General features: G+C 73.6%; 36 protein-coding genes and 1 pseudogene. 13 read left to right on the top strand and 24 right to left on the bottom strand.

From position 1 onward, the window contains the following. A partial coding sequence (locus GBN72_RS00705; RefSeq protein ID WP_439959721.1) for an LppU/SCO3897 family protein occupies positions 1-1,004 on the top strand: 1,004 nt, incomplete at its 5' end. A 74-nt stretch (positions 1,005-1,078) separates the two neighbouring features. Here the strand turns inward: GBN72_RS00705 and GBN72_RS00700 are convergent. Next, a complete protein-coding gene (locus GBN72_RS00700; protein ID WP_151769645.1) occupies positions 1,079-1,462 on the bottom strand; it encodes a hypothetical protein in 384 nt (127 codons plus the stop codon). Between the two features lie 272 nt (positions 1,463-1,734). On the opposite strand from GBN72_RS00700, the gene GBN72_RS00695 reads away from it, so the two are divergent. Further along, entirely contained in the window at positions 1,735-1,920 is a 186-nt protein-coding gene (locus tag GBN72_RS00695) for a DUF1737 domain-containing protein (protein WP_151769644.1), read from the top strand. Positions 1,921-2,028: 108 nt separating this feature from the next. Here the strand turns inward: GBN72_RS00695 and GBN72_RS33915 are convergent, their stop codons facing one another. Next, the gene (locus GBN72_RS33915; protein WP_164540298.1) at positions 2,029-2,199 is read right to left on the bottom strand and encodes a hypothetical protein; all 171 of its coding nucleotides are present in this window, start codon (positions 2,197-2,199) and stop codon (positions 2,029-2,031) included. A 246-nt stretch (positions 2,200-2,445) separates the two neighbouring features. Here GBN72_RS33915 and GBN72_RS00690 point away from each other — a divergent pair, with 246 nt between their 5' ends. From GBN72_RS00690 to GBN72_RS00680, 3 genes are all read left to right on the top strand, one after another. Continuing rightward, on the top strand, positions 2,446-3,369 hold the full coding sequence (locus tag GBN72_RS00690) for an LLM class F420-dependent oxidoreductase (RefSeq protein WP_151769643.1): 924 nt from the start codon (positions 2,446-2,448) through the stop codon (positions 3,367-3,369). Between the two features lie 167 nt (positions 3,370-3,536). After that, positions 3,537-5,156 (top strand): 3' terminal RNA ribose 2'-O-methyltransferase Hen1, encoded by a 1,620-nt coding sequence (locus GBN72_RS00685; protein WP_151769642.1) that lies wholly within the window; start codon positions 3,537-3,539, stop codon positions 5,154-5,156. Continuing rightward, positions 5,153-7,711, top strand: coding sequence for a polynucleotide kinase-phosphatase (locus GBN72_RS00680; protein WP_151769641.1), 2,559 nt, complete (start codon positions 5,153-5,155; stop codon positions 7,709-7,711). Before GBN72_RS00685 ends, GBN72_RS00680 begins: the two co-directional genes overlap by 4 nt. Positions 7,712-7,836: 125 nt before the next feature. Here the strand turns inward: GBN72_RS00680 and GBN72_RS00675 are convergent, their stop codons facing one another. From GBN72_RS00675 to GBN72_RS00660, 4 genes and pseudogenes are all read right to left on the bottom strand, one after another. After that, a complete protein-coding gene (locus tag GBN72_RS00675; RefSeq protein WP_151769640.1) occupies positions 7,837-8,367 on the bottom strand; it encodes a GNAT family N-acetyltransferase in 531 nt (176 codons plus the stop codon). Positions 8,368-8,581: 214 nt separating this feature from the next. Further along, positions 8,582-8,773 (bottom strand): annotated as a pseudogene (locus GBN72_RS34945) (LysE family translocator); the annotation flags it as partial. A gap of 135 nt (positions 8,774-8,908) precedes the next feature. Beyond that, positions 8,909-9,721, bottom strand: coding sequence for a PaaX family transcriptional regulator (locus GBN72_RS00665; protein WP_151769638.1), 813 nt, complete (start codon positions 9,719-9,721; stop codon positions 8,909-8,911). Between the two features lie 71 nt (positions 9,722-9,792). Further along, a complete protein-coding gene (locus GBN72_RS00660; protein WP_151769637.1) occupies positions 9,793-10,779 on the bottom strand; it encodes a helix-turn-helix transcriptional regulator in 987 nt (328 codons plus the stop codon). Between the two features lie 181 nt (positions 10,780-10,960). On the opposite strand from GBN72_RS00660, the gene GBN72_RS00655 reads away from it, so the two are divergent. The 3 genes from GBN72_RS00655 to GBN72_RS00645 all read left to right on the top strand — a co-directional run bounded on the left by GBN72_RS00655 (position 10,961) and on the right by GBN72_RS00645 (position 14,878). Next, the gene (locus GBN72_RS00655; protein ID WP_151769636.1) at positions 10,961-12,184 is read left to right on the top strand and encodes an arginine deiminase; all 1,224 of its coding nucleotides are present in this window, start codon (positions 10,961-10,963) and stop codon (positions 12,182-12,184) included. 85 nt (positions 12,185-12,269) lie between these two features. Next, positions 12,270-13,280: an ornithine carbamoyltransferase gene (argF, locus tag GBN72_RS00650; protein ID WP_151769635.1), complete on the top strand. Its 1,011-nt coding sequence runs from the start codon at positions 12,270-12,272 to the stop codon at positions 13,278-13,280. Between the two features lie 167 nt (positions 13,281-13,447). Continuing rightward, on the top strand, positions 13,448-14,878 hold the full coding sequence (locus GBN72_RS00645; protein WP_151769634.1) for an amino acid permease: 1,431 nt from the start codon (positions 13,448-13,450) through the stop codon (positions 14,876-14,878). Between the two features lie 194 nt (positions 14,879-15,072). Here the strand turns inward: GBN72_RS00645 and GBN72_RS00640 are convergent, their stop codons facing one another. Beyond that, a complete protein-coding gene (locus GBN72_RS00640; protein WP_151769633.1) occupies positions 15,073-16,881 on the bottom strand; it encodes a flavin-containing monooxygenase in 1,809 nt (602 codons plus the stop codon). A gap of 182 nt (positions 16,882-17,063) precedes the next feature. On the opposite strand from GBN72_RS00640, the gene GBN72_RS00635 reads away from it, so the two are divergent. Further along, complete coding sequence (locus GBN72_RS00635; RefSeq protein ID WP_151769632.1) at positions 17,064-18,116, top strand: SMP-30/gluconolactonase/LRE family protein; 1,053 nt, start codon at positions 17,064-17,066, stop codon at positions 18,114-18,116. Between the two features lie 58 nt (positions 18,117-18,174). Here GBN72_RS00635 and GBN72_RS00630 read toward each other — a convergent pair whose 3' ends face one another. The 8 genes from GBN72_RS00630 to GBN72_RS00595 all read right to left on the bottom strand — a co-directional run bounded on the left by GBN72_RS00630 (position 18,175) and on the right by GBN72_RS00595 (position 25,312). Then, positions 18,175-18,768 carry a helix-turn-helix domain-containing protein gene (locus tag GBN72_RS00630; protein ID WP_151769631.1) on the bottom strand — a complete coding sequence of 198 codons (594 nt, stop codon included), beginning with the start codon at positions 18,766-18,768 and terminating at the stop codon, positions 18,175-18,177. A gap of 80 nt (positions 18,769-18,848) precedes the next feature. After that, a complete protein-coding gene (locus GBN72_RS00625; protein WP_151769630.1) occupies positions 18,849-19,283 on the bottom strand; it encodes a DUF6099 family protein in 435 nt (144 codons plus the stop codon). A gap of 178 nt (positions 19,284-19,461) precedes the next feature. Further along, positions 19,462-19,803: a nucleotide pyrophosphohydrolase gene (locus tag GBN72_RS00620; protein WP_151769629.1), complete on the bottom strand. Its 342-nt coding sequence runs from the start codon at positions 19,801-19,803 to the stop codon at positions 19,462-19,464. Further along, positions 19,800-21,011 carry an AAA family ATPase gene (locus GBN72_RS00615; RefSeq protein WP_246212188.1) on the bottom strand — a complete coding sequence of 404 codons (1,212 nt, stop codon included), beginning with the start codon at positions 21,009-21,011 and terminating at the stop codon, positions 19,800-19,802. The genes GBN72_RS00620 and GBN72_RS00615 overlap by 4 nt, the downstream gene beginning before the upstream one ends. A gap of 115 nt (positions 21,012-21,126) precedes the next feature. Further along, a complete protein-coding gene (locus tag GBN72_RS00610) occupies positions 21,127-21,537 on the bottom strand; it encodes a cell division protein SepF (RefSeq protein WP_151769628.1) in 411 nt (136 codons plus the stop codon). 210 nt (positions 21,538-21,747) lie between these two features. Then, a complete protein-coding gene (locus GBN72_RS00605; RefSeq protein ID WP_151769627.1) occupies positions 21,748-23,346 on the bottom strand; it encodes an MFS transporter in 1,599 nt (532 codons plus the stop codon). A 194-nt stretch (positions 23,347-23,540) separates the two neighbouring features. Beyond that, positions 23,541-24,011 carry a MarR family winged helix-turn-helix transcriptional regulator gene (locus GBN72_RS00600; RefSeq protein ID WP_151769626.1) on the bottom strand — a complete coding sequence of 157 codons (471 nt, stop codon included), beginning with the start codon at positions 24,009-24,011 and terminating at the stop codon, positions 23,541-23,543. A 200-nt stretch (positions 24,012-24,211) separates the two neighbouring features. Beyond that, entirely contained in the window at positions 24,212-25,312 is a 1,101-nt protein-coding gene (locus GBN72_RS00595) for a glutamate--cysteine ligase (protein WP_151769625.1), read from the bottom strand. Between the two features lie 173 nt (positions 25,313-25,485). Between GBN72_RS00595 and GBN72_RS00590 the strand changes: the two genes are divergently transcribed. Beyond that, positions 25,486-26,952 carry an aminotransferase class I/II-fold pyridoxal phosphate-dependent enzyme gene (locus tag GBN72_RS00590; protein WP_151769624.1) on the top strand — a complete coding sequence of 489 codons (1,467 nt, stop codon included), beginning with the start codon at positions 25,486-25,488 and terminating at the stop codon, positions 26,950-26,952. A gap of 95 nt (positions 26,953-27,047) precedes the next feature. Here the strand turns inward: GBN72_RS00590 and GBN72_RS00585 are convergent, their stop codons facing one another. The 3 genes from GBN72_RS00585 to GBN72_RS00575 are packed head-to-tail and all read right to left on the bottom strand — an operon-like array spanning position 27,048 to position 30,132. After that, positions 27,048-27,683, bottom strand: coding sequence for a LutC/YkgG family protein (locus GBN72_RS00585; RefSeq protein ID WP_151769623.1), 636 nt, complete (start codon positions 27,681-27,683; stop codon positions 27,048-27,050). Then, entirely contained in the window at positions 27,680-29,362 is a 1,683-nt protein-coding gene (locus tag GBN72_RS00580) for a LutB/LldF family L-lactate oxidation iron-sulfur protein (RefSeq protein WP_151769622.1), read from the bottom strand. Before GBN72_RS00580 ends, GBN72_RS00585 begins: the two co-directional genes overlap by 4 nt. Continuing rightward, positions 29,359-30,132, bottom strand: a complete 774-nt coding sequence (locus GBN72_RS00575) for a (Fe-S)-binding protein (RefSeq protein ID WP_151769621.1) — start codon at positions 30,130-30,132, stop codon at positions 29,359-29,361. The genes GBN72_RS00580 and GBN72_RS00575 overlap by 4 nt, the downstream gene beginning before the upstream one ends. Before the next feature lie 160 nt (positions 30,133-30,292). Between GBN72_RS00575 and GBN72_RS00570 the strand changes: the two genes are divergently transcribed. After that, on the top strand, positions 30,293-31,969 hold the full coding sequence (locus tag GBN72_RS00570; RefSeq protein WP_151769620.1) for an L-lactate permease: 1,677 nt from the start codon (positions 30,293-30,295) through the stop codon (positions 31,967-31,969). 41 nt (positions 31,970-32,010) lie between these two features. Here GBN72_RS00570 and GBN72_RS00565 read toward each other — a convergent pair whose 3' ends face one another. From GBN72_RS00565 to GBN72_RS00545, 5 genes are all read right to left on the bottom strand, one after another. Further along, positions 32,011-32,751, bottom strand: coding sequence for a FadR/GntR family transcriptional regulator (locus tag GBN72_RS00565; protein ID WP_151769619.1), 741 nt, complete (start codon positions 32,749-32,751; stop codon positions 32,011-32,013). Between the two features lie 170 nt (positions 32,752-32,921). Continuing rightward, positions 32,922-33,650 (bottom strand): response regulator, encoded by a 729-nt coding sequence (locus GBN72_RS00560; protein ID WP_151769618.1) that lies wholly within the window; start codon positions 33,648-33,650, stop codon positions 32,922-32,924. A 65-nt stretch (positions 33,651-33,715) separates the two neighbouring features. Further along, a complete protein-coding gene (locus tag GBN72_RS00555; protein WP_151769617.1) occupies positions 33,716-36,256 on the bottom strand; it encodes a sensor histidine kinase in 2,541 nt (846 codons plus the stop codon). A gap of 463 nt (positions 36,257-36,719) precedes the next feature. After that, positions 36,720-37,571: an SDR family NAD(P)-dependent oxidoreductase gene (locus GBN72_RS00550; protein WP_151769616.1), complete on the bottom strand. Its 852-nt coding sequence runs from the start codon at positions 37,569-37,571 to the stop codon at positions 36,720-36,722. Between the two features lie 143 nt (positions 37,572-37,714). Then, positions 37,715-38,560, bottom strand: coding sequence for an SAM-dependent methyltransferase (locus GBN72_RS00545; protein ID WP_151769615.1), 846 nt, complete (start codon positions 38,558-38,560; stop codon positions 37,715-37,717). 269 nt (positions 38,561-38,829) lie between these two features. Here GBN72_RS00545 and GBN72_RS00540 point away from each other — a divergent pair, with 269 nt between their 5' ends. Continuing rightward, positions 38,830-39,405 carry a DUF2087 domain-containing protein gene (locus tag GBN72_RS00540; RefSeq protein ID WP_246212187.1) on the top strand — a complete coding sequence of 192 codons (576 nt, stop codon included), beginning with the start codon at positions 38,830-38,832 and terminating at the stop codon, positions 39,403-39,405. A gap of 358 nt (positions 39,406-39,763) precedes the next feature. Next, the gene (locus GBN72_RS00535) at positions 39,764-40,747 is read left to right on the top strand and encodes an MBL fold metallo-hydrolase (protein ID WP_151769614.1); all 984 of its coding nucleotides are present in this window, start codon (positions 39,764-39,766) and stop codon (positions 40,745-40,747) included. Between the two features lie 160 nt (positions 40,748-40,907). Here GBN72_RS00535 and GBN72_RS00530 read toward each other — a convergent pair whose 3' ends face one another. Continuing rightward, on the bottom strand, positions 40,908-42,227 hold the full coding sequence (locus GBN72_RS00530) for an MFS transporter (RefSeq protein WP_218041999.1): 1,320 nt from the start codon (positions 42,225-42,227) through the stop codon (positions 40,908-40,910). Between the last annotated feature and the right edge of the window lie 228 nt (positions 42,228-42,455).

The raw sequence follows: 42,455 nt of genomic DNA, 5'->3' as shown, positions 1-42,455 counted from the left end.
ACACCCGCTACAACGTGATCACCGCCACCGCCGACCTCACCCACCTCCCCACCCCACTACGCCACATCATCGAACCCTGCCTCACCCCCGACCCCCACCAACGCCCCGACGCACAGACCTTGCTGGCCACGATCGCCGCACCGCCCGCCGTTCCACCCCAGTGGCCCCAAGCCATCCACGCACTCATCCGGCAACAACACACCGAACTACACCGCTACACCCAACTCGAACCCACCACCGTCCTCCCCGGACCACACGACCTCGACCCCACAAAAATCTTCACCACGGACGCGACACAGGCGACCGAGCCGACGCAGGCCACCGACCCTCTGGAACCGGAACCGGAGCCGGAAGCGACCGCGCACCCCCCGCGCTCCTGGCGGGCGCCGCTCGCCGTCCTCGCGCTCGTGGCGGTCGCGGTGTTCGGCGCCTGGTGGATCGTGACCGCGCTGTCCGACCCGGACGGCACCAGCGGCACCGGCAACACCGGGGCCACGCACCAGGCGAGCCCGTCCGACGACGCGGCCGAGCCCGGCCACGCCTTCGTCGACGTGTCCCGGGGCGACTGCTTCCGCAACGCCGGGACCATGCGGGACATGGACTTCAAGCCGGCCGGGTGCGGTGGGGGTGACGTGTTCGAGGTCCTGCGCGCCTTCGAGAACACCACCGACCGCAGCGTGTGCGACTACGTCGACCACGTCGAGTGGCGCTACGCCGTCCGCGGTCCGGACATGACGGTCTGTCTGGTGTACCGCCACCGCGACGGCGCCGCGTACAACGCGGACCGGGGCGACTGCGTCGGCGGCGGCCCCGACGGCAAGGCGACCGTGGAGCAGTGCCGTCCGGGCGGATTCGTGGTGGTCAGCCGCATCGAGGGCGAGAGTTCCCCGGCCGACTGCGAGCGGGTCCCCCACCACAAGAGGGACCACTACTTCACCGTGGACGGGTCACCCGAACTGAACGTCCGCCTGTGCATGGGCAGGATCGCACCCGACACCGCCTAGGCAGGGGGTGGCCACCGCGCGTTCCTCAGGGGGTCCGCCCCTGAGGAACGCACGGTCGCCGTCCTCACGACCGGTCAGCAGTACGACCAGCCGGTGGGCCAGGACTTGAAGTTGTCGGCGGACATCCAGCCGTAGTCCGAGGCGCTGCTTCCCCCCGCCACGCGTCCGTACAGCCACAGGTTCCCGGCGTCGTTGTAGCCGCCGCACCAGAAGTAGAACGTGGTGTTCGTGCTCACGCTGCGCTGGTTGGGACAGGAGGCGGAGGGGCCGTTCTTGAGGTTGTAGGTCCCCTTCATGACGCCCTGGCCGCCTCCGTTGACGCCGCCGTAGACGTTGCAGTAGACGGCCTGTGAGCCGGCGTGCGACGTGCCCGCTGTGGCGGCCCCCATACCTCCGAGCAGCAGAAGGGTGGTCAGGACGGACGCGGTGTTGCGTCCCGCACGGGTGCGCAAGAACATGTGCCCCTCCGAGTGGAGTAGAGGATCCCCGGTGGGGATCCGTTGAGCCGCGACTCTAGGAGCGGCGAGGGGCGGCATTCATCCGCCGGACGTTGACTTTGTCCGTCAACCTTTGCCGGAGAAACGCCCGGCTCGTCACCTCTGATACGACACGTCGGTCGACTCCGTGCCGACGGGATCCCCCGGGACGCCGGGATGCCCGGGCGAGGCGGGGGGCCGGTCCGGTGAAGGGCCGGGGCGGCACGGCCGGCGGGTCTGAGATCCTTGGCCGCATGAGCACACCACCGGACGGACTGCCCGTCTACCGCGTCCTGACCGGACCGGACGACGCCGCGTTCTGCCGACGGGTGAGCGAAGCGCTCGCTCTCGGCTACGAGTTGCACGAAGGACCCGCCGTCACCTTCGACGGCGAGCGCGTCGTCGTCGCCCAGGCGGTGCTCTGGCCGAGGGGTACGTGAGGGGTACGTGAGGGGCCCGGCGGCGGGGTGGCGGGGCGGGCGCACCGGCGGGGGCTCGCCGGTGTTCCGACCGTGTCGGCGCGGCCCCGCCGCGGGGCCACCTGACGGTCAGAGCACGTCGCGGTCCTCCGGGCGGCCACCGAGGGCCGCCCCCAGGTCGGAGAGGTCCGCGTTGAGAGCGGCCATCAGCTCCTCCATCTGCTGCAGCAGGCCCGCCGGCTGCTGCGGGACGCTCTGCACACTCGACGCAGCGGACTGCGGCACGGTCTCTTCCGGCATGAAAAGGCTCCCAGGCCCTGGCCCCGAAGGGGCGAACGCGACAGACGCCCCGGCGTCGGAGCACCGGGGCGGAGCCGGGTCGGCCCGGCTCCGCCCGAACCAACGATCACCCCAGATGGCGGTCACTGCATCGGCCATCGAACCGTCGCCGGGTTGACGCTTTTTCACTCTGCCGGTGAGCACGGGGAACGTGGGACCGGTGGGCGCGGTGTGACCTCCGCCCGCGATCGGGTGCAGGATGGGGGCATGGACCTGCGAATCTTCACCGAGCCCCAGCAGGGGGCGACCTACGACACCCTGCTCACGGTCGCGAAGGCCACCGAGGACCTCGGCTTCGACGCCTTCTTCCGCTCCGACCATTACCTGCACATGGGCGACGTCACCGGCCTGCCCGGCCCGACCGATGCCTGGATCACCCTGGCCGGCCTCGCCCGGGAGACCAAGCGGATCCGCCTCGGCACGCTGATGACGGCGGGCACCTTCCGCCTTCCCGGCGTGCTCGCCATCCAGGTCGCGCAGGTCGACCAGATGTCCGGCGGGCGCATCGAACTCGGCCTGGGCGCGGGCTGGTACGAGGACGAGCACAAGGCCTACGGCATCCCCTTCCCCAAGGAGAAGCTGGCCCGCCTGGAGGAGCAGCTGGAGATCGTCACCGGGATGTGGGCCACCGAGGTCGGCAAGACCTTCAGCCACCACGGGACGTACTACGACCTGACCGACTCCCCCGCCCTGCCGAAGCCGGCGCAGTCCAAGGTGCCGGTCCTGATCGGCGGCACCGGCGCCAGGCGCACCCCGCGGCTGGCCGCCCGTTACGCCGACGAGTTCAACGCGCCGTTCATCTCCGTCGAGGACAGCAAGGCCCTGTTCGAGCGGGTGGGCGCCGCCGCCGTGGAAGCCGGCCGGGCCGCCGACGACCTGACCTACTCCAACGCCCTGGTGGTGTGCGTGGGCCGCGACGACGCCGAGGTGGCCCGCCGCGCCGGGCGGATCGGCCGTGAGGTGGACGAGCTGAAGCTCAACGGCCTGGCGGGCTCCCCCGCCGAGGTCGTCGAGAAGATCGGCCGCTACGCCGAGGCCGGGTCGCAGCGCGTCTACCTCCAGCTGCTCGACCTGGAGGACCTGGACCACCTGGAACTGATCGCCTCCCAGGTGCAGAGCCAGCTCGGCTGACGTCCCTCGCCGCACGGCCGGATAAACGAAGGGCGCAGGTCGCACCCGTTGTGCGATGGTGAGCGGCGTCGTCCTGCGAACCCCCGGGACAGCGTGTCCCGGGGGTTTCGCGCGTCCCGCCGCGGTCGTCGCCGACGCCGTGCGGGCCGAACGGGAGAGGAGCCCGGATGTTCCTGACCATCACCGCCACCGGCACGCCGGGGAGCCCGGCCACCGACCTCGGGTTCCTGCTGCACAAGCATCCCGACAAGGCGCAGCCCTTCTCCACGTCCTACGGCACCGCGCACGTCGTCTACCCGGAGGCCACCGAGGAGCGCTGCACGGCGGCGCTGCTGCTGGAGGTCGACCCCGTCGCGCTGGTGCGCCGCGGCCGGGGCAAGGGGCGCGGCGGGGCGCCGGACTCGGCGCTCGCCCAGTACGTCAACGACCGCCCGTACGCGGCGTCCTCGCTGCTGGCGGTGGCGCTGAGCACGGTGTTCTCCACGGCGATGAAGGGGCAGTGCGCGGCGCGTCCGGAGCTGCCCGGCCGGGCGCTGCCGCTGCGGGTGGAGATCCCGTCGCTGCCGGCGCGGGGCGGCCCGGAGCTGGTGACCGGGCTGTTCGAGCCGCTGGGCTGGACGGCCGTCGTGCGGCCGGTACCGCTGGACGTGACGTTCCCCGAGTGGGGCGACTCCCGGTACGTCTCGCTGGTCCTGGAGTCGGACCGGCTGACGGTGGCGGAGGCGCTGCGCCACCTGTACGTGCTGCTGCCGGTGCTGGACGGCGCCAAGCACTACTGGGTCTCCCCCGACGAGGTCGACAAGCTGCTGCGGGCGGGTGAGGGCTGGCTGTCCGACCACCCGCAGCAGCGGCTGATCACCAACCGGTACCTGGCGCGCCGGTGGTCGCTGACCCGGCAGGCGGAGGAGAGGCTGGAGACCGAACGCCAGGAGCTGCTGCGGCTGGCGCAGGCGGACGACACCGAGGTCGAGGAGATCGACAACGCGGTGCCCGCCGAGGCGGAGCCCGAGGCCGGTGCGGACACCGGGCCCGACTCCGACGCCGCCGCCATGGAAGTCGGCGCCACGGAAGCCGCCGCCGAGGAAGCCGCCGCCGGGGAGCGCCCCGTGCCGCTGGCGCGGCAGCGCCGGGAGGCGATCCTGGCCGCGCTGCGCGAGCGGCGCGCCGCCCGGGTCCTGGACCTGGGCTGCGGTGAGGGCCATCTCGTGCGGGAGCTGCTGAAGGACACCCGGTACGACGAGGTCGTCGGGGTGGACGTGTCGGTGCGGGCGCTCGCCATCGCCTCGCGCCGGCTGCGGCTGGAGCGGATGGGCGAGCGGCAGGCGTCGCGGGTCCGGCTGCTCCAGGGATCGCTGGTCTACACCGACAGCAGGCTCAAGGGGTACGACGCGGCGGTGCTCAGCGAGGTGATCGAGCACCTGGACCTGCCGCGGCTGCCGGCCCTGGAGTACTCCGTGTTCGGCTCGGCGCGGCCCCGCACCGTCGTCGTCACCACCCCGAACGTCGAGTACAACGTGCGCTGGGAGTCGCTGCCGGCCGGCCACGTCCGGCACGGCGACCACCGGTTCGAGTGGAGCCGTGAGGAGTTCCGCGCCTGGGCGGACTCGGTCGCGGCCCGGTTCGGCTACGACGTGGAGTACCGGCCCGTCGGCCCGGACGACCCCGAGGTGGGGCCGCCGACCCAGCTCGCCCTGTTCACCCTGTGCGCGGACACCGGATCCGAGCGGCACGCCGGTCCGGCCCGCGCCCGTTCCGGGCACGCGACCCGTGAGGAGGCATCGGCATGACCGACGCACCTGTGCAGGAGGCCCGGCCCGCCGGGCGTGTCCTGCCCGTCACCGACCTGTCCCTGGTGGTGCTGATCGGCGCCTCCGGCTCCGGCAAGTCCACGTTCGCGCGGCGGCACTTCAGGCCCACCGAGGTGATCTCCTCGGACTTCTGCCGCGGGCTGGTGTCCGACGACGAGAACGACCAGAGCGCCACCAAGGACGCCTTCGACGTCCTGCACTACATCGCCGGGAAGCGGCTCGCGGCCGGCCGGCGGACGGTGGTGGACGCCACCAACGTGCAGCAGGAGGCCCGCGGGCAGCTGGTCCGGCTGGCGCGCGAGCACGACGTGCTGCCCGTCGCCATCGTGCTGGACGTGCCGGAATCCGTGTGCGCGGAGCGCAACGCCGCCCGCGCGGACCGGGCGGACATGCCGCGCCGGGTCGTCCAGCGGCACACCCGCGAACTGAAGCGCTCGCTGCGGCACCTGGAGCGCGAGGGCTTCCGCAAGGTGCACGTGCTGCGCGGCGTCGAGGAGGTCGAGAACGCCACCCTGGTCACCGAGAAGCGGTTCAACGACCTGACCCATCTGGCCGGTCCGTTCGACATCGTGGGCGACATCCACGGCTGCTCCATCGAACTGGAGTCGCTGCTGGCGAAGTTGGGCTACACCGACGGCGTGCACCCCGAGGGGCGGACCGCCGTGTTCGTCGGCGACCTGGTGGACCGCGGTCCCGATTCGCCGGGTGTGCTGCGGCGGGTGATGTCGATGGTGGAGTCCGGGAACGCGCTGTGCGTGCCGGGCAACCACGAGAACAAGTTCGGCCGCTACCTGCGGGGCCGCCAGGTCCAGCACACCCACGGCCTGGCCGAGACGGTCGCCCAGATGGAGGGCGAGAGCGAGGAGTTCAAGGAGCGGGTCGGCAGGTTCATCGACGGGCTGGTCAGCCACTACGTGCTCGACGAGGGCCGGCTGGTGGTCTGCCACGCGGGTCTGCCGGAGAAGTACCACGGCCGGACCTCCGGGCGGGTGCGCTCGCACGCCCTGTACGGCGAGACCACCGGGGAGACCGACGAGTTCGGGCTGCCGGTGCGCTACCCGTGGGCGGAGGACTACCGGGGCCGGGCCGCGGTCGTCTACGGCCACACCCCGGTGCCGACGGCCACCTGGCTCAACAACACCATCTGCCTGGACACCGGTGTCGTCTTCGGCGGCAAGCTGACCGCGCTGCGCTACCCGGAGCGGGAGCTGGTGGAGGTGCCGGCCGAGCGGGTCTGGTACGAGCCGGTGAAGCCGCTGGTGAACGAGGCACCGGGCGGCCACCAGGGGCGTCCGCTGGACCTGGACGACGTGCGGGGCCGGCGGATCGTGGAGACCCGGCACGCCGGACGGATCTCGGTGCGCGAGGAGAACGCGGCGGCCGCGCTGGAGGTGATCAGCCGGTTCGCGGTGGACCCGCGGCTGCTGCCGTACCTGCCGCCGACCATGGCGCCGACGGCGACCTCCGGGGCCGACGGCTACCTGGAGCACCCGGCGGAGGCGTTCGCGCAGTACGCGGCGGCCGGTGTCGGGCGGGTGGTGTGCGAGGAGAAGCACATGGGCTCGCGCGCGGTGGCCCTGGTCTGCCGGGACGCGGCGGCGGCCCGGGAACGGTTCGGCGTGGACGGGCCCACCGGTTCACTCTACACCCGCACCGGGCGGCCGTTCTTCGACGACGGGCAGGTCACCGAGGAGGTCCTCGGCCGGCTCCGCTCGGCGATCGACGGCGCCGGGCTGTGGGCGGAGCTGGACACCGACTGGCTGCTGCTGGACGGCGAGCTGCTGCCCTGGTCGCTGAAGGCGGCCGGGCTGCTGCGCAACCAGTACGCGGCGGTGGGGGCCGCCTCCGGGGCGGTCTTCCCGGGCGCGCTGGCCGCGCTGGAGGCGGCGGGGGCGCGCGGCGTGGACGTGTCGGGGCTGCTCGCCCGGCAGCGTGAACGGGCGGCGGACGCGGGGGCGTTCACCGACGCCTACCGCCGGTACTGCTGGAGCACCGAGGGTCTGGAGGGCGTGCGGTTCGCGCCGTTCCAGCTCCTGGCCGGGCGGGGCCGCAGTCTCGCGGGCGTGCCGCACGACGAGCAGCTGGCGTGGCTGGACCGGCTGGTGGAGGCCGACGGCAGCGGGCTGCTGCGGCGCACCGGGCGGCTGCTGGTGGACACCGCCGACCCCGCCTCGGTGGCCGCCGGCGTCGACTGGTGGCTGGACCTGACCGGCCGGGGCGGCGAGGGCATGGTCGTCAAACCGCTCGGCGCGACGGTGCGGGACGCGGAGGGACGGCTGGTGCAGCCCGGCGTCAAGTGCCGGGGCCGGGAGTACCTGCGGATCATCTACGGTCCGGAGTACACACGGCCGGACAACCTGGAGCGGCTGCGGCAGCGGCACCTGGGGCACAAGCGGTCGCTGGCGCTGCGCGAGTACGCGCTGGGGCTGGAGGCACTGGACCGCCTCGCCGAGGGGGAACCGCTGTGGCGGGTCCACGAGGCGGTGTTCGCGGTCCTGTCGCTGGAGTCCGAGCCGGTGGACCCCCGGCTGTAGGGCGGCCGGGGGCACCCGCACCGCGACCGGGGCGCGGGGCCCGGCGGGCCGCCCGGAGTGGAGGCGGCGCGTACGCACGCACCGCCTCCACCGCCCCCTCCCGCGCTCCCGCACGGGAGGGGGCGTCACGCCTGGGGGACGACCTCCGCGCGCAGCACCGAGTACCCCACCATGTCCCGCCAGGCACCGCCGCGGAAGCACGCGCCCCGCAGCACGCCCTCACGGGTGAAGCCCGCCCACTCCAGGGCCTTCTGCTCGGCGACGTTGGCCACCTCGGTGCCCGCCTCGACACGGTTCACCTGGGTGTGGGCGAAGAGGTACTCGACGAGGAGGCGCTGGGCGCGCTTGCCGTACCCGTTGCCGCGTTCGGCGGTGAGGAGCAGGATCCCGATGTTCCAGCACGGGGACGCCGGTCCCTGCAGCACCTGGTGCCACTGGACCTCACCGAGGAACCGGTCGTCGTCGGCGTGGGCGACGGCCAGCCGCCCGCCCTCCGCGGTGAGGAAGCCCCGCTCCGACCACTGGCGGCGGAGCTGCCCCGGGTTGCGGTGGCCGAAGAAGCCCAGCTCCCCGGCCTCCGCGGGGTCCTCGTGAAGACGCTCGAAGAGGTCGAGATCCCTCTCGGCGACGGGGCGCAGTCGTACATGTTCAGACATGGCGGCCAGCCTAACCAGCACGCCGGTCCGCCCCGAAGCGGCGTCTGCGCGATCGGTCACCGCTTCCGGTCACCGGCCGCGGCGAGGGCCGTCCGCCCACTCGTCGCGCCGCCGGTCAGGCGGGTGCCGGGGTACGGGAGAGGGCGGTGCGCAGCGCGAAGACGCCGAGCAGGCCGCGCGCCGTGAACCGCTGGACGGCCATGACGCGGGGCCGGGCGGACAGGCCCGCGGCCGCGGCCGGCAGGTGGCACAGGAACCCGACCGCGGTCCCGCCGAGGGTCACCAGGCCCGCCCTGCGGCCCTGGGTGATCGCGCGGGAGGCGAGGTGGACCATGTTCGGTCCCGGCGTCAGGGCCATCCCCAGTTCGATCAGGGCCACCCCTGCCACCGCGCTCAGTGTGATCACCGGTCGGTTTCCTCTCCGCAGTCGGCGACCGGATACCACGGCCTGCCGTCCGGCACCCGCGCCCCCGACGGCGGGGCTCCGACGACGAGGCCCGGTGACAAGGCCTCCGGCGACGAGGGCTCCGGCGACGAAGCCTCAGGCCTGCCCGACGAAGCTGCACGCGCCCTCGCGCAGCCGTTCGCGCAGGGCGCCGAAGAGCGCGGCGGCGCGCGGCCCCGGCCAGTCCGCGGGCAGCAGCCGCGGCGGCAGGCCCGGATCCGCGTACGGCAGCTCGCGCCAGGCGTCGAGGGTCAGCAGGTAGTCCCGGTAGGCCTCCTCCGCGGGGGTGTCGGCCCGCTGCTCCCATTCCCGCAGCAGCCCGGTGTGCCGGTCGAGGAAGTCCTCGTAGCGGGCGGCGATGGCGGCGAGGTCCCACCAGCGGGCCAGCGCCTCCCCGGTGGGCGGGAACCCGAGGTGCTCGCCGCGGAAGAGGTCGACGTAGGCGTCGAGGCCCAGCCGGCCGAGGGTGTGCCGGGTCTCGTCGTGGACGCGGGCCGGGGCTATCCACACGCCCGGCGCGGCCGCGCCGAACCCGAGGCGGGCGAGCCGGGTGCGCAGTACGTGGCGGCGCTGCCGCAGTGTCTCCGGCACGGAGAAGACGGCGAGCAGCCAGCCCTCGTCCCCGGGCGGGCCGGCGAGCAGCCGGCGTCCGGCGTCGTCCAGCAGCTGCCGCGCGTCCGCGGAGAGCTCGTAGCCCGCCGCGCCGCAGGAGGTGCGGGCGGGGACGAGCATGCCGCGCCGCTTGAGCCGGGAGACCGCCGAGCGGACGGCGGGGGCGTCGACGCCGACCGCGGCGAGCAGCCGGATCAGCTCCGAGACGGGCAGCGGTCCTGGCAGGTGACGGCCGTACGCGCCGTAGAGCGTGACGATGAGGGATCGGGGAGCGCGCTGGTCGGACACGTTGATCATTTTAGGCGGGCGGGCATGACGGAGTGTCACCGGGGGGCCGCGGCGGGGGGCTCCGCGGCCGGTCCGGGCGCTCATGCCCAGCCGAGGCGCGCGGCCTGAAGCCCCAGCTGGAGGCGGGTCTGGGCGCCGGTGAGCTTCATCAGCTGGCCCACCCGGCGCTGCACGGTGCGCAACGACAGGCCGAGGCGGACGGCGACCGCCTGGTCGGTGAGCCCGGCGACCAGCAGGCTCATGATGCGGGCGTCCGTCTCGTCCAGGGCGCTCGACGTGGACTCCAGCACCTGCCCCGCCCGGGGCGCCGTGAAGCGCGAGCTGCGGTGCCAGACGAGCTCGAAGAGGCCCATCAGGGCGTCGAGGAGACCGCTGGGCCGCACCAGCAGGGCGCCGTCCGCCGCGTCGCCCCGGCCGCCCATCGGCACCATCGCCAGCTCGCGGTCGGCTATCACCAGCTTGACCGGGACGGAGTCGGTGACCCGCACCTCCTCCCCCGCTTCGGCCGCGCGCTCCAGCTCCTCGACGATGCCCTCGCTCTCCTCCAGCATCCGGCGCTCCAGCACCACCCGGTAGGCGACCCCGCGCGCCGCCGCGGCGGCCTCGGTGGCGGTGTTCTCGGCGACGGAGACGAAGCGGGCGGGGGCCTGGGAGAGGCAGAGGAACTCGCTGCGCGCCCCGGTCTGGAGCTGTTCCAGCCGCTGCCGGGTGGCGTCCGCGCCGCGGACCACGTCGAGGACGTCGGAGGAGGACCGCTCGGCCATGGTCGCCCGGTACACCTCCTCCAGCGAGCCGAGTTCGAGTTCCGCGAGCCGCAGCGCGTTCTGCTGGTGGACCAGCATCGAGCCGAGGGCGAGCCGGGGCGGGGAGGCGCTCAGCCGGCCGGGCGCCTGCCCGTTGCGGGCGGCCAGGCCCAGCGATTCCAGACGGCCCATCAGCCGCGCCGCCTCACCCTCGGGCACCTCCAGCACCCCGGCCAGTTCCCCGGCGGAACAGGAGGGGCGGCGCAGCAGCTCGCGGTAGGCGTTCGACTCGTTCTCCGTCAGTCCCAGCACATCCTGGATCATCGTGGCCCCCACTCGTTCCTGTCCCGCCCGGGCACGGCGGGTTCATGCCATGGCGCAATGCCGCAACTTCGCACGGATCTTGTCCGGCGTAAAGCTCCGGGCGGGCCGGGGCTGCTGCTTGCGGGCGGAAGGAGCAGGTGAACAGGGATGAAGTCGGGCCGTCGCGGTCAGGATGAGTGGCATGGGATTCCACGTCGACTCAGAGGCCGGCCGGCTGCGCCGGGTCGTGCTGCACCGTCCGGGCCTGGAGCTGAAACGGCTCACGCCCAGCAACAAGGACGACCTGCTCTTCGACGACGTGCTCTGGGTGCGGCGCGCCCAGGCGGAGCACGACGCCTTCGCCTCGGTGCTGCGCGAGCGCGGCGTCGCCGTGCACCTCTTCGGCGACCTGCTGGCCGAGACACTGGACTTCCCCGAGGCCCGCGCCCTCGTCCTGGACGAGGTGTTCGACACCCGGGAGTTCGGCCCGCTCGCCACCGGCCACCTGAGATCCGTCTTCGAGGCGCTGCCGTCCGGCCGGCTGGCCGAGGCGCTGATCGGCGGCATGACCAAGCGGGAGTACCTGGACGAGCACCCGGAGCCCGTCTCCGTCCGGTTCCACGTGATGGAGCTGGACGACTTCCTGCTGGACCCGCTGCCCAACCACCTCTTCACCCGCGACACCTCGGCCTGGATCTACGACGGGGTGTCCATCAACGCGATGCGCTGGCAGGCCCGGCGGCGCGAGACGGTGCACTTCGAGGCGATCTACCGGCACCATCCGCTCTTCCGCCGTGAGGAGTTCCACATCTGGTCGCAGGGGCACGCGGACTACCCGTCGACCATCGAGGGCGGCGACGTGCTGGTGATGGGCAACGGGGCGGTACTGATCGGGATGAGCGAGCGGACCACCCCGCAGGCGGTGGAGATGATCGCCCACAAGCTCTTCGCCACCGGCTCGGCGCGCACCGTGGTGGCGCTGGACATGCCGAAGCGCCGGGCGACGATGCACCTGGACACCGTGATGACCATGGTGGACCGGGACACCTTCACCCAGTACGCGGGCCTCGGCATGCTCCGCTCCTACACGATCACGCCGGGCGGCGCCGGGCGGCGGATCGAGGTCGCCGACCATCCGCCGGAGCACATGCACCGGGCGATCGCCTCGGCGCTGGACCTGAGCGAGATCCGGGTGCTGACCGCGACCCAGGACGTCCACGCGGCGGAGCGGGAGCAGTGGGACGACGGGTGCAACGTGCTGGCGGTGGAGCCGGGCGTGGTGGTCGCCTACGAGCGGAACACCACCACCAACACGCACCTGCGCAAGCAGGGGGTCGAGGTGATCGAGATCCGGGGCAACGAGCTGGGACGGGGGCGGGGCGGGCCGCGCTGCATGAGCTGTCCGGTGGAGCGGGATCCGGTGTAGGGTCTCGCTTTCCACCTCGGGGTGAATAATCATTCTTCCCGTCGTATAGAATTCCAGCATCCCCGCAGCAGCCCAGGAGCTTGTGATGCCCCTCCTCCCCTCCGCCCTCGCCGGCCGCAGCTTCCTCAAGGAGCTGGACTTCACCCGTGAGGAGTTCCGCGGTCTGGTAGAGCTGGCCGCCGAGCTGAAGGCGGCCAAGAAGGCCGGGAGCGAGACCCAGTACCTGCGGGGCCGCAACATCGCGCTGATCTTCGAGAAGACCTCGACCCGCACCCGCTGCGCCTTCGAGGTCGCCGCCGCCGACCAGGGCGCCTCGACGACCTTCCTGGACCCGTCGGCCTCGCAGATCGGGCACAAGGAGTCCGTCAAGGACACCGCCCGGGTGCTGGGCCGGATGTACGACGGGATCGAGTACCGCGGCGACAGCCAGGCCAAGGTGGAGGAGCTCGCCGCGCACGCGGGCGTGCCGGTCTTCAACGGCCTGACCGACGACTGGCACCCCACCCAGATGCTCGCCGACGTGCTCACCATGACCGAGCACGGCGACCGGCCGCTGGAGGAGACCGCCTTCGCCTACCTGGGCGACGCCCGGTTCAACATGGGCAACTCGTACCTGATCACCGGCGCCCTGCTCGGCATGGACGTGCGGATCGTCGCGCCCCGCGCCTACTGGCCGGCCGAGGAGGTCGTCGCCCGGGCCCACAAGCTGGCGGAGATCAGCGGGGCGCGCGTCACCTTGACCGAGGAGGTCGCCGAGGGCGTCCGGGGCGCCCACTTCGTCGCCACCGACGTCTGGGTCTCCATGGGCGAGCCCAAGGAGGTCTGGGGCGAGCGGATCGCCGCGCTGTCGCCGTACGCGGTGACCATGGACGTGCTGCGCGCCACCGGCAACCCGGACGTGCGGTTCCTGCACTGCCTCCCCGCCTTCCACGACCTCGGCACCGAGGTCGGCCGGCGGATCCACGCCGAGTACGGCCTGGACTCCCTGGAGGTCACCGACGAGGTCTTCGAGTCGGAGCACTCGGTCGTCTTCGACGAGGCGGAGAACCGCCTGCACACCATCAAGGCCGTCATGGTCGCCGCGCTCGGCCGGTGACGCACCGGACCCCGTGATCCTCCCCCCGCGGCCGTCGCGCCGCGGGGGCCCGACCGCCGGGCGGCGTGGAACCATCCCTTCCTGTGCCGCCCGACCCGCGACCCACCCCGTCGCGCCGCGACCCACCCCGTCGCGCCCCGCACCACCCAGAAACGAGCACCACCCGCATGCCCGCACCACGCGTCAAGCCGTCCCAGCTCCTGATCGCCGAATCGGGCCATGACCTCGAGGGTCACGGCCTGAAGCGGACGATGGGCCTCTTCCACCTCATCTGCTTCGGCATCGGGGCCGTGGTCGGCACCGGCATCTTCGTCGGCCTGTCCGGCTCGGTCGCCGAGGCGGGCCCCGCGGTCGTCGTCTCCTACGTCCTCGCCGCCGTCACCTGCGTCTTCACCGCCTTCTCCTTCGCCGAGCTCGGCGGCGCCATCCCGGTGGCCGGTTCGTCCTACTCGTTCGCCTACGCCGGTCTCGGCGAGACGGCGGCGTTCCTGGTCGGCTGGTGCCTGCTGCTGGAGTACGGCATCTCCATCTCCGCGGTGGCGGTCGGCTGGAGCGAGTACGTCAACGAGCTGCTGGACAGCCTGCTGGGCTTCCAGCTCCCCGCCGCCCTCTCGCACGGGCCCACCGAGGGCGGCGTCGCCAACCTGCCGGCCGTCGTCCTGATCGGCCTGGCCACGCTGCTGCTGGTCCGCGGTGTGCGGGAGAGCGCCCGCGCCACCGCCGTGATGGCGGTCGTCAAGATCACCATCCTGCTGGTGTTCTGCGCGGTCGGGTTCAGCGCCTTCCAGGACGGGCACCTCAGCCCGTTCGCCCCCGAGGGCGTGGCGGGCGTCGGCGCGGCCACCTCGGCGGCGTTCTTCTCCTACATCGGCTTCGACGCCATCACGACGGCGGGCGAGGAGTCGCGCAACCCGCGCCGCGACGTGCCGATCGCGATCCTGGTCTGCATCGGCCTGGTGACCGTCCTGTACTGCGCCGTGGCCCTCGCGGCGATCGGCGCCATCGGCTCCGAGGAGGTGGGCAGCCGGCCGGCCGCGCTGTCCCACGTGGTCGACGTGGTCACCGGTTCCGACATCGGCGGGGCGGTCATCGCCTTCGGCGCGGTGGTGGCCATCGCCTCGGTGACGCTGGCGGTGACCTACGGGCAGAGCCGGATCCTGATGTCGATGTCGCGCGACGGCCTGATGCCGCGGCTCTTCGAGAAGGTCTCGCCGAAGACCTCGACGCCGGTGACCGGCACGGTCGTCGTCGGCGTGGTCTTCGGACTGGTCGCGGCGTTCGTGCCGCTGGACGGCCTGATCGACCTGTCCACCATCGGCACGCTGGGCGCCATGGCCGCCGTCAACGTCGCGGTGATCGCGCTGCGGCGGCGGGAGCCCGGGCTGGCGCGGCCGTTCCGGGTGCCCCTCGGGCCGGTGCTGCCGGGGCTGGGCGTGCTGTTCTGCCTGTACCTGATGTACGAGACGGGGCTGTCCACCTGGGTGCAGTTCGCCGGGTTCCTGGCGGCGGGTCTCGCCCTGTACCTCGGCTACGGCCGCAAGCGCTCCGTCCTGGCCTCCCGCGCCACCGGGGAGGCTCCGGTCCTCACCTGGCGGTGACACCGGCCGGTCACGGCGAGGGGCCGCCGCGCGTCGCGCGGCGGCCCCTCGCCGTGTCCGTGGGCCCCTCCCCCGCCCCGGCAGGCGGAATTCTGTCCACGGGGTGGGGCAGGAGCACCTGGGGCGGTGGAGTGTCCGCGGACCGGTCGCCGCGGCGACCGTCACCGTCCGCCGGGCCCGCCGCGCGGAGGCCGTCAGGACCCGCCGGAGACCCGGTCCCGGAGGATCTCGCCCAGGGACTCCGCACGCCACCGGCGCAGCAGGTCGTGGAAGGCGACCGCGCCGTGCGGGTAGGCGGACGGCCCGTCGGGACGGCCGAGCCCTTCCCGGTTGTAGTACCCCGGCGTGCACTGAGCGTGGAACCACTCGTGGTGCGGCGCCCCCTCGGCGAGGACGGCGAGCCAGGCGTCCTCCGCCTCCCGGCTGGGCTCCACCACCGCGCCCGCCGCCTCGGCCGCCGCGACCAGCGCCGCCGCGTGCACCGCCTGCTCGTCCAGGACGTGCGTGAAGTTGACGCTGGCCGCGTTCTGCAGCGATCCCATCTGGACGAGGTTCGGGAAGCCGTGGCTGGTGAAGCCGTGCAGGGTGCGCGGCCCCCGCTCCGCCCACGCGTGGAGCAGCTGGACGCCGCCCCGGCCGTGGACGGGGAGCCTGCCGGAGACGACACCGGACACCCCGACGGAGAAGCCGGTGGCGAAGATCAGGCAGTCGAGCGCGTACTCGGTGCCGCCGACCACGACGCCCTCGGCGGTCACGCGCTCCAGGCCGTGGGTGTCCGCGGTGTCGACCAGTGTGACGTTGTCCCGGTTGAACGCCGGGTAGTACAGGTCGGAGAAGGTGGGCCGCTTGCAGGCGTAGCGGTACCACGGCTTCAGCCTCTCGGCGACCTCCGGGTCGGTGACGGCGCGCTCGACGCGGGTGCGCAGCGCGTTCATCTTGGCCGCGTCGGCGGCCTCGTAGGCCGCCTCGAACGCCGTGCGGTCACCGTCGCGGCGGAAGCTCGGCAGGAGCTTCTCCAGCAGACCGGCCGACTCCGTCCAGGCGTCCGCCACGAGGTCCTGCCCGGCGGGTTCGCCCGAGACGACGCGCAGGAAGTTCTCCCGCCGCTCGCGCGCCCAGCCGTCGCGGCCGGCGCCGACCTCCTCCGCGCCGGTGCGGCGGTTGGCGCGCACGTCCACGGTCGAGGGGGTGCGCTGGAAGACGTAGACGTGCCCGGCGTCCTCGGCCAGCATCGGGACGACCTGCACGCCGGTGGCGCCGGTGCCCACGACGCCGACCCGCTTGCCCGCCAGCCCCGTCAGGCCGCCGTCCGGACCGCCGCCGGTGTAGGCGTAGTCCCAGCGCGAGGTGTGGAACGTGTGGCCCTTGAAGTCCTCGACGCCGGGGATGCCGGGCAGCTTCGGCTCGGACAGGGTGCCGGTGGCCGTGACGACGTACGTGGCCCGGAACTCGTCGCCCCGGTCGGTGGCCACGATCCACACCTCGGCGGCCTCGTCCCAGGTCAGGGAGGTGACCGTGGTGGAGAAGAGGGCGTCCGGGTACAGGTCGAAGCGCTCGGCGATGCGCACGGCGTGCCGGCGGATCTCCTCGCCGGGGGCGTACTTCCACTCCGGCACGTACCCGGTCTCGTCCAGCATCGGCAGGTACACGTGCGACTCGACGTCGCAGTGGACGCCCGGGTACCGGTTCCAGTACCAGGTGCCCCCGAAGTCGCCGCCCTTCTCGACGATCCGGACCCGCTCCACGCCCCGCTGACGCAACCGGGCCCCGGCGAGGATGCCGCCGAAGCCGCCGCCGACGACGGCCACGTCCACGGTGTCCCGCAGCGGCTCGCGCGCGGGGACGTCGCCCGCGTAGGGATCGGCGGCCCAGTAGCCGAACTCGGCGTCCGCGGCGCGGTACTGCCGGGCGCCGTCGGGCCGCACCCGCCGTTCGCGTTCCTGGCGGTAACGCTGCCTCAGCTCGGCGAGCTCCTGGCCGGAAGGCGCCTGAGGGGTCGTCATACGAGGGGGCCTCGATTCTGTGAAGTGGGGTGCCGGCGTACCGGCCTGTCACGCAACTCGACGCAGCCGCCCGTGAATTGGCGGCGGCACATCGGCTACCGTACCCCTACCGGACAACACTGTCCGGTACGAGGACGGACGCACGGCGCCCGTACCCGGCGGACAGGAAGAGTGGTCACCCCATGCAGCGACTCCCGTTCCGATTCCCGATCCGGCTTCCGGCCTGGCTCGCCGCCGCCGGCGTGCTGGCGCTCGCCGGGTGCGGCACGGTCCCCGCCTCCTCCTACGACGACGGGAGGGCGGGCGCCGGGAGGTCCGGCGCCGGAAAGCCGGCGGCCGTCCCCGCCAGGATGCTCATGCGGCTGACCGAGGTGCACGAGGCGACCGGGATGACCCTGCTGGAGGGCCCCGCCTTCGGCGAGGACGGCCGGCTGCTGGTCGTCGACGTCACCGCGCCCGAGGGCGAGCCGAAGCTGATGAGCGTCGACGTGCGCGGGAAGACCTCACGGGCGCTGCACACCGACGGCCGGGGCGCCTACACCTCCGCGCAGTTCGGTCCGCACGACGGACGCATCTACCTCACCGACTTCGCCGGCGGGGTGATCCTGAGCCTCGCCCCCGACGGCAGCGATCCGCGGACCTTCTTCTCCGGTGAGGTCGACGGCGCGCGGATGAACCCCGACGACCTCGCCTTCGACCCGGAGGGCAACCTGTACGTCAGCGACTCGCGCGGCTACCGGGAGGGCGAGGACCGGGGCCGCGTGGTGCGCATCGACCGCGACACCCGGAAGGCCACCGTCCTGGCCGACGGGATGGCGGCGCCCAACGGGATCTCGTTCGACGAGAGGCACCGCGGGCTGTGGGTCTCCGAACTCACGGAGAACCGGATCTCCTACTTCCTCCTCGACGGGAAGGGCGGCGTGGCGTCCCGGCACACCGCGATCCGGGTCGACGGCGGCGTCGCGCAGACCGACTCGATCGCCGTGGACGCGGACGGCAACCTCTACCAGGCACTGCACGGCCGGCCCGCCATGGCGGTGTACGACCGGCACGGGGAGCGCCTGGCGACCGTCGAGGTGCCGGAGGCCGACGCCGAGGGCCTGGAGTCGGCGACCAACGTGGCGATCACGCCCGGCGGCACGAAGGCGTACATGACGGTCAGCGGGCCCGCCGGAGGGTACCTCTACACGTTCAAGGCGCTCGCCGAGGGGACCCGGCAGTCCAACGGCGGCTGAACGGCTGCGGGGCGAGCAGCGGCGGGTCGAGCGGGCGGCGGGTCAGGTGGGCGGCGGGTCAGGCGTCGAAGGGCCGTACCGGCCCGACCTCGACGCCCAGCAGCCGCCAGGCCGCCAGGGCCCTGCCTTCCCGTTCCTCCCGGGTGAGGCCGGTGACCGCGCCGGACACCATGGCGACGGCGAGCATGAGGTCGTCCGCCGCGGCGGGCCGGGGCGGGGGCGGCAGATGCCGCAGGACGGCGCGCTCCACCCGGTCGGCCAGCACCAGGGCGTGCGTGCGGCCGTCGGTGCGACAGGTGGTGGCGCCCTCGGCGCGCAGCAGGTCGATGAAGGCCGCCGACTCGGTGAGATGCCAGGTCAGCACACCGAGGACGCCGGCGAAGGCGGCGTCCTCGGCGGCGGCCGCCCGCTCGATCTGCCGGACGTTCTCCTCCAGGACGGCGGCCGCCATCGCGGCCCGGTCGGGGAAGTGCCGGTACAGGCTCCCCTGCCCCACCCCGGCCCGGCGCGCGATCGCGGACAGGGGTGCGGCCAGGCCGTGCGCCGCGTAGATCTCCCGGGCGGCGGCGACCAGGGCGGCCCGGTTGCGGGCCGCCGCCTTGGACCCCTCGTTGGCGGGGCGCCGCTCCTGCGCCATGGGTTGCTGCGTCACGCCCGAAGGGTAACCGGGCCACCGGGGTCGCCCCGGCCCGGGCGGACGGGGAGTCCACCCACTGCGGGGCGGGGCACGGTTCAGGACAGGCGGCGGATCATCTGCAGGACGCGGTCGCGGGACTCGTCGGCCGCGTCGATGGCCTCCATGCACTGCCAGTAGGTGTCGTCGTCGGCGGCCGCCGGGGCGAGGCCGATCATGGCTATGCCGGCCTCGGACAGCAACTCCCCCAGCAGCTCCAGCACCTTGGACGGCTCCCCCAGGGAGGTGATCCGGGCCGCCCGGAGATGCTCGCCGCCGAACGGGGCCGGCCCGAGCACCCCGCAGCCCCGCCCGGCGAGCTCGGTCAGGCCGATGGCCTCACCGCGCAGCTCCGGCGGGCCGGAGACCGCCAGGCGGCTGCCGACCGCCTGGGCCAGGGCGTGCGCCTGCCACACCTCGGCCAGCACCGCCTGCGGTTCCTCGCTGACGGCCAGCGCGCGTCTGCCCGCCTCGATGAGTCGTGCCGCGTCCATCCACGCCGCCCCCGTTCGCTCCGCGTGCCCCCGCGCACGCCGTACCGCTTCCACTACCCAGAGTGAAGGGTCGGGCACGAATACGCCAGACCATGCCGGAAATCTGTGGAAAACTCTGCGGGAACGTCCCGCTCCACGACTCCGGAGAGTGAAGGACCGCCACCGACATCTTCGCGGTTCACGCCCCGGGCGTAGGAAACCTCTCCTCGTTGCGCCCGATCTTCGCATCCAGCGCCGACAACGGGTCCACCCCCAGCGCCGTGCACAGTTGCAGCAGGTAGGCGAGCACGTCCGCGATCTCGTCCTCGACCCGGTGCGCCTGCCGCGGGTCCTCCATCACCCGTGCCGACTCCTCCGGCGTCAGCCACTGGAAGATCTCGAGCAGTTCGGACGCCTCCACGCTGAGCGCCGCCGCGAGGTTCTTGGGCGTGTGGAAGGGCTCCCAGCGGCGCGCGGCGGCGAAGTCCGCCAACCGCCGCTGCAGGGCGGCCAGATCACGGTGGTGATGCTCCTCGGTCATGGCGCAAGGTCTACCACCCGTGCCGTGTCGCTCCCCTCCTCGCCCTCCACCCAGGAGAGGTCGTTGACCGCGCCGACCAGCCGGATGTGCCCGCGTTCGCACATCCGGGCCGCCAGCCGCAGCAGTTCGCGGCGCTGCCGGGCGTCGAGCCCGTGCCCGAACCCGTCGGCGAGCACGGTGAGCGTCTGGTATGCCTCGGGCACCTCGACGGTGTCGACCTCCAGCACGCCCGGCCCGGTGAGCAGCACCAACGCGAGGGCGATGTACCGAAGTTCACCGTCACCGAGGCGCGCCAGGTCGGTGCGGGAGCCGTCACCCCGGTCGATCAGGGCGCGCACCCGCCCGTCGGTGGTCCGGTCGGCCAGCAGGTCGGCGACCGGCCCCGCGCACCCGGCGCGCACGGCCTCGACCAGCAGCCCGTGCCGCCGGGAACACTCCGAGCGGGTGCGGAACAGCACGTCGGCGAGGTTGTCGCAGCCGCGCAGCAGGCGCCCGCTGCCCAGGGGCACGGCGGACCGCATCACGGCGGGTCTCGGGTGGCACACGAAGACGGACCGCAGGGCGACCACCATCTGTTCGGCGGCCCCCAGCACCCGGCGCTGGCCCTCGGTCTTGCCGGCCACCCGCAGCGGCAGCAGCGGGGTGCCGAGCCGGTCGTCGGGCAGCGGCGCGCGGGTGACCGGTGCGGCGCCCGCGGTGTGCCAGGCGGCCTGCACCGCGCGGCGGCCGGGGTCCCGCAGGGCGGTCTCCAGCAGGGTGAGTCCGCCGCCGGTCAGCCGCTCCCCCACGATGCGCAGTTCGGGCTCGACCTGGACGGCGACGTCGAGTTCGACCGGGCCCTCGGGGCCGTCGGCGGTGCAGCCGATGCGGAAGCCGCGGCGGCCCTGCCCGTCCGGCCGGGCGCGGTCGGGGACGCAGGAGGGGGCGTCGGGGAACGTCTCGCCCAGTTCGGCCCCGGCGGCGAGCCGGGCCAGTGCCTCGTAGGCGCGCAGGACACCGGACTTGCCGCTGCCGCTCGGTCCGGCGACCAGGGTGAAGGGCGCGTCGAGCGGGACGCGCAGCCGCCGGTGGGAGGCGAAGGCGGACAGCCGGAGTTCGGTGACGCGGGCCCGGCCGGCGACGGCACGCTGGGCGGGCACCCACGCCTCCTCCGCCTCGTGCGGGAACGGGGAGGGGGAAGGGGCGTCGGACGGCATGGACACGGTCATGACCGGACCGTAGGCGGGCGCCGGGTCGGCGAACCGTTCCGCCCCGTGGGCCTTCCTACGATCGGGGGACGCGGTCAGCGGCCGCTGGGGTGTCACCCCCCGCGCGCCGCCGCTGTCACCCTTGCCTAGAGCGGGAGTTCCCGCCTCCGAGGCCCTCGATCAGACCCTGCACCTCGACACCGCGCGGGGTGAGCAGGAAGACGTTCCGGTCGACCCGGTGCATGGAGGCGGCCAGGCCGAAGACCACGCCGGTCGAGAAGTCGAGGACGCGCTTGGCGACGTCGGGCTCGGCGCCGGAGAGGTCGAGCAGCACCGGGGCGCCCGCCATCAGGGTCTCGGCGACCTCGCGGGCGTCGGCGAAGACGTTGACCCGCAGCACCACGAAGCGGCGGCGGGGTTCGGTGGCCTGCGCGGGCAGCGCCCGGTGGTCCACCTGGGAGGGCCAGGCGTCCCGGCCCCGCAGCGGGACGACCTCGGCCAGGCCTTCCCACTGTTCATCGGTGACGTCGTGCCTGCGCCTGCTCATCACCGTCGGTCCCCCGCCTCGTGTCCGGATCGTCTGCTGGGCCCCCATTGTGGCGTGCGCTCACCCGTTCGGCCGAATCGACGCGCGGGGCGGGAGCGGCGAGGTTCGGGGGATCCGGCGACGCGCCCGGAGCCGGCCGGGAGGAAGCGGCGACGCGCGCCCCGGGAGCGTCCCCCGGGGCGCGCGTCGCCCTTCACCCCGTGCCGGGTGTCAGCGTGCCGCGGCCTCCGCGGCGGCCGCCTGCTCCTCCGCCGGGACGCGGGAGCGGATGCCGACGGCGGCGACGACCGCGCCGAGGACGCACAGCACTCCGGTGACGATCACGGCGGCGTGCAGCCCGTTGACGAACGCCTGGGCCGCGCCCTCGACCACCGCGGCCCTGATCTCGGCGGTCATCTCCGGGGAGACGGGCGCAATGCCCATGGTGACCGCGTCCTCCGCCTTCTCCAGGCCGTGCGCCACGGCGGGAGGAACGCCCGCGCCGGTGAGTTCGGCGAAGAGCGAGGAGCCGACCCGGCCGGCGATGACCGAGACCAGCACCGAGGTGCCGAGGGCGCCGCCGATCTGCAGCATCGTGGACTGCAGGCCGGAGGCGACGCCGCCGTCCCGCACCGGAGCGTTGCCGATGATGGTGTCGGCGGTGGCCGGCAGCACGATGCCCACACCGAGGCCCATCGCGATGTAGGGGACCCACATGGTGGCGTAGGACGAGTCGACGGTCCAGGTCAGCATGGAGAACATCGCGACGGCCGACAGCAGCAGTCCGACCGGGACCGAGACCCGCGCGCCGAGCCGCTGGCTCAGCTGGGCGCCCAGCGGTGACGCGACCAGGGAGGCCAGCGACATCGGCAGGGTGGCCACGCCGGCCTCCACCGGGGTGTATCCGCGGACGTTCTGGAGGTACAGCATGATGAAGAAGATGCCGCCGAGCATCACGAAGAAGTTGAGCACCGTCATCACCGCGCCGATGGTCAGCGAGCGGTTGCGGAACAGGCGCATCGGCAGCAGCGGGTGCTCCTGGCGGGTCTCGTACCGGCCGAACAGCACCAGGACCGCCAGGCCGGCCGCGAGCAGGCCCAGGGTGCCGGCGGAGGTCCAGCCCCAGGTCTCGCCCTTGACGATGCCGTAGACCAGGGCGAGCAGACCCGCGGCCAGCAGGACCACGCCCACGACGTCGAACCGGTGGCGGCCGGTGGGGTTCTTGGACTCGGCGAGGACCCACGCGGAGAACAGGAGCGCGACGACGCCGATGGGCGCGTTCAGGTGGAAGACCCACTGCCAGCCGACGTTCTCGACGAGCAGGCCGCCGACGATCGGGCCGAGGGAGGTGGAGACGGCGGAGACCATGCCCCAGATGCCGACCGCGACCGGGAACCGCCGGGGCTCGAAGACGGCGCGCAGGATGCCCAGGGTGTTGGGCATCAGGATGCCGCCGCACAGACCTTGCAGGGCGCGGAAGAGGATGACCGTCTCGATGCTGCCGGACAGGCCGATGGCGACCGAGGTGACGACGAAGCCGCCGATGCCCGCCAGGTAGTGGAGACGCCGGCCGAACCGGTCGCCGAGCTTGCCGCCCAGGATCATCGAGGCGGCGAGGGCCAGCAGGTAGGAGTTGGTCACCCACTGCAGTTCGGCGGTGCTGGCGCCGAGGTCACGGCCGATCGCCGGGTTGGCGATGGCGACGACCGAGCCGTCGAGCTGCACCATCAGCAGACCGAACGACACCGCGATCAGGGCGAGCCAGGGGTTGCCCCGGCGCGGGGCGGGCGCGGCGGCCGGCGGAGACGGGTCCACGAGTGTGGAAGCCATGGAGGATCGAGCCTTTGCCTTGTGGAGGGGGGAACCGCGAACACCGCCCGGACGAGCGGCGTCCTGCCGGTCGTCGGGCGTGGTGGTGTCCGGGATGAAGGGATGCCGCGGCGGCGCCGCGGAACAGGCCGACGGCACCGCCGGAGAAAAAGGGACGGGGAACGCCCCTGCGGGCGACCGGGGCGCGGTGGGCCCTAGCCGCCGTCGCGAACGGCGCGCTCCAGGGATCCCAGGGCCGACAGCGCGGAGCCCAGGGCGTCCAGTTCGCCGTCGGTGAGGGCGCGCAGCGCCTCGGCGAGGACGCCGGCCTCCAGCTCGCGCACCTCGGCGATCCGGCGACGCGAGGTCGCGGTGAGGTGCAGGTGGGCGACGCGCTTGTCGGCGCCGTCCTGGCGGCGCTCCAGTTCGCCCTGCTCGGTGAGGAGCGACACCAGCGCGCTCACGTTGTTGGGCTTCATCTGGAGCGCCTCGGCGGCCTCGCGGACCGTGGCGCCGTCGTGGCCCTCCACGTACCGCAGGAGGGCGAGCTGGGCCTCGGGGGGCTTGGGGACGTGGTACTCGCGTGCCACGCGCCGTTCCAGTGCCCGGTGCAGCGCGGGCAGGCACGCCGCGAGGCCGGAGGCCACGCGGTCGGTGCGCCGGGGCAGCGCGCTGTGATCGGACATGCCGCCAGGATAGGTATCAGCAGATACCTATGTCAAAAGATGCACCTGGGCCGCTGCCCCCGCCCGGCAGGGCGAAGCCCCCGGACGGGGCGGACCGGGGGCTTCGCGGACCAAGGGCTTCGCGGACCGGAGGCGGCGCGGGACCGGGGGCGGCGCGGGACCGGAGGCTGCTCGAGGATCCAGGGCGGCTCGGGGCCGGGTCAGGGCGCTCCGGCGGCGGTGCGGCGGACGGATTCCACGACCACGTCGCGCAGGCTTCCCGTCTTCTGCCACAGCTCGAGCTGGAACCGGGCGCCGTTGCCCTCGGCGAAGAGACGGTCCACCGTGCGGTGGGCGAGGTCCCGGTCTCCCGCCTCGCCGAGCGCCTCGTCGAGGTGCTCGAGGAGCGCGCCGACCACCTCGCGGGCGGGCGCGGGGCGGAAGGTGAGCGGGTGGAGCAGGTCCTCGTCCAGACCGGAACGCGAGGCCTGCCAGGCCGCGAGCTTCATCAGGCTCACGCTGGCGGGCGCGGCGGGCTCGGTGCCGGACCGCCACTGCGCCGCGGCGGTGTCGACCAGGCCGCGGGCGAGGGCGGCGATCAGCACGGGGGTGTCGGCGTCCAGGCACACGTCGGAGACGCGGATCTCGACCGTCGGGTAGGCGTCGGACAGGCGGGCGTCGTAGTACGCCATGTGCCGGTCGAGGACCGCCCCGGTGGCGACCAGCGCGTCGGTGCGGCGGTGGTACTCCTCCGGGGTGCCGAAGGGCTCGGTCGGGCCGGCCGAGGGCCAGCGCTCCCACACCTGACGGCGGTAGCTGCGGTAGCCGGTCTCCTTGCCCTGCCAGAACGGGGAGTTGGCGCTCAGCGCGGTGAGCACGGGCAGCCAGTTGCGGATCCGGTCGAGGACCGCGACGCCCTCCTCGTCGGACTCCACGGACACGTGCACGTGGCAGCCGCACACCATCTGTTCCTGGGTGGCCAGGCCGTAGCGGTCGACCATCCACCGGTACCGCTCGCTGGTGCTGACCTTGGGGCTCACCGGGAGCGGGGAGGTGGCCAGCGCGGCGACCGCGGTGCCGGTCCCGGCGGCGTGCCGGGCGGCGTCCGCCCGCCAGCGGACGATCTCCTCCTGGAGCTTCGCCAGCGAGGACTGCGGATGCGTGGCGAACTCCAGCATCTGGCCGTGGAGCTCCTTCTCGAACACCTCGGCGTCCGCGGGGTCACGCTCCGCCCGGGCCAGCACGGCCGCGGACAGGGCGCGGGGCTCGCCCGTCTCCGGATCGACAAGGAGCAGTTCTTCTTCGACTCCGACGGTGCGCACGGGGGCCTTTCTCTAGTGAGCGGTTTCCCTCGTGTTCCCGGCGGTCCTCGCGATCAGTCCTCACCGGTTCGCCCCGTCGCCCGGCGTTTGGGGCCGTGACCGCGGGGCGACCCGTACACGGTGACCCGGCCCGGCGACCGGACCGGGTGGCCGGACGTGAAGGAGGAGGAGCCGTGGACCATTCACGCGTGCCCGTGCTGGAGGCGCTGCAGCAGTTCCGCCGACGAGGGGACGTGGTCTACGGTCCGCCGGGTCACCGTCAGGGCCGCGGCGCGGATCCGCGGGTGAAGGAGATCGTCGGCGAGGGCGTCTTCGCCTCGGACGTGCTCAACATGAACGGGCTCGACGACCGCCGCCTGTCGCAGGGCGTGCTCAGCGACGCCCAGGAGCTGATGGCGGACGCGGTCGGCGCCGACCAGGCCTTCTTCTCCACCTGCGGCAGTTCCCTCTCCGTGAAGACCGGGATGCTGGCCGTGGCCGGGCCCGGCGAGAAGCTGCTGATCTCCCGCAACTCGCACAAGTCGGTGATCGCCGCGGTGATCATCAACGGCGTGATCCCGATCTGGGTGCACCCGAAGTTCGACGCCGGCCGTCACCTGGCGCACCCGCCGGAGCCCGACGACGTGCGCCGCAAGCTCCAGGAGCACCCGGACGCCAAGGGGATGCTGCTGATCACGCCCACCGACTGGGGCTCCTGCGCCGACATCCGCGGCGTGGCGCGGGTCTGCCACGAGTTCGGCGTCCCACTGATCGTGGACGAGGCCTGGGGCGCGCACCTGCCGTTCCACCCGGAGCTGCCGGCCTGGGGGATGAACGCCGAGGCCGACATGGTGGTCACCAGCGTGCACAAGATGGGCGGCGCGATCGAGCAGAGCTCGGTGTTCCACCTCAAGGGCGACCGCATCTCCGCCGAGGTGCTCGAGCAGCGCGAGGACCTGCTGGGCACCACCAGTTCCTCGTCACTGGTGTACGCGACCCTCGACGGCTGGCGGCGGCAGATGGTGGAGCAGGGCCGCGACCTGCTGGACACCGCCCTGGCCCGCGCCCGGCGGATCCGCGAGGCGGTGGCGGAGGTGCCGGGCCTCTCGGTGATGGGCGGGGAGATCGTCCGCGAGCGCCTGGCGTTCGAGCACGACCCGCTGAAGCTCACCGTCGACGTCCGCGAGCTCGGCATCACCGGCATGCAGGCCGCCGAGTGGCTGCGCACCGCCTGCCACGTGGACGTCGGTTCCGCCGACACGCTGCGGATCTGCCCGCAGATCACCCACGGAGACGACGACCGCACCGAGGCGCTGCTGGTGGAGTCGCTGCGGCGGCTGGCGAAGGAGGCCGCCGACGGTGACGGCATGGAGCGGGCGCCACGGGTGATGCTGCCCTCCCCGGGCGGGCTGGAGCTGGAGCAGGCGATCCGGCCGCGTGACGCCTTCTTCGGCAACGTCGACCATGTGCCCGCCGACCGGGCCGCCGGGCGGGTGGCCGCCGAGACCATCACCCCGTACCCGCCCGGGGTGCCGGCCGTGGCTCCGGGCGAGGTGATCACGCAGGAGGTCGTGGACTACCTCCGCAGCGGGGTGGCGGCGGGCATGCTCCTGCCGGACGCCGCCGACCCCGGCCTCGAGACCTTCCGCGTCGTCACCTGACGGGTGAGGGCCGTCCGCGTCGCCCCGCCCTCACGCCGCGGCCCCGCCCTCACGCCGCGGCCCCACCCGCCGGTCTCACGCGTCACCCGCCGGTCTCACGCGTCGGTGCGGACGATCACCTCCAGGGTGCGCGGGCCGTGGACGCCCTCCACCCTCTCGAGCTCGATGTCGGAGGTGGCCGACGGCCCGCTGATCAGGGTCGTCGGCCGCTCCGGGACCAGGCGGGCGACCGCCTCGGGAACCCCGGCGACCACCGACGACAGGTCGACCACGCAGACGTGCAGGTCGGGGACGAGGGAGAGGGCGCGGCGGCCCTGGTCCGGGGAGCCGTCGAGGAAGATGGTGCCGGTCTCCGCGCAGGTCACGGCGGAGGCGGTGACCACACCGTCCAGGTCGCCGAGCCGGGGCGCGGGGATGCCGGCGGAGTCCTCCAGGACCTCCCCGTCGAAGGCGGCGAGCCACTCCGGGTCGAGCCCGGCAGGCACGCCGATCCGCCGGGCGCCGCGTGCGCTCAGCGCCTCGGCGACCGTCCGGGCGGTGCGGTCGGCGGTGCAGACCCGCACGCGCGCCTTGTAGTCGACCAGGCGGTCGGTGAGGAGTTCCAGCCGCTGGGCGTCGGGGAGCGTGCGTCCGGTGCGGTAGGCGCGTTCCACGGTCACCTCCCGGGGGTCCGCCAGGGCGAGGGCGTCCCTGATCCGGCCGAGCACCGTCTCGCGTGCGGTCGCGGTCACCGCTCCTCCTCGCCGTGGTGCGGGTCGCCGTGCCGGCCGTCCGGCCGGTCGTCGTCGTGCTTGCCGTCGTGCCCGTCGTCCGGCCGGCCGCCGCGTCCGTCGCGGGAGCGGCGGCCCTCCTCGGCGGCGGCGCGCAGGGCGGCGGCCCCCTCCTCGGAGGCCATCCAGGAGCGGAAGGTCTGCCGGGGCGGGGCCGGGAGGTCGCGGCTGTCGGTCCAGCCGTCGAACGGCGGGGGCAGGCGGGAGATCACCTTGTCCCGTCCGGCGACCAGCCGGGCGGGAGCGGCCGCCTTCTGCGCGGCGGTGAAGAGCTGGGGCCTGCTCATCACCGCGGCGGCTGCCTTCATCGCCAGCTTCTCCGCGGTGGTGCCGGCCTGCTCGGTGTGCTGGTGCCGCAGCTCGACCAGGAGCGAGGGGATGTCGATCTTCACCGGGCAGGCGTCGAAGCAGGCGCCGCAGAGGCTGGAGGCGTAGGGCAGCGAGCTGTTCGGGTCGTTCTTCGCCGCGTCCATGCCGGCCAGCTGGGGGGTGAGCACCGCGCCGATGGGCCCCGGATAGGTGGAGCCGTAGGCGTGGCCGCCGGTCCGCTCGTAGACCGGGCAGACGTTGAGGCAGGCCGAGCAGCGGATGCAGTTGAGCGCCTCGCGGCCGATCCGGTCGGCCAGGGCCGCGGTCCGGCCGTTGTCGAGGAGGACCAGGTGGAACTCCTCGGGGCCGTCGCCGGGGGTGACGCCGGTCCACAGCGAGGTGTACGGGTTCATCCGCTCACCGGTGGAGGACCTGGGCAGCAGCTGGAGGAAGACCTCCAGGTCCCGGTAGCGGGGCAGCACCTTCTCGATGCCCATCACGGTGATCAGCGTGCGGGGCAGGGTCAGGCACATCCGGCCGTTGCCCTCGGACTCGACGACCGAGAGCGTCCCGGTCTCGGCGATGCCGAAGTTGGCGCCGGAGACGGCGACCGGCACGGTCATGAACTTCTCGCGCAGGTAGGCGCGGGCCGCGGCCGCCAGGTGTGCGGGCACCGCGTCCAGGCCGGGGTCGACGCCGGGGATGCGGTCGCGGAAGATGTCCCGGATCTCCTCGCGGTTGCGGTGGATGGCGGGGACCAGGATGTGCGACGGCTTGTCGCCGGCGAGCTGCACGATCAGCTCGGCCAGGTCGGTCTCGTGGGCCGCGATGCCCCGGCTCTCCAGGTGCTCGTTGAGGCCGATCTCCTGGGTGGCCATCGACTTGACCTTGATGACCTCGTCGCTGCCGGTCGCCTCGACCAGCCGGGTGACGATCTCGTTGGCCTCGACGCCGTCACGTGCCCAGTGCACCGTGCCGCCGCGTTCGGTGACCTTGCGCTCCAGCTCCTCCAGCAGCTCGGGCAGGCGGTTCATGGTGTCGGTCTTGATCGCCGACCCTGCCTCGCGCAGCCGCTCCCAGTCGGGGAGTTCGCCGGTGACGGCCAGCCGCTTGCCGCGGATGGTGTGGGTGGCCCTGGTGAGGTTGCGGCGCAGCTGCTCGTTGCCCAGCTCCTCGCGGGCGGCCCGGGGGAAGGCGCGGTCGCCGCGCAGGTTGCCGGTGCCGTAGGGCGAGCGGGGCGGGACGGCGGGCAGGCCGAGGAAGGTGCCGCCGCCGGAGCGGCCGGAGCCGTCCGGGTGCGTGGGGTCGGGGCGCGTGGGGCTGCTGCTCATCGGGCGGCCTCCGGCTGCGGGAGCGGGAGCGGGGCGGTGCGCGTGGCGGCGAGGATCTGCGCCAGGTGCAGGGTTCGGGTGCCCGCCTTGATCCGGGAGAGACCGCCGCCGATGTGCATCAGGCAGGACGAGTCGCCGGCCGTGCAGACGTCCGCGCCGGTGGAGCGCACGTGGTCCGTCTTGTCCTGGAGCATGGCCGCGGAGGTGCCCGCGTTCTTGAGCGCGAAGGTGCCGCCGAAGCCGCAGCAGGCGTCGGCCTGGGGCAGTTCGACGAGGTCGATCCCGTCCACGGCCCGCAGCAGCCGCAGCGGCTTGTCCCCCACCCGGAGCATCCGCAGCGAGTGGCAGGTCGGGTGGTAGGTCACGCGGTGCGGGAACCAGGCGCCGACGTCCGTGACGCCGAGGACGTCGACCAGCAGCTCGGAGAGCTCGTAGGTCTTCGCCTTGACGGCCGCGACGCCGGCCCGCAGGGCCTCGTCCCCGTAGCGGTCGGCGACGATCTCGTGCTGGTGGCGGACCGAGCCCGCGCAGGAGCCGGAGGGCATCACCACCGCGTCCAGCGACGGGTCGCCGAACTGGTCGGCGAAGTTCCGCACCAGGGGCACCGGCTCACGCTGGTAGCCGGTGTTGACGTGCATCTGGCCGCAGCAGGTCTGGCCCGGCGGGAAGACCACGTCGTGGCCCAGCCGGGTGAGCAGCACGGCGGTGGCCTTCACCGCGTCGGGGAAGAGCGTGTCCCCCAGACAGGTGGCGAAGAGTCCGATCCGCATGGAACCTCCCGTCGTATGGTCCGACCACATTAGGACCAGGGTCCGGTGAAGTAAAGTGGTCCGACCTTATTGACATGTGACTTTTTCAATGACGTACTGATGCCCGCCGTCGGCGCGACCCGGCCCGACGGCGTTTCGCGTACCTGTGAGGAGCACGCACGTGAGCATCGCGCCACCGTCCGTCGCGCTGGCGGCCTACACCCCGGACGTGACAGCCGTCGCGGACAGCCTGGCGGCCACCGCCCTGCTGGGACTGCTGCCCCTGGCCGCCTTCTTCGTGTTGCTGATGGCGGTCCGCCTTTCGGCCCTGCTGTCCGCTCTGGGCGCCCTGGTGGTCGCACTGCTGGTGGCCGTTCTCGGCTACGGCATGCCCGTGGGGCTCGGCGTGCTCTCGGCCGGACAGGGCCTGGTCTTCGGCCTGTTCCCGGTGATGCTGATCGTCGTCGCGGCCATCTGGTTCTACGAGCTCACGGTGGCGAGCGGCCGGTTCGACGACCTGCGCCGCTCGTTCAGCGCGGTCGGCCGCGGAGACCTGCGGGTCCAGGCGATGCTGATCGCCTTCTGCTTCGGCGGCCTGCTGGAGGCGCTGGCCGGGTTCGGCGCCCCGGTCGCCATCACCGCCGCCATGCTGATGGCGATCGGCCTGCCCCCGCTGAGGGCCGCGGTGACCGTCCTGGTCGCAAACACCGCGCCGGTGGCCTTCGGCGCCATGGCCATCCCGATCACCACCGCCGGCAACCTGACCGGCATCCCCCCCGAGGAGATCGCCGCGGTGGTCGGACGCCAGACGCCGCTGCTGGCTCTGGCGGTGCCCACCCTGCTGCTATTCCTCGTCGACGGCCTCCGCGGGGTCCGGCAGCTGTGGCCGATCGCCCTGGTCACCGGTGCCGTCTTCGCCCTCGCCCAGTACTGGTGCTCCGCACACTTCGCCTACGAGCTCACCGACGTGGTCTCCGCCCTGGCCGGCTTCGCCGCCGCCGTGCTGATGCTGCGGTTCTGGAAGCCCGCCACCCCCGAGGACCAGCGTTCACAGGTCGAGGCCGAACCCCTCACCACCCGCCGCGTCACCCTGGCCGTGCTGCCGTACGTGCTGGTCATCGCCGTCTTCGCGCTCGCCAAGCTGCGGATCGGTCCGCTGGACGTACCGGCGCTGCTCGGCGGGTTCGGCCTCGAGTTCGCCTGGCCCGGCCTGTACGGGGAACTGGTCTCCGCCGACGGCACGCCCGCCGGCAGCGCCCTCTACAAGCTGGACGTCCTCGGCAACCCCGGCACCCTGCTGATCGTCACGGGCCTGCTGGTCGTCCTGGTCTACAGCCGCGCCGCGGACCGGGACAGGTTCCCGATGACCGCCCGCACCGGCCTGGCCGCCGCGGTGCGCACGGTACGGAACATGAGGGCCGCCATCGCCACCGTGGCCACCGTGCTGGCGCTCAGCTACGTCATGAACCAGTCCGGCCAGACGGTGGCCATCGGCACCTGGCTGGCCGCCGTGGGCAGCGTCTTCGCCCTGCTCTCACCGATCCTGGGCTGGCTCGGCACCGCCGTCACCGGCTCCGACACATCCGCCAACGCCCTGTTCGCCACGCTCCAGCAGACCGCGGGGAAGACCGCGGGCATCGACCCGACGCTGCTGGTGGCGGCCAACACCTCGGGCGGCGTGGTCGGCAAGCTGGTCAGCCCGCAGAACCTGACCATCGCCGCCACCGCGGTGGCCATGCCGGGGTCGGAGCGGATCCTGCTGCGCAAGGTCGCCGGGTACAGCCTGGCGATGCTCGCCGTGCTGTGCGTACTGGTGCTCCTCCAGTCCCTGCCCGTCCTGGCCTGGATGCTGCCCTGATCCGCCGCGGCCGGGGGCGGCGCACCGCCCCCGCCCGCCCGTCAGGCGTCGTCGCGCCGCTGCTTCTCGTCGACGAGCGTGCCGTGGAAACCGCGGATGTGCCGCTCGACAAGGTCGGCGGCGCCCGCCCCGTCGCCGGTCCGCACCAGGCGCAGCAGTTCGGCGTGCTCGGCGTTGAGCCCCGCCGCCGTGGCGGGCCAGTCGTCGGCCGACTCCAGGGCCCTGAGGATCAGCGGGCGCACCGACTCCCGCACGGCCGAGGTCAGGGTGGACGTCAGCCGGTTCCCGGAGCTGCGGGCGAACAGCACGTGGAAGCGGGTGTCCAGCTCGTTGAAGTCGGCGACGCCCAGCGCCGGGTCGCCCATCCGGGCGAGCAGGTCCTCCGCCTCGGCGAGGTCCTCCGCCGTGGCGTGCCCCGCGGAGGCCTGGAAGCTGGACCGTTCCAGCGTCACCCGCGCCTCCAGGACGTCCTCCAGGCTGTAGCTGCCCAGGGCGAAGTGCAGTCGCAGCAGCCGGCCCAGCGCGTCGTCCGGGTTGCGCACGATCCGCGCGCCCGCGTCGGGCCCCCTGCCCTGCTGCGCCACCAGCACCCCAATGGTCTCCAGCACCCGCAGCGCCTCGCGCAGCGCCGACCGGCTGACCCCCATGACGGGCGCCAGTTCCCGCTCGGGCGGCAGCCGGTCACCGGCCTTCAGGTCCCCGGCGAACACCCGCTCCTCGATGCTCTGCAGCACCAGTTCGTGCGTACGGGCCTGCCGCACCGGCTGCCACTCGACCGACATGTCGCGACTCCCTGACTGGCTGACTGGCTGACTGGGCCGGGCTCGGCCGTGCCGAGATCCTGAGCCCGGACCGGGCGTGCTCCGCCGGTCCGGACCCAATATGTCACAGAAACAAAAAGGTCGGACCAAACGGGCCCGCCGGCGCGGGCCGAACGGGGCCGCCGGGCGCCTCAGAACTCGAAGCGGTATCCCATCCCCGGCTCCGTGATGAAGTGCCGCGGGTGCGACGGGTCGGCCTCCAGCTTGCGGCGCAGCTGGGCCATGTAGACGCGCAGGTAGTTGGTCTCCCGGGTGTACGTCGGCCCCCACACCTCCTGGAGCAGCTGCTTCTGGCTGACCAGACGGCCCGGGTTGCTGATCAGGATCTCCAGCAGGTGCCACTCGGTCGGGGTGAGCCGCACGTCCTGCCCGTCCCGGCTGACCTTCTTGGCCATCAGGTCGACGGTGAATCCCGCGGTCTCCACGACGCCCTCCTCGCCGGAACCGGCGGCCGCCTCCGGTTCCGCCCGGCGCACGGCGGCCCGGACCCGCGCCATCAGCTCGTCCATGCCGAACGGCTTGGTGACGTAGTCGTCGGCGCCGGCGTCCAGCGCCGACACCTTCTCGTCGCTGCTGTGGCGCGCGGACAGCACGATCACCGGCACCCGGGTCCACCCGCGCAGCCCGCGGATCACCTCGACGCCGTCCATGTCGGGCAGCCCGAGGTCGAGCAGCACCACGTCCGGGTGCCGCTCGACGGCCAGCCGCAGCGCCTGCCCGCCGTCCGCGGCCACGTCCACCGCGTAGTGACGCGCCTTGAGGTTGATCACGAGCGCCCGCGCCATCTGCGGTTCGTCGTCGACCACCAGGACCCGGGTCGGCCCCGGTCTGCGGGCCGCATCCCCCGTGCTGCGCGGCATGGCGGTTCGCCTCTCTGTCTCGTTCCGCTGTCGTCCCGGTGTCGCACACCGGTTCCCCGGGGAGACTACGCGCGCTCCCGCGCGGGCGCGTCCCCGGCCGCCTCCCGGCGGGCGGCCGGCAGGGTGAGGACCATGGTCAGCCCGCCGCCGGGGGTGTCCTCCGCGGCCAGCGCCCCGCCCATCGACTCGGCGAAGCCGCGTGCCACCGCCAGTCCCAGACCGACGCCGACGCCGCGCGGGGCGTCCCCGAGCCGCTGGAACGGCTCGAACATCCGCTCCTTGGTCGCTTCGGGAACCCCCGGCCCGCGGTCGACCACACGCAGCTCCACCCGGTCGCCGAGCGCGCTGGCGGAGACCCGCACCGGGGCGGGGGCCGGGCTGTACTTGACGGCGTTCTCCACGACGTTGGCGACCACGCGCTCCAGCAGTCCCGGGTCGGCGGCGACCATCGGCAGCGACTCCGGCACGTCCAGCACGACCCGCCCCGCCTGATCCTGCGGCACCCCGCCGAGCGCCCTCGGCACCACCTCGTCGAGGTCGACCTCCCGGATCAGGGGGGTGACGGTGCCGGTGTGCAGCCGGGACATGTCGAGGAGGTTGCCGACCAGCTGGTCCAGCCGGTCGGCGCCGTCCTCGATGGAGGCCAGCAGCTCCGCCTGGTCCTCCTCGGACCACTCGACGTCCTCCGACCGCAGCGAGGAGACGGACGCCTTGATGCCGGCGAGCGGGGTGCGCAGGTCGTGGCTGACGGCGGCGAGCAGCGCGGTGCGGATCCGGTTGCCCTCGGCGAGTTCCCGGGCCCGTTCGGCCTCCCGCCGCAGCCGCTGGTGCTCCAGGGCGACGGCGGCCTGCGCGCCGAACGCGGCCAGCACCCGGCGGTCCTCGGCGGGCAGCACCCGGCCGGACAGGGCGAGCGCCATCCGGTCGCCGACCGGTACGTCCACGTCGGCGTCCTCCGGCCGGGCCACCACCGGCCCCGGTCCCACACTGCCCGCGCAGGTCCAGCGGACGTTCCCGTCATCGCGTTCCAGCAGGGCCGCGGACTCCAGGGAGAAGGTCTCGCGGACGCGCTCCAGCAGCGCCTGCAGGCCGGTTCCGCCGCGCAGCAGGCTGCCCGCGAGGTAGGAGAGGATCTCCGCCTCGGCGCGCAGCCGCACGGCCTGCTGGGTGCGCCGGGCCGCCAGGTCGACGGCGGAGGCGACGGAGACGGCGACCGCCACGAACACCACCAGGGCGAGCACGTTGCGCGGCTCGGAGATGCTGAGGGTGCCGGCGGGCGGCGTGAAGAACCAGTTGAGCAGCAGGGTGCCGACCGTCGCGGAGGCCAGCGCGGGCAGCAGCCCGCCCAGCAGGGCGGCGGCGACGGTCAGGCCGAGGAACAGCAGCATCTCGTTGGCCAGGCCGATGTGGCCGCCCACGCCCACCCCCAGGAGCAGCAGGGTGAGCAGCACCGGGCCGGCCACGCCGGTCACCCAGCCGGCCACCGTCCGGGACCGGCCGAGGCGGCTGCCGCGGGCCATCGGCAGGCCGCGGCCCTTGCCCGCCTCGGCGTGGGTGACCAGGTGGACGTCGATGTCGGGCCCCGAGTCGCGGGCGACGGTCGCGCTGACACCGGGGCCGAGGACGTACTGCCAGGCCTTGCGGCGGGAGACGCCCAGCACGATCTGGGTGGCGTTGACGCCGCGGGCGAACTCCAGGAGCGCGGTGGGGACGTCCTCGCCGACGACGTGGTGGAAGGTGCCGCCGAGTTCCTCCACCAGGGTCCGCTGGAGGGCGAGTTCCCTGGGCGGGGCGGGCGGCAGGCCGTCGCGGCTGGCGATGTGCACGGCCAGCACCTCGCCGCCGGCGCCCTTCTCCGCGAGCCGGGCGGCCCGGCGCATCAGCGTGCGGCCCTCCGGCCCGCCGGTGAGACCGACCACGATCCGTTCGCGGGACCCCCAGACGGCGGAGACCCGGTGCTCGTTGCGGTAGCGCGTCAGGTACTCGTCGACCCGGTCGGCGACCCACAGCAGCGCCAGTTCGCGCAGCGCGGTGAGGTTGCCGAGGCGGAAGTAGTGGGAGACCTGGGCGTCGATGCGGTCCGGCGGGTACACGTTGCCGTGCGCCAGGCGACGGCGCAGCGCGGGCGGCGACATGTCGACCAGCTCGATCTGGTCGGCGCGACGGACCATCTCGTCCGGCACGGTCTCCGGCTCCCGCACGCCGGTGATCGACTCGACGAGGTCGCCGAGCGACTCCAGGTGCTGGATGTCGACGGTGGTGATCACCTCGATCCCGGCGTCGAGGAGCGCGGCCACGTCCTGCCAGCGCTTGGCGTGCCGCCCGCCGGGAGCGTTGGTGTGCGCCAGGTCGTCCACCAGGGCGACGGCCGGCGCGCGGCGCACCACGGCGGGCACGTCGACCTCCCCGTCGGCCCGGCGCGCCACCGCCTCCAGCCCTTCCAGCCGCCGCGCGGTGCGGGGGCGGTCACGGGGCTCCACGGCGGCGATCACGCAGTCCGTGCCGCGCTCGACCCGGCGGTGCGCCTCGTCGAGCATCGCGCAGGTCTTGCCCACGCCGGGTGCGGCGCCCAGGTAGATGCGGAGGCTTCCGCGCGTGGGGGTCATGGGGCTCGTACCTCGGCATTCCGGTGTCGTCCTGCGGCGCTGGGCCTCCCCCTGCGACCTCTGCGATTGTCCGGCACGACGGCCCCGGGGTGTCGCCCGGGTGCGCCGCGCCCGGTACCCGGACGCCTCGAACCCGGCCGCGGGCCGCGCGCGGGCGTGCCGTGGGCGCCGGTGCGCCGGCGGCGGACGGCGGACGGCGGACACATGGACGCGGGGGACGCATGGACAGCGGACAGCAGACAGCAGACAGCAGACAGCAGACGGCGGACGCGTGGACGCGTGGACGCGTGGACAGGCACAGGAAGCCCCCGGCGGCACGGGCGATCCCGGTCGTGGGCCCGTCCACCAGGAGCCTCGTCGCGTGCGCGGGTCACCCGGCACACGCGCCGGCCCGTCGGGCACGCGGTCGGCGAGGGCGGTGCGGCTCACCGCCCGACGACGGCGCGCACGGCCGTCGCCGGTCTCACACCGCCTGGTAGGTCCGCCGGGCGAACCATGCGGCGAGGCGCGGGGCGAGGACAGGGGCGAGGCGGACCAGGCGGTCGCAGTTCCTGGCGTCCCCGCCGACCAGGATGCGCGCCCGGTTCGCCTCCACGCCGTCCACGACGGTCCGTGCCGCACGCTCCGGGGCCATGCGCAGCAGCTTCCTCTCGAACGCCTCGCTGCGCCGGATCTCCTCGGGACTCATCTCCCGCCCTTCGCGCCGGCGGCGTTCCCGCTCGTTGCGCTTGATGCCGGTGCGCACTCCACCCGGGTGCACCACCGACACCCGCACCGGATGCCCGGCCACCAGCAGTTCGGCGCGCAGCGCCTCGGTGAACCCCCGGACCCCGAACTTCGCCGCGCAGTACCCTCCCGCGCCGGGCAGGGCCAGCAGGCCGTTGAGGCTGGAGACGTTGACGACGTGCCCGTCGCCGGAGGCGATCAGGTGGGGCAGGAACGCCTTGGTCCCGTGGATGACCCCGAACAGGTCGACCCTCAGGACCCGGTCGAAGTCCGCCCACTCGGACTCCAGCACCGAGCTGCCGGGGGAGGCGACACCGGCGTTGTTGTAGACCTGGTGCACCGCGCCGAAACGCTCCGCCACCTCGGCCGCGAGGGTCTCCACCGCTGCCCGGTCCCCGACGTCGACACGCGAGGCGTACACCTCGGCTCCCCCGGCCTTCACCCGGTCGGCGGTCTCGCCCAGGCCCAGCTCGTCGATGTCGCAGAGGGCGAGCCGCGCCCCGCGGTCCGCCAGGCACAGGGCCAGCTCCCTCCCGATGCCGGAACCCGCCCCGGTCACCACGGCGACCTTGCCCCGGACCTTGCTCATGCGCGCCTCCTGACGCCCGTACCGCTCGACGGCTTCGGCGCGAAGCTATCGGACATCAGGAACATACCCGGCGGGCGACACGGGCGGGCCGCCCGGGCAGGCTCCGCGCCGGCCGGGCGGCGGGGTGTCCCCGGCGGCCCGGGTCAGGCCCTGCGGGCCACCCCCGCGTACGTGGAGCTGACGCCGTCGCCCTGGCCCGGGACCGGTTCGCCCAGCTCGGGCCGCCACCGCTCGGCGAGGACCACGCCCGGCTCCACCAGTTCGAGGCCGTCGAAGAACCGGGTGAACCGGTCGCGGCCGCGCGGGCTGACGTCGTAGCCCCGGGCTCCGGCCGCGCCGGTCGCCTCCCTGACCTCCTCCTCGGAGTGGAAGTCGGTGGTGAAGTGGGACATCACCAGGTGGCTCCCGGGCGTCAATGCCTCCTTGACCCGCTCAACCAGCCGGTCCGCGCCGTCCTCGTCGCTGACGAAGTGGAGCAGCGCGATCAGCGAGACGGCGACCGGACGGCCGAAGTCCAGCACCTTCGCGGCCCGTTCGAGGACGACGTCGATCTCGCGGGCGTCCGCGTGCAGGAACTCGACGGTCCCCTCGGGCGTGCCGCGCAGCAGTGCGCCGGCGTGCGCCAGGACGGTCGGGTCGTTGTCGCAGTAGACCACCCGGGCGTCGGGCGCCGCCTCCTGGGCGATCTGGTGCAGGTTGGGCTCGGTCGGTATGCCGGTGCCGATGTCGAGGAACTGCCGGACGCCCTGCCGCGCCAGCCAGCGGGTGGAGCGGTGCATGAAGCCGCGGTTCATCCTCGCCATCAGCGGCAGGCGCGGCTCGATCCGCAGCATCCGCCGGGCCAGTTCCTCGTCGGCCGGGTAGTTGTCCTTGCCGCCGAGCATCCAGTCGTACATCCGGGCGGGATGGGGCTTTCCGGTGTCGACGGCGGGGGTGCCGGCGGGCCCGGGGGTGCCGTCCGTGCTGTCCTTGCGGTCCGGTCCGGACATGGCGTACTCCCGTAGGTCGGCGGTGTCGCGTCAACTGGCGGGGATTGTAGGCGTGTTGGACGCCGCCGTGGACGTGTGGGACGTACTCCGCGGGCGGGCCGGCCGCATGCCCGCCTCCCGTGGCCGGTGATCCGGCGGGCCCGGCGGACGGACGCGGCCACCGAAAAGGGGAGGCGGCCGGCGCGGCCGGCGGGCGATCATCGGGGTTCCGTCGTGACGTCGTCAGGAAGGCCCCCGCCGTGTCCCCCGTGCCCCCGGAATCCCCCGCCGTGTCCCCCGCGCCTCTGGACTCCCCCGACCTGGTCCGCCTGCTCGCCGACGGGACCCGGGCCCGGGTCTTCGCCGCCGTCACGCTCGGGGCGCGCACCGCCGCCGAGGCCGCGGAGCGGTCGGGGCTGCGGCCGAAGGAGGCCGCGCAGGTCGTGCGGCGGCTGGTCGACGGCGGGGCGCTGGCGGAGGGCCCCGAAGGGCTCACGGTGGCGTACGACCGCCTCCGCGAGGCCGCCCGCCGCCCGGCGGCCCCGGCCGTGGACCACGGCACGGGGGACGCGGCGACCGAGGCCCTGCTGGAGACCTTCGTCCGGGGCGGCCGCCTGGTGCGGCTCCCGGCCCGCTGGGACCGCAAGCGGCAAGTGCTGCGGCACATCGCGGAGCGGTCGTTCGACTTCGGCGTCGCCTACCCGGAACGCGCCGTCAACGACCGCCTGGCCGCCTGGTGTTCGCAGGACGCCCCGGTGGACCACGTGACGCTCCGCCGCTACCTGGTCGACCTCGGCCACCTCGAGCGCCGGGACGGCGTCTACCGCCGCCCGGCCGGGACGTCCGTCACCGGCCTCGCGAGCTGAACCGGGCCCGCGCCGCCGGACGCGCCTCAGGACACGCCTCAGGACACGGGTGACGCGGGTGATGCGGGTGATTCCCGCCGTCCGGGTCGCCAGGGCCGCACCGGCCGCGGGACACGTCCGCGTCGTTCGCGGGTGCCTGCCGCGCCGTCACCCGTCGGACGCCGTGGAGGGCTCCGCGGGCCGGCACCGTCGGGCGGGCCGGGCGGGGAGAGGGGCCGTCGGCGACGGCGGTGGTCCGCCGGGTGACCGGCGGGTGACCTGCGGAGCGTGGGCGTCCGGTGCGGCCGGGGGGCGACTTCCGGCCATCCGCCGTCCGGCGCGGTGGTGGAAGTCGCCCGGGTCTGCATAATCGCCTGGCATGACGATCACGCGCGGAGGGCCACTGACGGAGATCGGCCCGGGGCTGTACGCACTGCTGCCGGGGCGGCCCGGCTGGGGCCTGGCCAACTGCGGGCTGCTGGTCGGCGAGGACTCCGCGCTGTGGATCGACAGTCCCTACGACCGGCGCCTCGCCGAGGCGTTCCTGGCGGCGAGCCGCGAGCGGCTGCCCTCGGGGGCGGACGTGGACCGGGTGGTCGTCACGCACGCCAACGGCGACCATCTCTGGGGCGCCTGCGTCCTGCCGGACGCGGAGATCGTGGCCACCGAGGAGGCCCGTACCCATCTGTGCCTGGAGCCCACGCCGGACCAACTGCGGGCGCTCGCCGGGTCGGTGAACCCTTCGACGCCGTGGGGCGCCTACGTGGGACGGCACTTCGGGGTCTTCGACTGGTCGGCCACCGAGGTCCCGCCGGTCACCGAGACGTTCACGGGCGAACTGGAGCTGACGGTGGGCGGGTTCCCGGTCCGTCTCGCCTCACTGCCGCCCGGGCACACGGCCGGCGACCTGTTCGTCCATCTGCCGGAGCAGGGGGTGGTGTTCACCGGCGACGTGGTGTTCGGCAGCACGGCCGCGACGCCGGGGGACCATCCGTCGCACTGGGCGGGCCCGCTGAGCAACCTGATCGGTTCCTGCGAGCGGTTCCTGGCCACCGGCGCCCGGACCTTCGTCCCCGGCCACGGGCCCGTGCTCGACGCCGCGGGGATCAAGGAGCACATCGGGTACCTCGAGTACGTCGCCGAACGCGCGCACGCCTTCCACGCGGCCGGGGTCCCCGCCGCGGAGGCCGCCCGTCGGGTGATCGCCGAGCGCAACTACCCCGAACTCGGCCTGCCCGAGCGGCTGGTGATCACGATCGGCAGCGAGTACCGCGCCCTGGACGGCGACGACCATCCCGGGATGCTGCCGGTCATGCGGCAGGTGGCCCAGCTGGCCTGGGACCTGGCGGGCGAGGGCCCCTGACCACCGCCCGTCGCCCGTCGCCCGACGGCCGACGGCCGACGGCCGACCGCACCGCCCCACGGTCCGCCCCCGTCCACGCCGGCAGCGGCGGGGACCGCTCCCGCACGGGAGGGTCCCCGCCGCCCCGGTCCGGGTGTCGACGGCATCATGACGGCCGGCATCAGACCGTGTCGAGGTCCCGTTCCCGCGTCTCCGGCAGGGCCAGGATGCAGACCAGCGACAGCAGGGCCATGGCGCTCATGAACCAGCCGCCGACCGACGGGCTGTACGTCTCCGCGAGGGCGGTGACGACCAGCGGGGCCACCGCGCCGCCGAGGACGCCGCCCAGGTTGTAGGAGAAGCCGGCGCCGGAGTAGCGCAGGCGCGTGGCGAAGAGTTCGGGCATGTACGCGCCTGCCGGGCCGTAGATGATGCCCATGCAGAGCAGCGCGCCGCTCAGGGCCACCGCGATCAGGACGTAGTTCCCGGTGTCCAGCAGGGGGAAGACGAGTGCTCCCCAGACCACACCGAAGGCGGCGCCCGCGATGATCAGTCTGCGGCGGCCGACCCGGTCGGACCACTTGGCCACCAGGTAGGTGGAGACGCCCAGCACGACGACCGCGACCAGGGTGAGCGCCAGCATGTCGTTCTTGGGGATGCCCAGGGTGCCGGTGGTGTAGGTCATGCAGTACGTGGCGGCCGTGTAGAACATCACGTAGACGACCGTGATCATGCCCGCCCCCAGCAGCATCTCCTTGGGGTGCTTGCGGAAGGCCTCGGCCAGCGGGGCCTTGGAGGTGCCGTGCCGCTCCATGGCCTTGGCGAAGGCCGGGGTCTCCGAGATCCGCAGCCGGATGACCAGGCCGACGGCGACCAGGACGAAGGAGAGCAGGAACGGGATGCGCCATCCCCAGCTCTCGAACATCTCGTCCGGCATCACGACGCCGAGCAGCAGGAACGTACAGGTCGCGGCGAAGTATCCGACGGGCGAGCCCAGTTGGGGCGCGGCGGCGTAGAGGCCGCGCTTCTTGCGGGGCGCGTGCTCGACGGCCAGCAGGGCTGCGCCGCCCCACTCGCCGCCGAGCCCCAGGCCCTGGATCAGGCGCAGCAGCACCAGCAGGACGGGGGCCATGATGCCGAGCGTGTCGTAGCCGGGGAGCAGACCTATGAGGCCGGTGGACAGGCCCATCATCAGCAGGGAGACCACCAGCACGGCCTTGCGGCCCACCCGGTCGCCGAAGTGGCCGAACACCGCCGCGCCGATGGGGCGGGCCGCGAAGCCGACGGCGAAGGTGGACAGCGTCGCCAAGGTGCCCGCCGTCTTGGACAGTTCGGGGAAGAAGGCCTCGTTGAGGACGAGCGCGGCGGCCGTTCCGTAGATGTAGTAGTCGTAGAACTCGATCGTGGTGCCGATGAAACTGGCGGTGGCGATCTTGCGCATGCCCTGGGGCGACTCGGCGGCGGCCGGGTCCGAGGAGGAGGGCGGGGCAGAGCTGTTCATGGGGCTGCTCCGGGAAAGTGGCTGAAGGACCCGGGTAGAAGTCCGGGCCGGAAGGCGAATCTAGGGCGGGGCCGCCCGGCCGGTTCTCGTCCTCCGGGACAGTGATCGCGGGCCCCCGCTGTCCGTCCGGACAATGCCCGCCGCCCGTTTCCTTCCCTCTCGGCCTCCGGGTTCCTCCCAGCCGTCCCCACGGCCGCCCTGCAGCCGTCACCCCCACGGCCGTCCTGC

This window comes from Streptomyces abyssomicinicus (genome assembly GCF_008974245.1).
GTDB lineage: Bacteria > Actinomycetota > Actinomycetes > Streptomycetales > Streptomycetaceae > Streptomyces > Streptomyces abyssomicinicus.
Note: the sequence above shows the minus strand (reverse complement) of the source record. Positions and strands in the feature narration are given on the sequence as shown.

Bases quoted from the DNA above. Each gene is read 5' to 3' on its own strand.
- GBN72_RS00605 (WP_151769627.1), bottom strand. From the start codon at position 23,346: ATGGCTTCCACACTCGTGGACCCGTCTCCGCCGGCCGCCGCGCCCGCC.
- GBN72_RS00565 (WP_151769619.1), bottom strand. From the start codon at position 32,751: ATGTCGGTCGAGTGGCAGCCGGTGCGGCAGGCCCGTACGCACGAACTG.
- GBN72_RS00625 (WP_151769630.1), bottom strand. From the start codon at position 19,283: ATGGACGCGGCACGACTCATCGAGGCGGGCAGACGCGCGCTGGCCGTC.
- GBN72_RS00600 (WP_151769626.1), bottom strand. From the start codon at position 24,011: ATGTCCGATCACAGCGCGCTGCCCCGGCGCACCGACCGCGTGGCCTCC.
- GBN72_RS00575 (WP_151769621.1), bottom strand. From the start codon at position 30,132: ATGCGGATCGGACTCTTCGCCACCTGTCTGGGGGACACGCTCTTCCCC.
- GBN72_RS00640 (WP_151769633.1), bottom strand. From the start codon at position 16,881: ATGACGACCCCTCAGGCGCCTTCCGGCCAGGAGCTCGCCGAGCTGAGG.
- GBN72_RS00700 (WP_151769645.1), bottom strand. From the start codon at position 1,462: ATGTTCTTGCGCACCCGTGCGGGACGCAACACCGCGTCCGTCCTGACC.
- GBN72_RS00655 (WP_151769636.1), top strand. From the start codon at position 10,961: ATGGGATTCCACGTCGACTCAGAGGCCGGCCGGCTGCGCCGGGTCGTG.
- GBN72_RS00545 (WP_151769615.1), bottom strand. From the start codon at position 38,560: ATGTCCGGACCGGACCGCAAGGACAGCACGGACGGCACCCCCGGGCCC.
- GBN72_RS00645 (WP_151769634.1), top strand. From the start codon at position 13,448: ATGCCCGCACCACGCGTCAAGCCGTCCCAGCTCCTGATCGCCGAATCG.
- GBN72_RS00680 (WP_151769641.1), top strand. From the start codon at position 5,153: ATGACCGACGCACCTGTGCAGGAGGCCCGGCCCGCCGGGCGTGTCCTG.
- GBN72_RS00695 (WP_151769644.1), top strand. From the start codon at position 1,735: ATGAGCACACCACCGGACGGACTGCCCGTCTACCGCGTCCTGACCGGA.
- GBN72_RS00690 (WP_151769643.1), top strand. From the start codon at position 2,446: ATGGACCTGCGAATCTTCACCGAGCCCCAGCAGGGGGCGACCTACGAC.
- GBN72_RS00635 (WP_151769632.1), top strand. From the start codon at position 17,064: ATGCAGCGACTCCCGTTCCGATTCCCGATCCGGCTTCCGGCCTGGCTC.
- GBN72_RS00610 (WP_151769628.1), bottom strand. From the start codon at position 21,537: ATGAGCAGGCGCAGGCACGACGTCACCGATGAACAGTGGGAAGGCCTG.
- GBN72_RS00530 (WP_218041999.1), bottom strand. From the start codon at position 42,227: ATGAACAGCTCTGCCCCGCCCTCCTCCTCGGACCCGGCCGCCGCCGAG.
- GBN72_RS00580 (WP_151769622.1), bottom strand. From the start codon at position 29,362: ATGAGCAGCAGCCCCACGCGCCCCGACCCCACGCACCCGGACGGCTCC.
- GBN72_RS00620 (WP_151769629.1), bottom strand. From the start codon at position 19,803: ATGACCGAGGAGCATCACCACCGTGATCTGGCCGCCCTGCAGCGGCGG.
- GBN72_RS00615 (WP_246212188.1), bottom strand. From the start codon at position 21,011: ATGACCGTGTCCATGCCGTCCGACGCCCCTTCCCCCTCCCCGTTCCCG.
- GBN72_RS00560 (WP_151769618.1), bottom strand. From the start codon at position 33,650: ATGCCGCGCAGCACGGGGGATGCGGCCCGCAGACCGGGGCCGACCCGG.
- argF (WP_151769635.1), top strand. From the start codon at position 12,270: ATGCCCCTCCTCCCCTCCGCCCTCGCCGGCCGCAGCTTCCTCAAGGAG.
- GBN72_RS00555 (WP_151769617.1), bottom strand. From the start codon at position 36,256: ATGACCCCCACGCGCGGAAGCCTCCGCATCTACCTGGGCGCCGCACCC.
- GBN72_RS00660 (WP_151769637.1), bottom strand. From the start codon at position 10,779: ATGATCCAGGATGTGCTGGGACTGACGGAGAACGAGTCGAACGCCTAC.
- GBN72_RS00550 (WP_151769616.1), bottom strand. From the start codon at position 37,571: ATGAGCAAGGTCCGGGGCAAGGTCGCCGTGGTGACCGGGGCGGGTTCC.
- GBN72_RS00535 (WP_151769614.1), top strand. From the start codon at position 39,764: ATGACGATCACGCGCGGAGGGCCACTGACGGAGATCGGCCCGGGGCTG.
- GBN72_RS33915 (WP_164540298.1), bottom strand. From the start codon at position 2,199: ATGCCGGAAGAGACCGTGCCGCAGTCCGCTGCGTCGAGTGTGCAGAGC.
- GBN72_RS00675 (WP_151769640.1), bottom strand. From the start codon at position 8,367: ATGTCTGAACATGTACGACTGCGCCCCGTCGCCGAGAGGGATCTCGAC.
- GBN72_RS00685 (WP_151769642.1), top strand. From the start codon at position 3,537: ATGTTCCTGACCATCACCGCCACCGGCACGCCGGGGAGCCCGGCCACC.
- GBN72_RS00665 (WP_151769638.1), bottom strand. From the start codon at position 9,721: ATGATCAACGTGTCCGACCAGCGCGCTCCCCGATCCCTCATCGTCACG.